Origin of the sequence: Mediterraneibacter sp. ICN-202921, assembly GCF_037890075.1 — a bacterium.
GTDB lineage: Bacteria > Bacillota > Clostridia > Lachnospirales > Lachnospiraceae > Mediterraneibacter > Mediterraneibacter massiliensis.
This window is the reverse complement of record NZ_JBBKBE010000009.1, coordinates 1-57671: the sequence shown is the minus strand read 5'-3', so window position 1 is coordinate 57671 and position 57671 is coordinate 1. Positions and strand designations below refer to the sequence as shown.

The following is a 57671-nucleotide window of genomic DNA, read 5'->3' as shown; positions in this document are numbered from 1 at the left end:
TGCCATCTTTGTCGCATGTAGGTGCAGTGGCAGAGACATGTTTGACAGTATGCAGTTTTTCAACAGTACCTGAACCTGTGATAGTACCGTTTCCTGTCATACTGTCTGGAATCGTCAGTTCTCCGCTGTTAGAAAATTCACCGTTATTTTCTAATTTGGTATCAGGAGTGACTTCTAAGGCTGCATCCGGACTGATCGTGACTTTTCCCTGGTCATTTATTTTAAGCTTTCCATTTCCCTCAACTGTAACACTGCCTTTAATATCCCAATTTCCTGTAACTTCCAGTATGGCGTCTTCTGCTATTTGAAAGATAATATTTTTCCCTTTTTCAATGACGATCTGATCCAGCGTCAGATCTTTATCAATGAGAACGGTATCCTGATCATCTACCTGTATATTTCCGCTTCCTGCCTGCCCGAAGAATTGTGCCAGCGCCACAGAAGACTGGGGGATGAAGGTGATCGTCTCATCTTCGTTGTACATATATGTATAGTCGTTGTAATCAGCAGGTTTTATGTCTTCAGGAGTATCCATCCATACCCAGCCGTTTACGGCAACCTGGCCGGCAGGGAGTATGACAGGAGCCGCTGCGACATCATAAATAAGCAGATGGTTGCTGCCTAATTCAAAGGTGTTGCTTTTGAAGTCTACAGGTTCTCCGATACGGTCTCCCGCCTGGATATAGTGCTCAAATACATCATTTTTAATCGTATTGCCGGTGAAGTCGGCCTGAGTCTGCAAGTAAATAGAGCCTGCATTATCAAAGTAATTGCTGCGGACTTGGATCTGGTTATTTGCGGAAGCAGAAGTTGTAATAGAGGTGGACGTAGCTCCGGCACCGCCTGTAGGTCCGTTTAATACAGTATAAACACTGTTTGTAAATGTACAATTTTCAATAATGAAATTGCCGCTTACATTTGGAAGCATTGTTCTGAATGCACCGCTGAATTCACTGTTTGTAAACAGAATACTTCCGCTGTTATCCTGTCCGTTGATATACAGACCATAGGACCATTCAAGCGCATTCTCTACGGCACCCTGATTGTTCGGGGTGTTGATAAAATGACATTGATCGATCTTGATGGCTGCCTTGTTTCCGCTTACAGTCATAGCGCTGCCTGCGTCCCGTTTTGTTACAGAATAGTGGACGGTGATATTTTCTAAGGCAATAGAAGTATTTGCGCCGGCGTTGCCTAGTGTCAGCAGTCTGCCCTTTGCGTCTGTATCGTTTGGCTTGAGTGTAAGATTTTGTAGCGTGCCCGCGCTTACAGAAGACAGACCTGCGACTGTATACTTGCCTGCTCCGTCCACAGTGATGTTTTTATTAAAATTTACATTTTCTGTGACATCCGAAAGAAGTGTGACAGTACTGCCCTCCGGTGCTGCCTCTATCGCCTTCTGCAGTGTTTCATATCCGATTCCTTCAACTTCCGCGACATTCTGCGGTGCTGCAAAAGATGTAACAGGAAAAAGGCTTATCGCGGCTAAGACAGTCAGGGCCGCGGCCCATACTCGTTTTTTTGTCATAATGATCCCCCTTACTTTTTAAGTTATACGCTTTTATAATAGCATAAATAAAAAATCCTATCTACTAAAAAAGTCATCATCTGCTGAAATATTCGTCTATGAATTTTTATGGGATTTTGATAAACTATAGAAAAGGAGTGTCAGGTTATGGAGTTTTTTACAACGTATCCTTCACCGGTCGGCAGGCTTACCTTAGGAAGTGACGGGCAATATCTGATCGGACTGTGGATAGAGGGACAAAAGTATTTTGGCAGTACACTGGGAGGAGCCGTATCTGAAAAAGGAGATCTGCCCGTATTTATGGCAGCAAAAGAATGGCTGGAGCGATATTTTGCCGGGGAAAGACCGAGGCCGGACACACTTCCTCTGTGTCTGAAGGGAAGTATATTTCAGCAGAGAGTGTGGAAACTTTTATGTGAGATACCTTATGGTGAGGTGACGACATATGGAATGCTTGCGTCAAAAGTAGCAGAACAGATGAAAAGACATTCGATGTCTGGGCAGGCAGTCGGAGGCGCAGTAGGGCGTAATCCCTTGTCTATCATTATCCCCTGTCACCGCGTCGTAGGAAGCGATGGGAGTCTGACAGGATATGCAGGCGGCATAAACACAAAAGTCAGCCTGTTAAAACTGGAAGGCGCAGATCTGACAAATCTGTATGTGCCAAAGAAAAAATAATATGTCCAAAAGGAGACTATGTACAATGGACTGGAAAGATGGAAAGAACAGATGTCAGTGGGCAAATCCGAAGAATGAAAAATATATACAATATCATGATGAAGAATGGGGCATTCCGGTATATGATGACCAAAGATTGTTTGAAATGTTGGTATTGGAATCTTTTCAGGCGGGGCTTTCCTGGGAATGTGTGCTAAATAAAAGAGAAGCATTCCGCAAGGCATTTGACGATTTTGATCTGGCAGCGGTCTGTTCCTATGGTGAAGAAAAAATAGCCGCCTTAAAAGAAAATCCTGAGATCATCCGAAATCGGCTGAAAATACAGGCTGCCGTACAGAATGCAAAGATTTTCCGGCAGATACAGAAAGAATGTGGAAGCTTTTCTGACTATATATGGCATTGGACGGATGGAAACATTATCTACGAGATAGGGAAAACAAAATCACCACTGTCTGATATAGTATCTGCGGATCTAAAACGGCGGGAAATGAAGTTTGTGGGCAGTACGATCATTTATGCATATATGCAGGCGATAGGCATCATATATTCTCATGAAAAAGGCTGTTTTTTGGAGTGCGGAAAAGAGAGAGGGCGGAATAAAAACGGATGAGAAAATACAATAAAAAAGATTGACAAGGTGTTTGCGCAGATGTTTATAATGAAAGAAGAAAAGAGAGAAGGAGTGGAATATATGGAACAGTATCTTGGAGAAAAAATTCCGAAATTGGGATTTGGGCTTATGCGGCTTCCTGTGAAAGAAAATGCGATCGATGTCGAGCAGACGAAAGCCATGGTGGACAGGTTTTTAGAGGAAGGGTTTGTGTATTTTGATACCGCTTATGGGTATCAGGACGGAGAATCCGAACGAGTGATCAAAAAAGCACTGGTAGATCGGTATCCAAGGGAAAGATTCATGCTTGCGACAAAACTTCCTGCGTGGGCAGGGGCAAAAAATAGGGAAGAAGCAGAGCAGATGTTCTATACATCTTTAGAACGTACAGGAGCAGGATATTTTGATTTTTATTTGTTACATAATTTAGGAGAACAAAGAACACATTTCTTTGATGACTATGATATCTGGACATTTTTGGCAGAGAAGAAAAAAGAAGGGCTGATCCGGCATCTTGGTTTTTCTATGCACGACAAAGCAGATGTTTTGGATGAAATACTTACGGCACATCCAGAAATGGAATTTGTACAGCTGCAGATCAACTATGCAGACTGGGAAGATCCGACGATCGAATCCCACAAGTGTTATGAGGTAGCAAGAAAACATAACAAGCCAATCATCATTATGGAACCGGTGAAGGGAGGAACCCTTGCCAATCCTCCGAAAGAAGTCAAAGAAGTCTTGTACCAGGCGGATCCGGACGCATCTCCTTCTTCTTGGGCGATTCGGTTTGCAGCTTCATTAGATGGCGTAATCACGGTATTGTCCGGCATGTCTGATATGGAACAGATGGAAGATAATGTGTCTTATATGAAGGAATTTAAACCACTGACCGAAGAAGAACAAAAGACAGTAGAGAAGGCGAGAGAAACTTTTAACGCATTTCCAAAAGTGCCTTGTACAGCATGCGCATACTGCATGAAAGGCTGCCCGCAGCATATTGCTATCTACGGTTCATTCCAGGCATATAATATCTACAGTATGTACGGAGATCTGACCGGCGCACGAAATAAATATCAGTGGAACGCGGATGGTCACGGCTGGGCAAAAGCGTCTGCCTGTATAGAGTGTGGAAAATGTGAGAAGGTCTGTCCGCAGCACATTGCTATCCGGGAGGAACTAAAAAAGGCAGCATCTGTCCTGGAAGGATAAAAAACATAGACAAGGTTTTCCATTGGAAAACCCTGTCTATTTAGATACTGTACCCGACGGGTACATATTTTTCTTTATGCTAACATGAAAAGTAATCTTACATATTATAGTAATGTGCGTAAATGCCATCTTTTTTTAAGAGCGTTTCATGTGTGCCTCTCTCTGCGATCCCTTCTTCTGTGATGACAATGATTTCATCTGCATGTTTAATAGTGGAAAGCCGATGCGCGATCGTGATGGTCGTTCTGTTTTTGGAAAGGTCTTCCAAACTTTGTTGGATAAAACGTTCACTTTCATTGTCAAGGGCGCTTGTAGCTTCATCTAAAATAAGGATCGGAGGATTCTTTAAGAAAACCCGGGCAATAGATATGCGCTGTTTTTGTCCACCGGACAGACGAGTACCGCGTTCTCCTACAAAGGTATCATATCCATCCGGCAGCTCTTCGATAAAATCGTGAATATTGGCTTTCTTGGAAGCTTCGATGATCTCTTCCATAGACGCATCTGGTTTTCCATAAGCAATATTTTCTTTAATCGTTCCACAGAATAAATACACGTCTTGCTGTACGATCCCAATCTGATCGCGCAGACTCTTTAGCGTCAATGTGCGCACATCTCTGCCGTCGATCGTGATGCGTCCGCCGGATACATCGTAAAAACGGGGCAGCAGAGAACAGATAGTCGTTTTGCCACTTCCTGAAGGTCCGACAAGGGCGATCGATCTTCCCGCCGGAATCTGGAAGGAAACATGGGACAATACAGGTGTATCATCATCACTGTAGTGGAAAGAGACATCCTCATAGGAAACTCTGCCCAGTACGTTATCAAGAGGCTGTGCATCCTCTGCATCCTGGATATCGGGTTCAGTTTCCATGACATCCAGAAAGCGGCGAAAGCCGGATAAGCCCTTTTGCATCATTTCTGTCAGTTCTACAAGGATTTGGATCGGATTGATGAAGATACCGATGTATAAAGCATACATAGCCAAGTCGGCTGCCTGCATCTGCCCTTTTGCGATCAAGTATCCTCCGAATACAAGAGTGATAAGATACATCATACCCTGGAAGAACAGATTCCAACCCATAAAACTTCCCATACAATTATAGTTCGCACGTTTAGAGACAAGAAAACCGTGGTTGCTTTTTCGGAATTTTTTTCGCTCGATTTCTTCATTGGCAAAAGACTGTACGACACGGATCCCAGCCAGCGTATCCTGCAGACTGGCGTTTACATCTCCTATCTTGCGGCGATTTTCCATAAAAGTCTCCTGCATACGTTTATTTTGGCTATAGGAAAATACAAACATACACAGAACTAAAAGCAGAAGTGGGATCGCCAGTTTCCAATTAATAAGAAACAAAAAGACAAAAGAACCTACGATTTTTATGAGAGAAATAAATAAATTTTCTGGACCATGATGTGCAAATTCGGAGATATCGAATAAATCAGATACAAGCTTGCTCATCATCTGTCCGGAATTATGCTGGTCGTAATAAGAAAAGGATAGTTTTTCATAGTGGTCGAAAAGCTGCTGCCGCATATCTCTTTCCATATGAGCGCCCATCATGTGCCCCTGGTAGCTTACATAATATTTACAGAGACTCTGGATGATGTACATGATAAGAAGACCAAGAGCAATGGGGAAAAGCGCTTTAAGTATCACATTCCTTTCTTCTGTAAATATTGTATTTGTCAGTGTACGGAGAATCTGCGGGTATGCCAGATCCACAAAACTTATGATGGCGGCGCAGAGCAGATCGACAAAAAAGACAATTTTATAAGGGCTGTAATATTTGATAAAATGTTTTAAAGTATGCAAGATCATTCTCCTCTCTTAAAGTTCAGAAACTAAACATCTTATTTGAAAATAAGAAACCAAAACAATCTTAGCATAATCAGACAAGAGTGTCAAAAAGAGAGCGGCATGAAAGAAACAGACAATAGGACAAAGTCTTGACAGGCAAAAGAAGGCTATGCTATTCTACCAGATGTTTTGTGTAAAAGATAAAATCAGGCTGCAGGTATAGCCAAAGGAGAAAGAAATATGTCAAGGGAAAATATAAAAGAAAAGAAATACAATAAAATGGAGGCAAAAGAGATATTCCCACTTTTGATGAGCATGTCTCTTCCGATGATGTTGTCTATGCTGGTACAGTCCCTTTACAACATTGTAGACAGTATTTATGTTTCCAGATTGGGAACCCGCGCCTTGACGGCAGTTTCTCTTGCATATCCGCTGCAGAATATTGTGATATCTGTTGCAGTGGGAATAGGTGTGGGGATCAGTTCTGTTCTTTCCATCAGTCTGGGCGAGAAAAATCAGGAAAGAGCAAATCAGGCGGCTGCGACGGGGCTGGTCCTGACGGTGTTTCACTGCATTTTATTTGTGCTTGCAGGCATAGTAGTGACAAAGCCGTTTCTATGTCTGTTTACACAAGATAAAGAAGTGCTTGCACAGGCGTGCGAGTATACCTATACTGTGCTGTGCGTTTCTTTCGGTGCGCTTTTGCAGGTGGCGATGGAGAAAATATATCAGGGTATAGGTGATATGAAGACTACGATGTATCTGCTGGGGACAGGGTGCATCATCAATATTATTTTGGATCCGATTCTGATCTTCGGTATGTTTGGCTTTCCAAAGATGGGGGTGAAAGGAGCGGCAACTGCTACAGTGATTGGTCAGATCAGTGCCTTTGTTTTATATATCGTGGTCTATTTGAAGAAGAACCCCGGTGTGTCGCTCCATCCTAGATATATCCGGTTTGATAAAAAACTGATCCGGCAGATATATGCAGTAGGGATCCCGTCCTCACTCATGATGATGATGCCGTCTGTCCTCGTGGGAGGATTAAATGGGATACTATCCGGTATGTCGGAAGTCTATGTGGCAGTGCTGGGAATTTATTTTAAACTTCAGACATTTATTTATATGCCGGCAAATGGGATCGTCCAGGGAATGCGTCCGATTATTGGTTATAATTATGGGGCAGGGAACATAAAAAGAGTGAAAGCGGCGATCCGCTACAGCCTTTTGGCAGCTGCGGTGCTTATGTTGGCCGGTACGATCTTATCTTTGGGATTTCCAGCTGCGATCCTAGGTATGTTCCAGGCTGACACAGCGCTTTTGAACGCCGGAACGCAGGCACTGCGGCTTATATCGCTGGGATTTTTGGTTTCCTCTGTGGGAATTATCTCATGTGGAGTCTTTGAGGCAATGGGAAAGGGAATGCAGTCGCTGCTTATTTCTCTGCTTCGTCAGCTTATTATCATTCTTCCGCTTGGTTTTGTGTTGTCTAGATTTATGGGAGCTGCCGGAATCTGGGTGAGCTTTCCGGCGGCAGAATTACTGGCTGCGCTGGCAGCATGTGTTCTTATGAAGAAGCTGGATAATGGTAAATACTTCCCATTTGGGAAAGGAGATTGATATGCGGTTTTATTTGGCCCCTCTGGAGGGGATAACAGGGTATATTTATAGAAATGCAGTACATGATTTTTTTGGAGGGATCGATAAATATTTTCTTCCTTTTATCAGTCCTAACCAGAAAGGACATTTTAGCTCCAAGGAGAAGCAGGATCTCATGCCGGCGCATAATCAAGGAATGTATGCGGTACCGCAGATACTGACGAATTCAGCAGAGGACTTCCTGCGCACAGCAAAAAAACTAGAAGAATATGGATATGAAGAGATCAACTTGAATCTAGGCTGTCCATCTCGTACAGTAGTGACAAAAGGCCGTGGAGCGGGCTTTCTTGCCGAACCAGAGAAATTAAATAGATTTTTGGAGCATATTTTTACGGCATCCAGTCTGAGGATTTCTGTGAAGACAAGGTTAGGGATGGAAGAAGCAAAGGAATTTGAGAAGATCATGGATATATATGAGCAGTATCCTATAGAGGAATTGATCATACATCCGCGAGTACAAAAAGAGTTTTATAAAAATAAGCCGGATATCGAAGCATTTAAAAAGGCGTGGACGAGAAATAAGAATAAAATCGTATATAATGGGGATGTTTTTACGGCAGAAGATGTGGTAAAATTAAAAGAAATGTTCCCAGAATTAACATGCATCATGTGTGGACGGGGCGTTCTTATGGATCCGGCGCTGCTGCGCAAGGCAAAAGGGGGAAAGCCGTTAGAGAAAGGAGAATTAAGACGGTTCCATGACCAGATTTATCAAAACTACCAATCGGTATTATCTGGAGAGAGAACGGTTCTTTTCAAAATGAAAGAACTATGGACGTATCTGGCGTTTTCTTTTACGGATCCTAAAAAATATGCGAAAAGAATTAAAAAGGCTGTACATTTTACAGAGTACGAGAGTGCAGTGGATGCACTGTTTGCGGAGCGGGAATTATGGAGATATTGATACAAATAGATGAGAATATCCTTTTGTTTATACAGGAGCACCTCAGACAGGACTGGATGAATGACTTTTGGAGTGCGGTGACGCATTTAGGGGACAGTGGCTGGATATGGATTTGCACAGGTGTTTTACTTTTGTTGTTCAAAAGGACAAGGAAAGCCGGAGCAGCTGAGTTATCTGCATTGGTGATAGGTGCGCTTATAACCAATGTCGTTCTTAAAAATGCCATAGCCAGAATACGCCCCTATGAGGTTGTGGAGGGACTGCACATATTGATCGAGAAGCAGCGGGATTTTTCCTTTCCGTCGGGACATGCTTGCGCCTCTTTTGCGGCGGCAATGGCACTATATAAAGCGCTTCCCAGAAAATATGGGATCTGCGCGCTGCTCTTGGCAGGAATGATCGCGCTGTCCAGGCTGTATGTAGGCGTACACTACCCTACAGATGTATTGGCAGGGATGCTGATCGGAATATTGGCGGGATGGACAGCTTGGAAACTGACAGAGAAAAGCAGAGAAACAATAGATAAGAGAAGAATAAAATAGAACGAATAAGAAAACCCCGGAATCTGATAAATACAATTTACAGATTCCGGGTATTCTTTTTAATGATATATCTGATCTGTTTCGTAAATGGCTTCACAAGTAAGCTGTACACCCAGCTTTTTGAAAATTTTGATGTCTACATCAGAGATCATGACAGAAGTATGCGCCTGACATCCGTTTAATTTTGGCAGTTGTCTGAGCGCCAGTCTGGCATCCTCGTTTAAAGCAGCACTGGTGGACAGGGCGATCAGAACTTCATCTGTATGGAGTCTTGGATTTTTGCTTTTTAGATAGTCTACCTTTAGCTTTTGAATAGGCTCGATGGATTCCGGCGAAATAATATGGAGCTCATGATCCAAGCCGGCAAGTTCTTTTAATACATTGAGCAATAGTGCCGCGGAGGCGCCCAGGAGATTAGTCGTCTTGCCGGTAATGATCCTGCCGTCATCTAATTCCATTGCAGCGGCAGGACCGGCAGTTTCTTTTGCGCGGTTCAAAGCAGCGCCTACCACTTTGCGGTCCTGTGTGCCGGTACCGGCTTGATTCATCAAAAGTTCAATTTTCTGTGCTTCTTCTTCCGTACTGTTTCCTTTCAGTAAGGAGTTAAGAGAGGCATAGTAACGGCGGATGATCTCCTGGCAGGAGGCTTTCCGGCAGACAGCGTCGTCGCAGATGCAGTTTCCTGCCATGTTGACGCCCATATCAGTCGGTGATTTATAAGGACTTTTTCCATAAATTTTTTCAAACATGGTATTTAATACCGGAAAGATCTCTACATCTCGGTTATAATTAACGGTTGTCTCTCCGTAAGCTTCCAGATGGAACGGATCGATCATGTTGACGTCATTCAAATCTGCAGTTGCCGCCTCATAGGCCAGATTTACCGGATGCTTAAGTGGAAGGTTCCATACAGGAAAAGTCTCAAATTTGGCATAACCGGCATGGATCCCCTGTTTGTGTTCGTGATAGAGCTGAGAAAGGCAAGTGGCCATTTTACCGCTTCCGGGTCCGGGAGCAGTTACAATGACGAGCGGACGAGTCGTCTGGATATAGTCATTTTTTCCATACCCGTCCTCGCTGACGATGAGCGGTATATTGGACGGATACCCGCTTATATTATAATGAAGGTAAACATGGATTCCAAGATTTTCCAGATGGTTTTTAAAGAGGACGGCGCCGTCCTGTCCGGAAAACTGTGTGATGACCACACTGCTCACATACAGTCCTTGTTCTTTGTAAGAGTCCATCAGGCGCAAAACATCGGAATCGTAGGTAATCCCAAGATCTCCGCGCATTTTGTTTTTATCGATGTCTTTTGCGCTGATCACGATGATGATCTCTGCCTGATCGCTTAATTGCTTTAAAAGGCGCAGTTTGCTGTCCGGAGCAAAACCAGGAAGCACACGGGCAGCGTGATAATCATCAAAAAGCTTTCCACCGAATTCCAGATATAGTTTGTTGTCAAACTGGTCGATCCGCTGACGGATATGTTCAGACTGCATCTGCAGGTATTTTTCATTATCAAAACCGATTTTCATTTTTTTATTCCCCAATCCATGACATATTTCCTAACCAGTATACTATAAAATGATGTGGTTTTACAATATTTTCATAATCTTTTTGTTGATTTATAGACAGCCTGTCTTTATAATGATAATAGTGTTGCAGTGCAGGAACAGAGGCTGTTCCTTCCTGCACGATTTGTAATTAGGAGGCATACGATGGATAATCAGAATAATCATAAAGATCCCAAGAATAACCGGCAGGGTTGGGGCGTTATTCTCGTCACGACACTGCTGGTCACTTTTATAGTAATGGGTCTGTATTCGCTGATGAAGGATAACAATCCAGAAGAGATCAGTTACGATAAATTTTTGGAACTGGTAGATGACAAAAAAGTAGAGGAAGTTATGATTGATACTTCCAAAATCTATATTACGCTGAAAGAAGACGCAAAAACAGAGAGCAGACAAAGCGGCAATACGGCAGAGGATCTGGTTGGTCAGTTGGAAGAAAGTGTAAAGGGAAATGGGACAAAACAGAAAGAACCGGATTATTATACAGGAGCGGTAAATGATGAAAGTCTGACAGAACGTCTGGAGAAAGCTGGAGTAAAATTCAGCGCCAAGATTCCGGACACACTTTCCTCCATGCTGTTTGAACTTTTTATTACTTTAGTACTGCCGATCTTGATGGTAGTTGTTCTTTTTAACTTTGTGATGCGCCGCGTGTCCAAAGGCGGCGGCATGATGGGGATTGGCAAGAGCAACGCCAAAGTATACGTGGAGAAAGAGACCGGCGTGACGTTCCAGGATGTGGCTGGACAGGATGAGGCAAAGGAATCTCTGCAGGAAGTCGTAGATTTCCTGCATAATCCAGGAAAATATACCGGCATAGGGGCTAAACTTCCAAAGGGGGCATTGTTGGTAGGGCCTCCCGGAACAGGTAAGACACTGTTGGCAAAGGCAGTGGCAGGAGAGGCAAAAGTACCGTTCTTTTCTTTGTCAGGTTCTGCATTTGTGGAAATGTACGTGGGTGTAGGAGCTTCCCGTGTGCGTGATCTGTTTAAACAGGCACAGCAGATGGCACCATGCATTGTATTTATAGACGAGATCGACGCGATCGGAAAAACAAGAGATACCATGATGGGCGGAAACGACGAAAGAGAACAGACGTTGAATCAGCTTTTGGCAGAGATGGATGGCTTTGATACCAACAAGGGACTGCTTCTTTTGGCTGCGACAAATCGTCCGGAAGTTCTAGATCCGGCGCTTTTGCGTCCGGGACGTTTTGACAGACGTATCATCGTGGATAAACCAGATCTGAAGGGCCGGATTGACGTATTGAAGGTACACGCAAAGGATGTAAAGATGGATGAGACAGTGGATCTGGAAGCAATCGCTCTTGCTACATCCGGCGCTGTTGGTTCTGATCTGGCAAATATGATCAATGAAGCGGCGATCAATGCGGTGAAGAACGGCAGACAGGTAGTAAGCCAGAAGGATCTTTTTGAAGCAGTAGAAGTCGTTCTGGTCGGAAAAGAAAAGAAAGACCGTATTATGAGCAAGGAAGAACGGCGTATCGTTTCTTATCATGAGGTCGGACACGCGCTTGTGACGGCATTGCAGAAGAATACAGAACCGGTGCAGAAAATTACGATCGTACCAAGGACAATGGGAGCGCTTGGCTATGTAATGCAGACGCCGGAGGAAGAAAAGTTCCTTAATACGAAGAAAGAACTGGAAGCCATGTTGGTTGTGGCTCTGGGCGGACGTGCTGCGGAAGAAATCGTATTTGATACGGTGACGACAGGGGCGTCCAATGATATTGAGAAAGCGACGAAGATTGCCCGGGCAATGATCACCCAGTATGGTATGTCGGAAAAGTTTGGGCTGATTGGCCTGGAATCTATCCAGAACCGTTACCTAGATGGCAGACCGGTTTTAAACTGCGGAGATGCTACTGCAGCGGAGATAGATGCAGAAGTTATGAAAATATTGAAAGCTGCATATGAGGAAGCAAAACGTTTGTTGAGAGACAATAGGGAGGCACTGGATAAAATCTCGGATTTCTTGATAGAAAAAGAGACTATCACCGGAAAAGAATTTATGGAGATCTTCCGTCAAGTGCAGGGAATCGACGAATCGGAAGAGAAGCAGGAAGAGACAGGAGAACAAAAAGAGAGAGAGCAGGAAGGCAGGATCACTATGAAGCCTGCGGAGGCCGAGGAATAGAAAGCAATCAAGATCGGCACGACGGAAACATTTATGTTAAAATACCCTTAGCTGTGGAAACGCAGCTGGGGGTATTTTTTACCCGAAGGATTAGGATTGTACGCATGGGATATACGCGATATAATAAAACAGTATGAAGGAGCATGGTAGGAAATATGGAAAATACAAATTTTAACATTGAAGAAGAATTAAAAAAACTGCCGGGAAAACCAGGCGTCTATATCATGCATGATGAAAAGGACGAGATTATCTATGTGGGGAAGGCAATCAGTCTGAAGAACCGTGTCCGTCAATACTTTCAGAGCAGTCGGAATAAGGGTGTAAAGATCGAACAGATGGTGACACATATCAGCAGATTTGAATATATAGTGACAGATTCTGAGTTGGAGGCTCTTGTATTAGAATGCAATCTGATCAAAGAATACCGTCCGAAGTATAATACGATGCTGATGGATGATAAGGCGTACCCTTTTATCAAGGTAACGGTAAATGAGGCATATCCTCGTGTCATGCTGGCAAGAAGGATGCAGAAGGATAAAGCTCGGTACTTTGGACCGTATACAAGCGCACAGGCGGTAAGAGATACGCTGGATTTGCTCCACAGGCTGTATCATGTGCGGAGCTGTAATCGAAATCTGCCAAGGGACACAGGAAAGGAGCGTCCTTGTCTCAATTATCATATCAAACAGTGCGACGCACCTTGCCAGGGATATATTTCCCAGGAAAAATACGGGGAAGCTATCAGTGAAGTCATTCATTTTTTAAATGGAAATTATGAGAGTGTGTTAAAAGAATTGGAAGAAAAAATGAACACGGCATCAGAAGAATTGGAGTTTGAAAAAGCAATCGAGTACAGAGAATTGATAAATAGTATAAAGAAAGTTTCCCAGAAACAAAAAATCACGGACAGCAGCGGGGAGGACAGAGATATTCTTGCTGTGGCTACAGAAGAAGGAGACGCAGTGGTACAGGTGTTTTTTGTCCGAGGCGGGCGGCTGATCGGAAGAGAGCACTTTTATCTGCGTATTTCAAAGGGAGAGGAACACAGAAGTATATTGGACAGCTTTATCAAACAGTATTATGCAGGGACGCCATTTATCCCAGGGGAACTAATGCTGCCGGAAGAAATAGAGGATAAGGAACTGATAGAAGAGTGGCTAAGCAAAAAGAGAGGACAAAAGCTGGTTATCCGTGTTCCAAAGAAGGGGTCAAAAGAAAAGCTGGTGGAATTGGCGGCAAACAATGCAAGACTTGTTTTGGATAAAGATAAGGAAAGATTAAAGCGTGAAGAAGGAAGAACGATTGGCGCTGTAAAAGAAATCGCGGCATGGCTGGGGCTGGATAAAATACGCCGGATGGAGGCATTTGATATATCAAATACGAATGGATTTGAGTCGGTGGGGTCCATGATCGTCTACGAAAGGGGAAAACCCAAGCGTAATGACTATAGGAAGTTCAAGATCAAAGGGATACAGGGAGCAGATGATTATGGAAGCATGCGTGAGGTGTTGACCCGCAGATTTATGCATGGACTGCAAGAAAAAAAAGAGGACATAGAGCTAGGAAAATTTACCGTATTTCCAGATCTGATATTGATGGATGGAGGTAAAGGACAAGTCAATATCGCGCTGGAAGTTCTGGAAAAACTGAATCTTACGATTCCTGTCTGCGGAATGGTAAAAGATGATCACCACAGAACGCGCGGGCTGTATTATCAGAATAAAGAAATTCCGATAGATAGATCTTCCGAAGGTTTTAAATTGATCACCAGGATCCAGGACGAAGCGCATCGGTTCGCAATTGAGTATCACCGGCAGTTAAGAGGAAAAGGGCAGGTACACTCTATATTGGATGATATTGAAGGGATCGGACCGGCAAGAAGGAAGGCTCTCATCCGTCATTATATGAGTCTGGATGCCATTCGGGCGGCCGAAAAAGAAGAACTTGCCTCTGTTCCGTCCATGAATGAAAAAGCCGCTGAATCCGTATACAATTTTTTTCACAAATGATATAATAAAAACATAATGGCGCATAAAATTGGAACAGCAGAAAGGAGAGAGTTATGGGACAAGGAATTAAGTTAAGTGAGATAGCCGAAAAAATGGATCTGAAAAATCTGACACCAGATGTGAGCTTGGCAGATAAAGAGGTACATGTACCGGATATTAACAGACCGGCTCTGCAGCTTGCAGGGTATTTTGATCATTTTGATTCGGATCGTGTGCAGATAATCGGATATGTGGAATATACATATTTACAGACATTGACACAAGAAGAAAAAAACAAGATCTATGATGAACTGCTTTCTCATCAGATCCCATGTATTGTATTCAGCAGGAATCTTGAGCCGGACGGGGAGCTTTTGAAAAAAGCGGAAAAAGCAGATACACCGATCCTGACAACATCTAAGCAGACATCAGATTTTATGGCGGAGATCATCCGCTGGATGAATGTAAAACTTGCGCCGTGCATTTCCATACATGGTGTTCTGGTTGATGTATATGGCGTAGGTGTTTTGATCATGGGAGAAAGTGGAATCGGAAAGAGTGAGGCTGCTCTAGAACTGATCAAGAGAGGACATCGTCTTGTCACAGATGACGTGGTGGAAATACGTAAGGTGAGCGATGATACATTAGTTGGCTCTGCGCCAGATATCACAAGACACTTTATTGAACTGCGCGGGATCGGGATCGTAGATGTAAAATCTATGTTTGGTGTACAAAGTGTCCGCGAAACACAGAATATCGATCTAGTCATTACGCTTGAAGACTGGAGCAGGGAGAAAGAGTATGACCGCCTAGGATTAGAAGAAAATTATACAGAATTTCTTGGGAATCGGGTCGTATGTCATAGTATCCCGATACGTCCGGGGCGTAATCTCGCGATCATTGTAGAATCTGCCGCGGTCAATCATAGACAGAAACAGATGGGATATAATGCGGCACAGGAATTATATAAGCGTGTGCAGGAAAATCTGGCAAAGAAAAGATAGGATAAGGATAGGGGACAGACATGAAGTATTGTTTTGGAGTTGATATTGGAGGAACAACAGTAAAACTAGGACTTTTGGGAGCAGAAGGGGATATCATCGACAAGTGGGAGATCATATCCCATACGGACAATGAAGGAGCAGCTGTACTGCCGGATATAGCGGATGCAATCGAAAAGAAACTTGCAGAGCATCACATAGAAAAAGAGAATGTGATCGGGATCGGTGTAGGAGTGCCTGCTCCGGTGACGGAAGACGGTATTGTAAATGGAAGTGTAAATCTAGGATGGAAGTACAAAGAAGTCAGAAAAGAACTGGAAGCATTGACGGGATTGAAAGTAAAAGTAGGAAATGACGCAAATGTAGCTGCGCTGGGCGAGATGTGGAAAGGCGGCGGCAGCGGAGAAAAAAATATGGTGATGGTGACGCTTGGAACCGGCGTGGGCGGCGGTGTGATCATCAATGGAAAAGTCCTCACCGGTGCACACGGGGCAGGAGGGGAGATTGGTCATATCTGTGTGAATTACAGTGAGACAGAAACCTGTGGATGCGGAAAACGAGGATGTCTGGAACAGTATGCTTCTGCAACGGGTATCGTGCGTCTGGCAAAACAAAAGTTAAAGAGCACGGATAAACAAACTCTATTGAAAGAGGAAAAAGTGACTGCCAAAGATGTATTTGACGCCGTCAAAGAAGGGGATGAAGTGGCAAAGGAAATCGCAATCGCGTTTGGTGAATATTTAGGATGTGGTCTGGCGAATCTGGCAGCAGTTACAGATCCTTCTGTTATCGTATTGGGCGGAGGAGTATCAAAAGCGGGAGATGTACTGCTTTCTTTTATAGAAAAGCCTTATAAGGAACATGCTTTTTTTGCTAATAAAGAGGTGCGGTTTGTTTTGGCGACGCTAGGAAATGACGCAGGCATCTGCGGCGCTGCAAAACTGATCATAGACGAGGTGTGCTGATAGAAACAGAAGAATACTATAGCAGCAATAAGTCCCTCACGGTTCATGTATATTGCCGGGAGGGACTTATTTTGTTCTGTGTCTTATAGCAGGAAACTATTGACCGGTATTGCCGCCGCCAGTGCCGCCGGTTTCACCACCGCCAGTGCCGCCGCCGGTACCACCACCAGTACCGCCATCGCCGCCGCCAGTACCGCCGCCATCACCGCCGCCAGTACCGCCGCCATCACCGCCGCCAGTACCGCCGCCATCACCGCCGCCAGTACCGCCGCCATCGCCGCCGCCATCGCCGCCGCCAGTACCGCCGCCATCGGTATCGCCACCGTCGGTACCGCCATTATTGGTATTTTCATTGTCAGTATCATCCGTGTCGGAGGTATCTTTGTCCTTATCTTTATCCTTATCCTTGTCTTTATCTTTATCTTCTTCATCTTTATGCCCGGAACAACTCTGCGTTGGAACAGTGCCGACAGCAAAATATTCTGTCAGGGCTGGGCATCCATCTACTGCCAAAAGTCCGGTTTTTGTACAGATCGTTTTCTGCTCTACAGAGGACGGCATTGTAAAATCTTTGTATTCCAGTCCTTCATGAACACGATCCATGATGTTTTTCCATAGAGTCTCATGCCAAACCTGACTGATGCCATCCATTGGTTTATTTTCGTCATATCCGCCCCATACAGAACAAGTGTAGTATGGAGTGAAAGCAGAAAGCCAGAGGTCAGTACTGTTCTCTGTTGTACCTGTCTTGCCGGCTGCCGGCATGCTGTTCAGCCTTGCCGCTGTACCAGTGCCCTTTTCAATAACATCCCGCATTGCGCTGGTTAAAAGTGCTGCGGTGGAGTCTTTGAGTACCTGGTGTGTGTCAGGTGTTGTATTGTCTAATAAAACATTCCCGTCATGATCAAGTACCTGCGTATACAGGATTGGTTTTGTATATACACCGCCATTTGCGATCGAAGCGTATGCAGCAGTCATTTCGATATTATATACACCTCTTGTGATACCACCCAGAGCAGTTGCCTGCGCAACGTCTGTCATACCAGGGAAATTTTCATTATTTCCATCTACCAGAGTCGTAAAGCCAAAGTCCAGCAGTTTATCATAACCGGTTTGTTCACCGATCGCAGTCAACGTCTCTACAGCACAGACATTGATGGAATGTTCGATAGAGTAGCGGACTGTGGACTGACCAGGATACTGATTGTCCCAGTTGTTGGCTTTGTTGCCGTCTTTATAGGTAAAAGGTCCCTTATTGTCGATCATGGTTGCAAGAGTATAACCTGCGCTGTCGATCGCGGGAGCATAGGTGGAAAGCACCTTGAAACAGGAACCAGGCTGTCTGGGCGAATCAGTGGCACGGTTGAGAGAAAGACTGGCTGTTTTTTCTCCGCGCCCGCCAACGATTGCTTTTACTTCTCCGGTATATTGATCCATCAAAACGACAGAAGCCTGCGGCTGTGGGGAAATATCGATCCGTTCGTCCACGGTATCCTCCTCCGTGATATTCAAAGTGCCTTTATATTCCGCGATTGCGCTGTGTACTTCCTCTTCAGAATAAAAGACAAGCGGATATTCACGTCCCCAGGCAGAGGCGATATAGTCTCCCAGCATTTCTTTACTGTAATTCTCCACTGTACCATCCGCCCGGTTGATCGTCAGAGCATAATCAAGACCATATTCCCATACACCGAGATAGTCGCCTACATTTGCGACCTCCTCATCACAGATTTGTTGTATAGTAGGATCTTGCGTCGCCGTGATCGTCAGGCCTCCGCTGTATAATGCGTTGTGTGCCTGTGTCTCGGTAAAACCTTTGCGTTCCATCAGATCCTGGATGACCTGTTCTGCCAGAGAGTCAGAAAAATAGGAATAGGGGGTGGCGTCGGAAGCAGGAGCAGTCTGCAAAACCCGATCATATACCGGATCTGCAAGGGCTTCATCATACTCGGCCTGTGTGATATATTTTTGTTTCAGCATCTTATTTAGAACTTCTTCCCGGCGTTTTGCATTATTCTCTGGATTTATAACTGGATCATAGTAGGTTGGATTCTGTGTGATACCGGCGATCATAGCGGATTCAGAGAGTGTCAATTCAGAAGCATCTTTGTTAAAGTAGCGTTTGGATGCAGCCTGGACACCTAGACAACTCTGACCTAGATTGATCGTGTTCATATAAGATTCCAGTATTTCATCTTTACTCATTTGTTTTTCGATTTCGACCGCAAGATACTGTTCCTGCAGTTTTCTTTCCAGACGGTCATAAAATGTCTTTTCATCCGTGAAATTAGGGAAAACATTATTTTTAATAAGCTGTTGTGTCAGCGTACTTGCCCCCTGTGAAAAATCACCGCCGGAAGTGACGCCGATAACGGCAGCTCTTAAAATACCTTGTAGATCTATCCCATTATGTTCATAAAAACGCTCGTCCTCGATAGCGACAAAAGCGTTTGCCAGATATTCCGGAACCTCGTCGATCGTTTTATAGACACGGTTAGAACCGGATTCTTTAAATTGTTCCAGCTCAGTGCCGTCTTTGGCATATACAAAGGTAGTATATCCCTGCGGTTTGATATTCGCAGGTGTAACCTTTGGCGCATTGTCTATGATCTTCTTTGCAAAGAAAGCAGTTCCGGCTACTCCGATCATACCGATCAGAAGCAGGCAGATGACGACAGCTTTAAATACCCGGACGCCGACCCGTTTCTTTTTCATTTTCTTCTTAGAAGAGATATTTTTCTTTCTCTTGGAAAGATTCTCTTTTCCGTAATTCATGAATCAAATCCTCCTTATATCTGCTCGAAAGCGATAAAACACAGACAGAGGTATCTGTCTGCGCCGATTTAGCCGCCGAAAATGATCCGGCACAAAAGAATCACTCTTATGATTATAGCAAATTTACATATCTAAATAAAGAAAAAAATAAATTCTTCACATTTCTAAGGAAATCTTAAGAAATTCTTGTAGTTTTTCAGGAGTCTGGTATAGTGTTAGTAGCAGGAAAGAAAAGAGGGCAATAGTTTGGAAAAGTATCAGACAGTATATCAAGGAGCTTCTGCGGAAATTGTCGAGAAAAAGTCCCGTTTTATCGCAGAGGTATTTCCGGTATCCTCGGAGGAAGAGGCGGCAGAGATCCTGGAAGAGGTAAAAAAGCAGTACTGGGATGCGAGACATCACTGCTGGGCATATGTAATTGGAGATACACAGGCAGCAGAGCGCTGCAGCGATGATGGAGAACCGAGCGGCACTGCCGGGAAGCCGATCCTGGAAGTCATCAGAGGACAAAAACTGTCCAATGTTCTGGTCGTGGTGACAAGGTATTTTGGGGGCACACTGCTTGGAACAGGCGGTTTGGTGCGTGCATATTCTTCTGCGTGTAAAGAGGCGCTTGCTTCTAGTACGATTATTACCAAAATAGAAGGGTTTAAACTGAAAATAAAGACAGATTATACAGGGCTTGGCAAGATCCAGTATATTTTGGGACAAAGAGGCATACCTGTCATAGAAACGGTGTATGCTGAACGGGTAGAATTATATGCACTGACAGCAAAAGAGGAAGAAAGGGTTGTATGCGCGGGGCTAATAGAAGGAACGAACGGAAAAGTACAGATCGAAAAAGTAGGTATATGTTGGTTTGCGAAAATAGAAGGAGAAATAAAGATACTTAAGGAATATTGAAAGAGAACGGGGGCGCTGCGCTATAGGTGAATGTTCATCTATGGAGCAGCGCCCCTCTATTTGGAACATATCACTTCTGATATGCTCTTTTTCTGTGTTGTTTATGCAAATTCAGGTTCGATCAGTCCAAAGGAACCGTCCTTACGTTTATATACAACATTGACTTCATCTGTCTCGGCATTGGAGAATACAAAGAAACTATGTCCCAATAACTCCATCTGTATACATGCATCTTCTGGATACATTGGCTTGATACCAAAACGTTTTGTTCTTACGATGCGTATCTCGTCGTCCTCCACGGAATCTTCTTCCGATTCAAAGAACTCCTTTTTAAAGTTGTTTCCTGCAGAAGAAGCGGTAGGATGTCCTTGACTTTTAGCAACCAGTTTGTTTTTGTATTTGCGCAGCTGGCGTTCAATGATTTCCTCTACAAGATCAATAGATACATACATATCATTGCTTGTCTGTTCAGAACGGATGATATTTCCTTTTACCGGAATCGTGACTTCAATCTTCTGCCGTTCTTTTTCTACACTGAGAGTTACAATGATTTCTGTTTCAGGAGTGAAATACCTTTCAAGTTTTCCTAATTTTTGTTCGATGACTTCCTTGAGTCCGGGAGTCACTTCAATGTTTTTACCACTGATAATAAAATTCATGCTGCTCAACTCCTTTTGTTCATATTATACAAGCAGAAAGAAAAAACTGTTTGTATTATGTAGATATTATAGCATGAAACCTGACTAATGTATAGAACGAATCACTTCGATCCGCGTGATTTTTCCATCTGTCATTTTGGCGACACGGAGACCGAAATCAGAGAAATAGGTACATGCACCAATTCCTAATTCAGTCTCATCCTCTTTTAATTTTTTTGTGATAACATCCAAAAGCGTCTCGTCATTTTCATAGGGGATATTGACATGGATCAGACGATTAATATGACGGACTTTCTGGGTGGCACGAAATATAGTCTTTTCTGATTCATCAAAAACTACAAAGAGGAATTTTCTCGTTGCAAATAAAATAGCGATGGCAATCACCCCGAGCAAACTGTTGACAGGAGAAGAATGGTCGATGATAATCTGACGGGCGATAGCAAAAAGCAGGACTTCAAAAACAGTCATAGGAGTATGCAGATACAGCATACGTATCATTTCTACTCCGATGATCAGATTAAAGCATACCGTAAGAAGATCCTCATAATTGGGATATGTGCTGAAATCGGTCAGATGATTAAAAGAGGCAAGAACCTGAAAAATCATAATGATAATGCCGCCAGCCAGCAATGCCGCGATGATATATTCCAAAACAGTAGTCAGATGTTTGAGAAATGCTTTGGCGTATTTTTTCATAAGAACCTCCTTTGCAGTTCTGTTCTATTTCAAATTGCTGCGCTTACGCAGTCTGGAATCTAATATTTTCTTGCGGATCCGCAAAGATTCCGGAGTGACTTCCAACAATTCGTCTGTATCGATAAAATCCAGCGCTTGTTCAAGACTTAGGATTTTCGGCGGAGTCAGGCGCAAGGCTTCATCGGCACTGGAAGATCGAGTATTTGTCAGGTGTTTGGTCTTGCAGACATTGAGCTCGATATCCTCAGCTTTGCCATTTTGTCCGATGACCATGCCGGCATATACTTTTTCTCCGGGACCTATAAATAATGTACCACGTTCCTGAGCACTGTACAATCCATAAGTGACAGATTCTCCTGCTTCAAAAGCAATGAGGGATCCTTGTTTGCGATACTGGATGTCGCCTTTGTAGGGGGCATATCCATCATAGACAGTGTTTAAGATACCATTTCCCTTTGTGTCGGTCATGAATTCTCCACGATATCCGATGAGACCACGTGCAGGGATGGAGAATTCTAGACGGGTATAGCCGCCGTTTGAGGTTCCCATATTCCGGAGTTCTCCCTTGCGTTGGCTTAATTTGTCTATGATAGTGCCGGTGAATTCCTCCGGGACATCTACATAAGCAAGTTCCATGGGTTCCAGTTTTTTTCCGTTTTTATCGGTTTTATATAGTACTTCCGCTTTGCTGACTGCAAATTCATAGCCTTCTCGACGCATATTTTCGATCAGGACAGAAAGATGCAGTTCTCCGCGTCCGGATACCTTGAAACTATCTGCGTTTTCTGTCTCTTCTACACGGAGGCTTACATCCGTGTTAAGCTCGCGGAACAGGCGGTCACGTATATGGCGGGAGGTGACATATTTTCCCTCTTGTCCGGCGAATGGACTGTCATTGACAATAAACTGCATAGAGATCGTAGGTTCCGATATTTTTTGGAAAGGAATTGCTTGGGGATTCTCAGGTGAACAAAGAGTATCTCCTATAGCAATGTCAGAAATACCGGATATGGCGACAATGGAACCGACGGATGCCTCTTTTACTTCTATTTTATTTAGCCCGTCGAATTCATATAGTTTGCTGATCTTCACTTTTTCTTGCTTATCTGGATCATGATGGTTGACAAGAAGCAGTTCTTGATTGACAGCAATGGTGCCGTTATCTACTTTGCCTACACCGATACGGCCCACATATTCATTATAGTCGATGGTACTGATCAATGTCTGAGTAGGCGCGTCTGGATCTCCTTCAGGAGCCGGGATATAATCGAGGATCGTTTCGAATAGAGGCTTCATGTCCTTCTCATCATCTGTTAAGTCAAGTACAGCGACACCGGATTTGGCTGAAGCGTAGACAAAAGGACAGTCTAACTGTTCATCGGAAGCATCCAGATCCATGAATAGTTCCAGGACTTCATCGATCACTTCGTCCGGACGGGCTTCTGGGCGGTCGATCTTGTTGATACAGACGATGACCGGAAGATCTAATTCGAGCGCTTTGCGCAGCACGAATTTTGTCTGCGGCATTGCTCCTTCAAATGCGTCGACAACCAGAACGACACCGTTTACCATTTTTAAGACACGTTCCACTTCACCGCCAAAATCGGCATGCCCGGGTGTATCGATGATGTTGATCTTTACGCCGTTGTAAAATACGGCGGTATTTTTGGACAGGATTGTGATTCCGCGTTCCCGTTCGATATCGTTGGAATCCATAACGCGTTCTGCCACTTCCTGGTTTTCACGAAAAACTCCGCTTTGTTTAAGTAATTCGTCGACCAGCGTTGTCTTGCCATGATCTACATGGGCGATGATTGCAATATTTCTAATATCTTCACGTTTTGTTTTCATACTTAACACTCTTTCTTTTCAAGGAATTATGGTTTATTTTTATAACTGTTTTATTCTATCATAAAATAAAAAATTTACAAGGGGATAAAAAGAGAGGCTTTTTTTGTCGAAGGGTTTTTAACAGTATCGGTTCTAAACGGGAAATTTGATTCATAGACTTAGTATTGACTCAAAAATACCAAACAGAGGAAGGGAGAACTACAAATTATGTCAGATAAGATTATTGAGAACAATCAGGTAACGATCATGGGTGAGGTGGCTTCTACATTTACATACAGCCACGAAGTTTTTGGAGAAGGATTTTATATGGTGGATGTTTTAGTCAGGAGATTGAGTAATTCCGATGACCGTATTCCACTTATGGTCTCGGAACGACTGATCGATGTGACCCAGGATTACAGAGGTTCTTTTATCATGGTTTCCGGACAGTTCCGCTCCTATAATCGTCATGAGGAACAGAAAAACCGTCTGGTATTATCTGTATTCGTAAGAGAGATCGAATTTATTGAAGAGGAACCCGATGGCGCAAAGACAAATTATATTCTTTTGGAAGGGTATATCTGCAAGAAACCGGTTTATAGGAAAACGCCGCTTGGAAGAGAAATCGCAGATCTGCTGCTTGCAGTGAACCGACCATATGGAAAATCAGATTATATACCTTGTATCTGCTGGGGAAGAAATGCGAGATATGCGTCGAATTTTGAAGTGGGAGAACATGTGCAGGTACTCGGAAGGATACAGAGCAGGGAGTATGTAAAAAAATTATCCGAAACAGAGACAGAAGTAAGGACGGCATATGAGGTGTCTGTTAGCAAGCTGGAATGTTTGAACGAAGAAGGATAGAGTATAGAGCTATTTGTGAAAAGGATATCAATGTTGAGGAACGGACTCAAATGTGGTATCCTTTTTTTGATAGTACGGATGAATGCAACTAGTGGAACACGAGGAGGAATATAATATGGTTAAAATCATTATGCATGGCTGTAACGGAAAAATGGGACGGATGATCACGGAAATTATAAAAAATGATGAGTGTGCAGCAATCGTAGCAGGAGTAGACACATATACAGAGACTGCAAATGAATACCCTGTATTTGATGATATCCGATCCTGCAATATAGAGGCGGATGTAGTCATAGATTTTTCTAACGCAAAGGCGGTGGACGCCTTGCTAGATTACTGTGTGGAGAAAAATATGCCGGTGGTATTATGTACGACCGGACTTTCAGAAGAACAGTCAGAAAAGGTGAAGAGAATATCTGAAAAAATTGCAGTTTTAAAATCTGCGAATATGTCTATGGGGATCAATCTTTTATTAAAGCTTTTAAAAGAGGCAGCACAGGTACTTTCTCCAGCAGGATATGATATAGAATTGGTGGAAAAGCATCATAATCAAAAACTGGATGCTCCCAGCGGCACTGCTTTGGCGATGGCGGACGCGATAAATGAAGCACTTGACAACACGTGTACATATGTCTATGACAGAAGTCAGGTACGCAAAAAACGAGAGAAGAAAGAAATCGGGATCTCTGCTGTGAGAGCAGGGACGATCGTAGGAGAGCATGAAGTACTCTTTGCCGGAACCGACGAAGTGATCGAGTTTAAACATACGGCATATTCACGGAGTGTGTTTGCGAAAGGCGCTGTGGAGGCCGCGAAGTATTTAAAAGGAAAAGACAGAGGCATGTATGATATGGGAGATGTGATCGCATTTTAGCGAACTTTGGAAGATGAGGAGGAAGAACTCATGAAAGAACTGGAGATGAAATATCTGGAGCGGCTGTCAGATCTGTATCCTACGATCGCGGCAGCATCCACGGAAATCATCAATCTGCAGGCGATTTTAAACCTGCCGAAAGGAACAGAGCATTTTTTGACAGACATCCATGGAGAATATGAAGCGTTTGCGCATGTGTTAAAAAACGGTTCAGGCTCTGTCAGGAGAAAAATCGATGACGTATTTGGAAATACATTGAGTTCGAGAGATAAGCAGTCGCTTGCCACACTGATCTATTATCCGAAAGCCAAGATGGAACTGGTGAAAAAGACAGAGAGCAACATGGAAGACTGGTATAAGATCAATTTATATCGTCTGATCGAAGTAAGCAAACGCGCGGCGAGCAAATATACGCGTTCTAAAGTTCGAAAGGCTCTGCCGAAAGATTTTGCTTATGTAATCGAAGAACTGATCACGGAGAAGGTAGAGTTTAATGATAAAGAGTCTTATTATAATTCGATCATTACGACTATCATCCGTATTGGCAGGGCGGAAGAATTTATAGAAGCTATTTCCAGCTTGATCCAACGTCTGGTCGTGGATCATTTACATATAGTAGGCGATATATATGACAGAGGACCGGGACCGCATATTATCATGGACAAGCTGGTTGCCTATCATTCACTTGATATCCAATGGGGGAATCACGATGTACTGTGGATGGGAGCAGCGGCGGGGCAAAGAGGATGCATTGCCAACGTAATACGTATCTGCGCCCGTTATGGAAATCTGGACATTCTGGAGGATGGATATGGGATCAACCTTCTGCCGCTCGCTACGTTTGCGCTGCGGACGTATCACGATGATCCGTGTACTTGTTTCCGGTTAAAAGGTCCGGAAAAACCAAATAAGGCGGAGATGGAGATGGATCTGCGCATGCATAAGGCGATCTCTATTATCCAGTTCAAGGTAGAGGGACAGATTATCGCGCAGCAGAAAGCGTTTCATTTGGAAAAACGTGCGCTTCTAGATAAGATAGATTACGAAAAAGGGACGGTTGTATTGGAAGGAAAAGAATATGCCTTGTTGGATACGAATTTTCCTACGATAGACCCCAAAGATCCTTATGCTTTAAGCACAGAAGAAGAGGAAATCATGGAGCGGCTGGAGCAGGCTTTTATAGGCTGCGAAAAGCTGCAGGATCATATGCGCTTCCTTCTTACAAAAGGAGGACTATATAAAGTATATAATAATAATCTGCTGTACCATGGCTGTGTGCCTCTGAATGAGGATGGCAGTATGAAGGAAGTGGAATTGTTCGGAAAGAAATATAAAGGGAAAAAGCTTTATGATGTCCTAGACAGTTATATACGGAAAGGTTTCTTTGCTTTGGACGAAAAAGAACGGCAAAATGGCAGAGATGCTATGTGGTATATTTGGCTGCATCCTGATTCTCCTTTGTTCGGCAAAAATAAGATGGCGACATTTGAAAGATATTTTCTGGAAGAAAAAGAAACACATGTAGAAAAAAAGAATCCCTATTATTTCCTTTTGGAAAATGAACAGGTCATAGATGGGATCATGGAAGAGTTTGGGTTGGATCCTAAGACAGCGCATATCGTCAACGGACATGTTCCGGTAAAGAGAAAGGACGGAGAAAGTCCGATCAAATGCAGTGGCAAGGTGATGGTCATTGACGGAGGATTTTCTAAGGCATACCAGAAAGAAACAGGAATCGCAGGCTACACGCTGATCTATAACTCCTATGGATTGCTGCTCGTGGCCCATGAACCGTTTGAGTCTACGGAGGCGGCAATCGAGAAAGAGAGCGATATCCATTCGGAAATGATGGTTGTCAAAAGAGTGTTGGAACGCCGTCTTGTAGGCGATACAGATATTGGAAAAGAATTAAAAGAACAGGTAAAGGATCTAGAATTGCTTCTGGCTGCGTATAGAAGCGGTAAAATTGTAGAAAAAATATAATGGGGATATAATGTATGAGTGAGAAAGCAGGACAGGAAATTACGATACCGGAAAATGTGGAGGCAACAGAACCTCTGAAAATCTATTTGAAAGAGATTGGACAGATTCCGCTTTTGTCAGAGGAAGAAGAACGGCTTCTGGGGCAGCGATGTGCCCAGGGAGATGAAGATGCGAAAAGAAAATTGGAGGAAGGTAATCTGCGCCTGGTCGTTTCTATTGCAAAGCATTACACGGGGAGAGGACTTTCCTTTCTGGATTTGATCCAGGAAGGAAATATAGGGCTCATGCGTGCTGTGGAAAAATATGATTCTACAAAAGAAAATAGATTTTCTACGTATGCTTCCTGGTGGATAAAAGAAGCAATCATGCGCGCGTTGGATGAACAGTCCCGGGAAATCCGCGTGCCCGTTCATGTGGCTGAAAATATGAAGAAGGTACAGAAGGTGAGAAAAGAACTTCAGCAGGAACTTGGACGTGAGCCTAGTGCGGCAGAGATCGCAGAAAAGCTGGGGGATAAGACAGAAGAATATGTAAAAGAGCTTATGACATATCTGCAGGCTCCGGTTTCGCTGGAAACACCGGTGGGAGAAGATGGAGATACGAACTTATCTGACTTGGTGGAAGATACGGCAGAGCATACGCCTGAGGAAGCAATGGATCTTTTGGTACAGAAGGAAGAAGTAGAAGAACTTTTGAGCCTGTTGAGCGAAAGAGAGCAAAAGGTCATAAAGATGCGTTTTGGACTGGAAGGCGGAAAAATCTATACTTTAGAAGAAGTAGGACAAGAACTTTGTGTGACCAGAGAGCGTGCACGGCAGATTGAGGCACACGCTATGGAAAAGCTCCGCAAAGGCGCAAAATAAAAAATTTCTCTCTCTATGTATAAACAAAGGATATTGTGCGGATATTAAAAAGGGATACAATATTTTATGGAAAGGGAGAGATTCTTATGAAAAGAATGAAGAAATTTCTGCTTCTGGCTCTCTGCGCGGGAGTGCTGAGTACAGCTACGGCATGCGGCAGTGAGAAAGACGCAGATAATGGCGCGGATCAGACAGAAGATACTGTGAATGATGCAACAACAGGAAAAGACAAAGAGGATAAATCTGACAAAGGAAACGGTATTGTCAATGATGCAGTAGATGATGTGACAGACGGTGTGGATGACGTGACAGAGGATATCACAGATGATGTAGACAAAGCCGCTGATGACATGACAGAAAACAATGGGGCAGATAAAAAAGCGGAAGAAAACAGATAGAAGGGGCATTCCCCTTCTATTTTTGTATGAAGGGAGTATAACCATACAGGAAAAAAGCAATGACGGTATGTAAGGACCATGCTATAATGTATACAGAACAAATGTGAAAGGAAGAAAGACATGAAGTTTAGACCATGTATTGATATACATAATGGAAAAGTAAAACAGATCGTGGGAGGCAGTTTAAGGGATGAAGGAAATCAGGCGGTAACGAATTTTTCAACAGAACAAAGTGCCGCATGGTATGCAAAGTTATATAAGAAAGACAACCTGAAAGGAGGACATATCATTCTGTTAAATTCCAGAGATTCTGCGTATTTTGAGGCTACAAGGCAGCAGGCGCTGTCGGCACTTTCTGTTTATCCGGGCGGCATGCAGATCGGAGGAGGAATCACAGAAGAAAATGCGGCCGATTATATAGAAGCAGGGGCGAGTCATGTGATCGTGACTTCTTATGTATTTTCAGGGGGGAAGTTCCATCAGGAGAATCTGGAAAAGCTGGTAAAAAGAATAGGGAAAGATCGTCTTGTATTAGACCTTAGCTGCAGGAAAAAAGGAGAAGAGTATTATATTGTGACAGATCGATGGCAAAAATTTACAGATGTAAAATTGTCAGAGAAAGTTTTGACAGATCTCTCCGGATTTTGTGATGAATTCTTGATCCATGCAGTAGATGTGGAAGGAAAAGCAGCCGGGTTTGACAGGAACCTGGTCAGAATCCTGAAAGAGAAAGTGCCCTGTCCGGTCACCTATGCCGGAGGGATCGGCAGGCTGGAGGAATTGAAAGAATTCGAGCGGGAAAGCGATGGGAAATTAGACTTTACGATCGGAAGCGCCCTGGATCTGTTTGGTGGGGACATCCCATATCGCACTATTGCAAACCTGTAAAGGAATTATGAACAAGTTATGAATTGGTTGAATTAGGTAATCGATAGTGATAAAATGGAGAATAGAGTAAATTTAGACAAGGAGTAAATTTCAGATTATGGGTTTAGTAGAGAAGATTTTCGGGACGCACAGTGAAAATGAATTAAAACGTATTTATCCTATCGTGGACCGGATTGAGGCACTTGAGCCGGATATGAAAACATTGTCCGATGCAGAACTGAGAGAAAAAACAAGAGAGTTTAAGCAGAGGCTGAAAAACGGAGAGACATTGGATGATATTCTGCCGGAAGCATATGCTGTTGTGCGGGAGGCAGCGGGCAGAGTATTGGGAATGAGGCATTACAGAGTACAGCTGATCGGTGGAATCATCCTGCATCAAGGGCGCATTGCAGAGATGAAGACCGGAGAAGGTAAGACCCTTGTATCTACCCTGCCGGCATATTTAAATGCACTGGAAGAAAAGGGCGTGCATATCGTTACGGTCAATGATTATCTGGCAAACCGTGACGCGCAGTGGATGGGGAAAGTACATGAATTCCTGGGACTGACCGTTGGTGTTGTATTAAATGGCATGGATAATGACGAGCGCCGTCAGGCATATAACTGCGATATTACTTATGTTACGAACAATGAGCTTGGCTTTGACTATTTGAGAGACAATATGGTGATCTATAAAGAGCAGCTTGTACAGAGAAGTCTTCATTTTGCTATTATAGACGAGGTGGATTCTGTTTTGATCGATGAGGCGAGAACACCTTTGATCATTTCAGGACAGAGCAGCAAATCAACGAAATTATATGAGGCCTGCGATATTCTGGCGCGCCAGTTGGAAAGAGGAGAAGCAAGCGGGGAATTTTCCAAGATGAACGCGATCATGGGCGAAGAGATCGAGGAAACCGGCGACTATATTGTCAATGAGAAGGAAAAAGCGATCAACCTGACAGAAGACGGTGTAAAAAAGGTAGAAAAGTTTTTCCACATTGAGAACCTTGCAGATCCGGAAAACCTGGAGATCCAACATAATATCATTCTTGCCTTACGTGCCCATAATCTGATGTTCAAAGATCAGGACTATGTTGTGACGAACGAAGGCGAGGTTATGATCGTAGATGAATTTACAGGCCGTATCATGCCGGGAAGAAGGTATTCGGACGGATTGCATCAGGCGATAGAGGCAAAGGAACATGTCAAGGTAAGGCGGGAAAGCAAGACACTGGCGACAATTACATTCCAGAATTTATTCAATAAATTTGACAAGAAAAGTGGTATGACAGGTACTGCGCTGACAGAGGAAAAGGAGTTCCGGGATATTTATGGTATGGATGTTATCGAAATCCCTACGAACATGCCTGTCCAGAGAAAGGACCTGGACGATGCTGTATTTAAGACGAAAGTGGAAAAATACAAGGCGGTTGTAGAAGCGGTCAAAGAAGCACATGCACTTGGCCAGCCGGTACTGGTCGGTACGATTACGATAGAAGTCTCTGAACTTTTGAGCAAAATGCTGAAAAAAGAAGGCATCAAACACAATGTGCTGAATGCTAAATATCATGAGTTGGAAGCCCAGATCGTAGCAGACGCAGGAATACATGGAGCTGTTACCATTGCGACTAACATGGCAGGGCGTGGTACAGATATCAAACTAGACGATGCGGCAAGAGAGGCAGGCGGACTGAAGATCATCGGTACAGAGAGACATGAATCTAGGCGTATTGACAATCAGTTAAGAGGACGTTCCGGTCGTCAGGGCGATCCGGGAGAATCCCGTTTTTATATATCACTGGAAGATGATCTGCTCAGATTGTTCGGTTCAGAGAAACTGATGGGTGTATTTAACGCGTTAGGTGTAGCAGATGGGGAGCAGATTGAGCATAAAATGCTTTCCGGAGCGATTGAAAAGGCACAGAAGAAAATAGAGAACAACAATTTTGGAATCCGTAAGAATCTGTTGGAATATGATCAGGTCATGAATGAACAAAGAGAGATCATTTACGGGGAGAGGCGCCGTGTGCTTGATGGAGAGAGCATGCGAGATACGATTTATAATATGATCACGGAGTATGCAGAAAATACAGCGGATCGGTTTGCTTCTTCTGAGGCAGATCCGGAAGACTGGGATCTGAAAGGACTGGAAATCGCTGTTCATGACATCATTCCACAGCTTGTGCTGCCTCCGGCAAAAGAACTTACGGCTATGCAGCAGAAGGAACTCAAACATCTTCTGAAAGAAAAAGCAGTGAAGGCGTACGAGGCAAAAGAGGCGGAATTCCCGGAAGCAGAGCAGATACGAGAGATAGAACGGGTCGTACTTTTAAAAGTGATCGATGCAAGATGGATGGCGCATATTGATGACATGGATCAGCTGCGTCAAGGAATAGGACTTCAGGCATATGGACAGAGAGATCCCCTTGTAGAATATAAGATGATGGGATATAATATGTTTGGCGAGATGACAGGCGCGATTGCAGAGACAACGATCCGCACGCTGTTCCATATCCGCGTTGAACAAAAGGTTGAGAGGGAGGAAGTTGCGAAAGTAACAGGCACGAATAAAGATGAAAGTTCTGTGCGGGCTCCTAAAAGAAGGGAAGAAAAGAAAATCTATCCGAATGATCCATGTCCATGCGGAAGCGGCAAAAAATATAAACAGTGCTGCGGCAGGAAGTAGAAAAACTTCTGGTAAAAGTGCAAGAAAAAGTGTGGCATTTTAACCGATGCCGCACTTTTTCAGATAATTGCGAGGAATTGTGCGGACGAGGCTGTGAAAGCAGGATGCTCGCAGAAAAAAAGAAAGAGGTGAAAAAGGTGGTTTTGTTAGAGGAGTTAAAAAACAGATTATCTGCATATGAAGAACCGCTGAAAGATTTGAGGGATTCACTTTGACTTAGCGTCAAAGAATGAGCAGATTGAAGAATTACAAAGGAAGATTGAGGAACCCGGTTTCTGGGATAAACCGGAAGAGTCACAGCAGACGATGAAACAATTAAAAGATCTGCAGGCATTTGTCGAGCAGATCGAGAAATTGTGTTCTGATTATGAGGACTTAAAAGTCTTGATCGAACTAAGTGCAGAGGAAGCGGATGAGAGTGCAGCAGAGGAAATAGAGGCAGAGTTGGAGCTGTTCGAAAGCAAGTTTGAAGAAATACGGATACGGACATTGCTGACAGGACCTTATGATAAAGACAATGCGATCGTGACTTTGCATGCCGGAGCGGGAGGAACAGAATCCTGTGATTGGGCAGGCATGCTGTACCGTATGTATGTAAGATGGGCAGAAAAAAAAGGGTTTGCCGTAGAGGTGCTGGATTATCTGGAAGGTGATGTGGCAGGCATCAAAGGTGTTACTTTTGAAGTGAAAGGTACTAATGCATACGGATATCTGCGTTCGGAAAAAGGGGTTCATCGGTTAGTGCGTATTTCTCCCTTTAATGCGGCGGGCAAAAGGCAGACGTCATTTGCCTCCTGTGATGTGATCCCGGATATTGAAGAGGACATTGACATTGAGATCAATGAAGATGATCTGAAAATAGATACGTACCGTTCCAGCGGGGCGGGAGGACAGCATATCAATAAGACATCTTCCGCGGTTCGTATCACGCATCTGCCTACCGGCATAGTGGTACAATGCCAGAATGAACGGTCACAGCATATGAATAAAGACAAGGCGATGCAGATGCTGAAATCAAAGCTGTTTTTAATGAAGCAGCAGGAACAGGCGGAAAAAATGTCAGATATTCGTGGAGAAATCAAAGAAATCGGTTTTGGAAGTCAGATACGTTCTTATGTTATGCAGCCATATACTATGGTGAAAGATCATCGGACAAATACGGAAATCAGCAATGTAAATGCAGTCATGGACGGAAGCCTGGACGCATTTATCAATGCATATCTGAGTATGAAGGATGAATAGTCTCGTGAAAGGATGAGACAAAAAGGAGAGAAGAAGGGAGAAAAAGATGGTAAATATAGCAGTATTAGGGTATGGAACAGTAGGCTCCGGCGTAATAGAAGTGATCGATACAAACGGAAAACGGATCAATCAGAGAGTCGGAGATGAAATTTATATTAAATATGTGCTGGATATCCGTGATTTCCCAGGAGATCCTATACAGGAAAAACTGGTACATGACTTTGAGGTGATCGTAAATGATCCCGAAATACAGATTGTAGTCGAAGTAATGGGTGGAATCGAGCCGGCATATACGTTTGTTAAACGTTGTCTGCTGGCAGGGAAAAGCGTGGCAACTTCCAATAAGGCATTGGTGGCAAAGCACGGCGCAGAGCTTTTGTCGATCGCCAAAGAGAAAAATATCAACTTCTTGTTTGAAGCGAGCGTAGGAGGCGGGATCCCGATCATCCGTGCGCTGAATTCGTCTATCACAGCGGATGAGATAGAAGAGATTACGGGGATTTTGAATGGAACGACGAACTATATGCTCACGAAAATGTTCTATGAGGGAGCAGACTATGAGGAAGTATTAAAAGAAGCGCAGGCGAATGGATATGCGGAGCGTAATCCGGAGGCGGATGTAGAAGGGTATGATGCATGCCGTAAGATCGCCATTCTGTCCAGCCTGATCTCGGGACATCAGGTAGACTTTGAAGATATTTATACAGAAGGGATCACAAAGATCACAAAGCAGGATATGATGTATGCAAAAGAGATGGGAATGACGATCAAACTTCTTGCTTCCAGCAGAAGAGAGAACGAACATTTACATGCGATCGTGGCGCCGTATCTTCTTCCAGCAGAGCATCCTCTGTATAGTGTAAACGGTGTATTCAACGCTGTTTTTGTACATGGAAATGTGTTGGGAGACGCGATGTTTTATGGAAGCGGCGCAGGGAAACTGCCGACTGCAAGCGCGGTAGTTGCAGATGTGGTAGACGCAGCAAAACATCTGAACAGGAATATCATGACAATGTGGGAGAGTGAGAAAGTAGAACTTTTCCCGATAGCGGAGACTGTAAAAAGATATTTTGTGCGGATCGCAGGAGATGCAGAAGCTATGAAGCCTCACCTAGAAAGCAAATTTGGTCTTATAAGACTGGTAAAAGTAAAGGAGCTGGAGGACGAATTTGGTTTTGTGACAGAGGCGATGACGGAAGGCGAGTACAGTAAGAATGCGGCAGAATTTCCAGGAATTCTCCATATGATTCGAATTGAAGAGTAAGAGGGTATATAGATATATGAAATACATAATCGTATTGTGTGATGGGATGGCAGATGAACCGATCGAGGAATTAGAAGGCAGGACGCCGCTTGAGACAGCAAAAACAGAAAATCTGGACAGACTGGCTCCGATGTCGGAACTTGGGATGGTACGTACGGTGCCCTTAGGGATGGCGCCGGGAAGCGACACGGCCAATCTATCTGTGATTGGATATGATCCAAAGACATTTTATACGGGACGTTCCCCTTTGGAAGCTTTAAGTATCGGCGTGGATATGGCTCCGCAGGATGTTTCCTTCCGCTGTAATCTCGTTACGCTGTCTGAGGAAGAAGATACGTATGAAGAGCGAAGGATACTCGACCATAGTTCTGGTGAAATCACGACACAGGAAGCCTCCCTGCTGATAGAAGCTCTTAGGGAAGGGCTGAAGGAAGACGGCTATACATTCTATGTGGGGACGAGTTATCGTCATCTGCTGATCCAGAAGAATGGAGAAGTAAAAGAACTGACGGCTCCGCATGATATCTTGACAAAGCGTATTGGCGAGTATCTGCCGGCAGATAAGACGCTGCGGAAAATGATGGAAAAAAGTTATGACATACTAAAAAATCATCCGGTTAATCAGGCACGCCGGGAAAAAGGTCTGAATCCGGCGAATTCTGCATGGTTTTGGGGAGCTGGTACGAGACCGGCACTGGTCTCTTTTGAAAAAAAGAATCATGTCAAAGGCGCAATGATCTCAGCAGTGGATTTACTCAAAGGAATTGCTGTGGGGGCAGGGATGCACAATGTCGTGGTGGAAGGTGCCAATGGAGGACTTCATACGAACTATGCCGGTAAAGCAGAGGCGGCAGTGAAAGTACTGACAGAGGATGGATATGATTTTGTCTATATCCATGTGGAAGCGCCGGATGAGATGGGACATCAGGGAAGTGTAAAAGATAAGATCAAAGCGATCGAGTATATTGACGCACAGATTATCGGACCTGTGTCCGAACGGATCAAAGAGACAGGAGAGGAGTTCCGTATGCTGGTACTGCCGGATCATCCAACACCAATCCGTCTGCGTACACATACTGGAGACCCTGTTCCGTATTTGTTATATGACAGCACGCGTCAAGTGAAAGGAGAGGAAACCTACTGCGAGAAAACAGCAGGGCAAACCGGGATCTTTCAGGAGAACGGACATGAATTGTTGGATCGTCTGTTGAAAAAGAACGCTTGAAGAGTCATGGCGGGAAAGCGCTCAGAAAAAGCAGATAAAAGATAGAAAAAAAGAAGAAAACACGGCTATGATCACGGCTGGGTTTTCTTCTTTTTTTCCTTTTCTATTGCAGAGCCTTACAGTACAAGTGATGGCGCGCTATAGGTACGGGTCGCCATTTCCTGATCCAGCAGGTATAGACTCTTTGGATCTGAACCAAAAAGTTCCATTTTTTTGACTAGATCTGCGGCATTTGTTTCTTCTTCCCCTTGTTCTTTTACAAACCAGTCTAAAAACTGCATAGTACGAAAATCTTTTTTATCGCTGGCTGCTCCGTAGATATTATGGATCAGTCCAGTTACATAACGTTCATGGTTCAGAGCCGCTTTAAGTACATCGAGGTGCTCATTTGCTTGGAATACGGGTTTGTCGATCGCCTCATAAGCAACAGAAAGATCATTATTTTGCATATATTGTACAAACAACATAGCGTGATCACGTTCTTCCTGAGCTTGTATCAGATACCAGTTGGAAAAGCCATCTAAACCGACTTCTGAGAAATAATTGGAAAATGCCAGGTACAGATAAGCAGAATAAAACTCTTTGTTTACCTGTGTATTCAATAATTCTGCAATTTGTTCATTTACCATTGTAAAAAACGCCTTCTTTCTCTATTTGATTTGTTCATCCTATATATATATGTTAAAAATATAGCATAGCCATATGGAAAAATCAATCATAGCTTATTACAGCAGAAGAAAGGTATATTTTTATACAGACAAGGGAATATATTAAAAGAGAAAAATGCTGTTAAATTTCTTCACAGCCCGTATTACATATGTCGGGTCAGCGAAGGAATGTTGTGGGAAAGGATGGAGTGTATATGGAGTATTTGCAGATTGAAAAAGTAATAGGCCGTGAGATTATTGATTCCAGAGGAAATCCGACTGTTGAAGCAGAAGTTTGGCTGATGGACGGAACTGTGGGCAGAGGCATGGCTCCAAGCGGCGCTTCTACAGGTGAGTTTGAAGCATTAGAACTAAGAGACGGAGACAAGAAACGTTTCAGGGGAAAAGGGGTCTCCAAAGCGGTAGAGAATATCAATACAGTAATATGTAAAACATTGAAAGGAATGGACGCATCAGATATATATGCGGCAGATAGGGCCATGATAGAGGCAGATGGGACAAGAGACAAGTCAAAGTTGGGCGCCAATGCGATCCTTGCGGTATCCATCGCATGCGCAAGAGCGGCGGCTCTGTCTTTGGATATTCCTTTGTACCGTTTTTTGGGCGGAGTGAATGGAAATGATCTGCCGGTTCCTATGATGAACATACTAAATGGAGGAGCCCATGCGGCGAATACAGTGGATGTACAGGAATTTATGATCATGCCTGTGGGCGCTGTTTCATTTCGGGAGGGGCTGCGGTGGTGTACAGAAGTATTTCATGCTCTGGCAACGCTCTTGAAAGAAAAAGGACTGGCGACTTCTGTAGGAGATGAAGGAGGATTTGCCCCGGATCTTGCAAGTGATGAGGAAGCAATCCAATTGATATTAGAAGCGATAAAAACAGCGGGGTATGAACCGGGAAAAGATTTTGTTCTTGCGATGGATGCCGCTTCCAGTGAGTGGAAAGGCAAAAAAAAGGGGGAGTATGTACTTCCGAAATGCAAAAAAAAATTTACTTCGGCAGAATTGGTAGAACATTGGAAAACACTGTGTGATAAATATCCGATTTATTCCATTGAAGATGGATTGGATGAAGAAGATTGGGAAGGCTGGAAACTTCTTACAAAACAATTGGGAGATAAGGTGCAGCTTGTCGGGGATGATCTGTTTGTGACAAATACAGAGAGACTGCATAAAGGAATCTCGCAAGGATGCGCAAATTCTATTCTGATCAAATTAAACCAGATAGGAACGGTATCCGAGACATTAGAGGCAATCAAAATGGCACATAGGGCAGGTTATACAGCCATTGCTTCTCATCGTTCAGGAGAGACAGAGGATACGACGATCGCGGATCTGGCGGCGGCACTGAATATGCGTCAGATCAAGACAGGAGCTCCAAGCAGAAGTGAGAGAGTGGCAAAGTATAACCAGCTGCTGCGGATCGAGGAAGAGTTAAGAGACAGTGCAAAATATCCGGGAATGGAAGCATTTCGTATCAAAACATTGATATAGAGGCAGGAGAATCGACAGGACAAGATGTTCTGCCGATTCTTTTTTAGCTGTAAATATAGATAAGGAAATGTTGTAAGAGTACACTAATTATTTTTTACTTGCAATATACCCTTAAGGGGTATATAATGTAAACAGAGGTGATGAAAATGGAAGAGAGAAAAGAATGTTGTTGTACGCACAAAACAAAAGAGCGTTCAGAGAAGGAATATAAGGATTTGCTCAATCGTTTAAACAGGATCGAAGGACAAGTACGGGGTATCAAAAAGATGGTAGAGAATGATGTATACTGTACAGATATACTGATCCAGGTCTCTGCGGTAAACGCAGCTTTAAATAGTTTTAATAAAGTCCTTCTGGCAAATCATATCCGCACATGTGTAGCTGAAGATATACGAGAAGGAAAAGAGGAGACAATCGACGAATTGGTCGTAACATTACAGAAATTGATGAGATAGACAGGAGGAAATATATGAAGCAATATACTGTTACAGGGATGAGTTGTGCCGCATGCAGCGCAAGGGTAGAAAAAGCGGTTGCAAAAGTACCGGGGGTCTCATCTTGTTCTGTCAGCCTTTTGACCAATTCCATGGGAGTGGAAGGAGAGGCTAAGGCTTCAGATGTGATCGCTGCCGTAGAAGCAGCTGGGTATGGAGCGGCTGAAAAAGGTCTGAAGACAAAGAACGAGCAAACGGCAGGTACGGCGTCGCAGGAGGAGTTTCTGCAAGATAAAGAGACACCAAAATTAAAAAAGCGATTGATTCTATCCCTTGTCTTTTTGCTCCCGCTTATGTATATTTCTATGGGACATATGATGTGGAACTGGCCGGTTCCTGGATTTATAGAGGGCAACCATGTGGCGATGGGACTGATACAGCTCCTTTTTACAACGACTATCATGGTGATCAACCAGAAGTTTTTTATCAGTGGTTTTAAGAGTTTATGGCATAAAGCTCCGAATATGGACACACTGGTAGCACTGGGAGCAAGTGCTTCTTATGGGTACAGCCTGTATGCGCTGTTCGCTATGACAGACGCACAGATGCACGCAGATATGGGGAAAGTCATGTCTTACATGCATGAATTTTATTTTGAGTCGGCGGCAATGATCCTGACATTGATCACTGTCGGAAAGATGTTGGAGGCACGTTCTAAAGGCCGGACTACAGACGCATTGAAAAGTTTGATGAAACTGGCGCCAAAGACAGCGGTAGTGCTGCGTAATGGAGAAGAGATAAAAGTGTCTATAGAAGAAGTTGTGAAGGGGGATATCTTTGTAGTCCGCCCTGGTGAAAATATACCTGTAGATGGCATCATATTAGAGGGCAGCAGCGCCATAAATGAAGCAGCGCTGACAGGAGAGAGTATTCCGGTCGATAAAGAGCCGGGAGATGCTGTTTCAGCGGCTACTCTAAATACATCCGGTTTCATCCGCTGTGAGGCAGTACGGGTAGGGGAGGACACAACATTGTCCCAGATCATACAAATGGTCAGTGATGCTGCGGCAACAAAAGCACCGATCGCGAAAGTAGCAGATAAGGTGTCAGGAGTATTTGTTCCAGCAGTGATCATTCTTGCGGTGGTGACAATGCTGATCTGGCTTTTGGCAGGGCAGACTATTGGCTTTGCCCTTGCAAGAGGTATCTCTGTTCTGGTCATCAGTTGTCCTTGCGCATTAGGTCTTGCAACGCCGGTTGCTATTATGGTTGGAAACGGCATGGGCGCAAAACATGGAATTATGTTTAAAACAGCGGTATCTTTGGAAGAGACAGGGAAAATACAGACTGTTGCGTTGGATAAGACCGGAACGATCACAAGCGGGGAACCACGTGTCACGGATGTGCTTGCAGAAGAGGGCGTGACAGAAGAAGAGTTGTTATCCTTTGCTTACGCACTGGAGAAAAAAAGCGAACATCCTCTTGCCCTTGCGATCTTAACAGAAGCAGAAGAGAAAAATATACGGACGGCAGGCGAGGTGACGGAATTTTCTGCTGTACCTGGGAATGGACTTACTGGAAGGGTAAGCACAGAACTTCTTCATGGCGGAAATTTAAAGTTTATTATGGGAAAGGCAGAAGTTTCTGAAACTATACAAAAACAGGCAAGACTTTTGTCTAAGGAAGGAAAAACGCCTTTGTTCTTTAGCAGAAGCGGAAAACTATTGGGAGTCATCGCAGTAGCTGATGTGCTCAAAGAGGACAGCCCACAGGCGATAAAAGAACTAAAAGATATGGGAATACATGTTGTGATGCTCACTGGCGATAATGAGCAGACTGCTAGAGCAATCGGGGAGAAGGCGGGTGTTGATGAAGTAATCGCAGGCGTGCTGCCGGATGGAAAAGAAAGTGTGATCCGTGCTTTAAAGAAAAAAGGAAAAGTAGCAATGGTAGGAGACGGCATCAATGATGCGCCGGCGCTGACCAGAGCGGATATGGGAATTGCTATCGGGGCAGGAACAGATATAGCCATCGATGCGGCTGATGTCGTATTGATGAAGAGCAGACTGCGTGATGTGCCTGCAGCAATTCGGCTGAGCCGTGCCACACTGCGCAATATCCACGAAAATCTTTTTTGGGCATTTATTTATAATGTCATCGGTATACCATTGGCAGCGGGGCTCTGGATCCCGATCTTTGGCTGGCAGTTAAATCCTATGTTTGGAGCAGCGGCAATGAGTCTTTCCAGTTTCTGCGTGGTGACCAATGCACTGCGGCTGAATTGGTTTAAAATGTATGACGGTTCAAAGGATAGGAAAAGAAAACAAAAAAAATCATATAAAAAACAGGAGGAAGAAAAGATGAAAAAAACAATGCGTATTGAAGGCATGATGTGTGGACACTGTGAGGCAAGAGTAAAGAAGTGTTTAGAAGCGCTCCCGCAAGTGGAAGAAGCGGCTGTAAGCCATACAGAGGGAACCGCAGTTCTTACTTTAAATGAAGAGGTAGAGGATGCTGTCTTGAAAAAGACAGTAGAAGATCAGGATTATACAGTTACAGAAATCGCTTGATTTAGAAGGCATTTGCTGGCAATTTAGCAAAAGATTTAAAAACGGCCTGTTTTTATCTGGTTGTATTTCCCAATATGGGGTACTATATAGATAAAGACAGGTTCTTTTATGCGGGAAACTGCGTTCCTATGTAATAAATAAACAGGGATGCGTGCTCGTATGAGCATGCCATCCGGAGGGAGGATAGGGAAATGGAGTTTTTGAGTATATTTGATGTGTTGGGACCAAATATGATCGGCCCTTCCAGTTCTCATACGGCAGGCGCCGCTTCAATAGGAAGAATGGCGCGAAAGATGTTTCCGGAGCGGATCATAAGTGTAAAATTTATTTTATACGGTTCTTTTGCCAGAACGTATCAAGGACACGGAACTGATAAAGCGCTTTTAGGTGGGATCCTTGGATTTGAGACGGATGATCCACGTATACGTGAGTCCTTTCGCTGGGCACAGGAGCAGGGGATTTCCTATTCCTATACAGCAGATGAAGAGAACGTGCCGGAACATCCGAATACAGTAGATATAGTGCTCAGAGGCTGTACAGGCAAAGAAATGTGTGTGCGGGGAGAATCGACCGGGGGAGGAAAGATAAAAATCACCCGTATTAACGGTATTCATGTTGAATTTACGGGAGAATATAGCACTTTGATCGTAAAACAGGCAGACAAGCCTGGAGTAGCGGCGCATATCAGCCAATGTCTGGCAGCACGGAACGTGAATATAGCATTTATGCGGCTGTTCCGTGAAAAGAAAGGAGATATTGCGTATACAGTAGTGGAATCGGATGAGAAAATCCCGGAAAGTATACTGACAGAGATGAAACAAAATCCAGCTGTATTGGAAATTTTACTGATTCAATTGTAGGAGGTAGGGACAATGCCAGATTTCCATTCGGGAAAAGATTTGTTAAAACTGTGTGGATCGAAAAACAAAAAGATTTCCGACATAATGAGAGAAAGAGAAATAGAAAATGGGGCATGGACAGAGAAGGAAATAAAAAGAAAAATGGATAAAGTCTTATCCATTATGAAGAATGCTGCTAAAAACCCGTTATTAAAGCCAGAAAAATCTATTAGTGGATTGACTGGCGGGGAAGCAAAGAAGATTGCAGAATTTGGGAAAACGAAAGAGAGCATATGCGATCCATTTATGAATTGTGTGATCGCTTACAGTATGGCTGTACCGGAAGTCAACGCCTCTATGGGACTGATCGTGGCGGCGCCTACAGCGGGATCTTCTGGGGTGATTCCAGGAGCGCTGCTTGCGTTACAGGAGGAAAAAGACCTGTCAGATGAAGAAATAGAAAACGGTCTTTACTGTGCATCGGCGGTTGGGTATCTGTTGATGAGAAATGCCTCTGTATCGGGAGCGGAGGCGGGTTGCCAGGCAGAGATCGGTTCTGCTTCAGCTATGGCTGCCGCAGCTGTAACAGAGATGATGGGAGGGACGCCTTCTGCGTGCTTAAATGCGGCCAGTATGGCGTTAGCCAATATGCTTGGGCTTGTCTGCGATCCTGTGGCAGGCTTGGTGGAAATACCATGTCAGAATAGAAATGCCCTCGGCGCATTAAATGCAGTTACCTGTGCGCAGATCGCTTTAAGCGGTGTAGAATTTCCCATTCCATTTGATGAGATGGCAGCTGCCATGTACAGAGTGGGAAAAAATATGCCGGTGGAATTAAAAGAAACAGCTCTGGGAGGCTGCGCGGGTACTCCTACAGGGTGTTCTATAGGATGCAGTGTGTGTGAACAGACCGGTACAGAGAAAAATAGGTCTTTAAAATAGTGTTTGACTTTCATTTTGAAATACTATAAGGTAAAAATATGTTATAAAAAGGAGAGGATATATGTGGCGAGTATTAAAGATGTGGCAAAGAAAGCTCACGTAGGAGTGGGGACTGTATCTAGATTATTAAATGGGAGCGGCTATGTGTCCGTTGAAACAAGAGATAAGATTGAACGGGTCATGAAGGAATTGAATTATACCCCAAATGAACTTGCAAGGAATCTCTATCATAAAAAGACGGGGATTATTGCGGTGTTAGTACCGAATGTTTTAAATCCATTTTTTGCAGAATTTGTAGATTATGTGGAAGGTGAATTGTATCATGCCGGCTTTAAGATGATGTTGTGCAATACGGCGAAAGAAGTAAATGCTGAAATGGAATATTTAGATATGCTGAATCGGCATATTGTAGACGGTGTTATTACGGGAGTTCACTCTTTGGAGGTGGAAGAATACAAGAAGATACAAAAACCTATTGTAGCATTAGACAGATATTTAGGGGAACATATTCCTGTGGTAGCAGTGAATCATAGAAACGGAGGACGTCTGGCAGCACAGACTTTGATAAAAAACGGATGTACGAAGATTTTACATTTTAAGGGCGCGACAGAAGTGAAATCTCCTTATCATGAGAGGCATTTTGAATTTGAGCGTATAGTGCAGGAGAATCATATACAGATCTATTCCTATGAATTGGAATGGAATAGATTTGATTCTGAATATTATGTGGAAGTCGTGCAGGATGTTTTTTCGAAAAATATAGAATTTGACGGAGTATTTGCAGTAGACAGACTGGCGATTGAGTGTATGAACGAGGTGATCCGAAGAAATAGGAAAGTACCCCAGGAAGTTAAATTTGTAGCATATGATGGGACCTATATTACAGAAATGGTAGAGCCCAAAATGACAGCAGTGGTCCAGCCGATAGAAAAACTGGCAAAGGAATCTGTGAATTTGATCTGTGACTTGATCAGTGGGACATCTTATGTAAATAAACAAATTATGTTAGAGGTAGAAATGAGAAAAGGGAAAACAACAATTGTATAAGATATACGAGATATACGGCGAAATACACAAAAAGTATAAGAGAAAATCTAACATATTGTACAATGTGAGTTTGAAATAGAAAATTAGTATTGACATATACGGCAAAGAGGATATAATTAAATTGTCAAGAGAGGAAACTCTCTACTTTCTTTTCCGATATATGGAACGGGTTCCACATATCGGAAAAGAGGCTTTTTATTTTTAAAATATATGGAACCCGTTCCATATTAAACAGGAGGAAGAAAAATGGATAAAATATTCTCAAAAAAAGAGCTATATGACAGAACTCCACGGATTTACAAACGAGATGCATCTGAAGTACGTTTTCTTCTGGGAGGAATCGGAACAGGCAATTTTTCTGTAAATACAAGAGGAAAATTTCTGGACTGGGAAATTTTTAACTGGCCTGCTAAAAATACGAAATTTCCATTATCATTTTTTGCTATCCGGACAGAAAATGAAAACATGGAAAAACCAATATCTAAAATACTAGAAGCAAGGCTTTTGCCTCCTTATACAAGCTCGCATGGTTATTTGCAGGCAGAACTTGTAAATCTTCCAAGAATGGAAGATTCGGAAATGACATGCGAGTATCCGTTTGCCAATGTAAAGTTCTTCGATTCAGAATTGCCGGTGCAGGTGAGTATGGAAGCTTTTACGCCGTTTATACCGCTGAATGTAAATGATTCCAGTATTCCCGGAGCTATTATCAGATACCATGTTAAAAATACATCGAATCATCCTACAGAAGTAAGCTTGGTTGGAACCCTTCCCAATGCTTCCGGTTTTGAAGGATACGATGTTATCGAAAATTTGAAGCTGGCAGACAGTGTGAAAAATGTCTATCGTGAAACAGGAAATATCAAAGGGCTTTACTATGAACCGGAACATTTGGAAGAGAGCCATCTTAGATATGGAAACATGGCGATTATGACCACAGGGGAGAATGTGACTTATAAAACACAGTGGTTTGATGGAGAGTGGGTGGATGGGATCCAGGATTTTTGGGATGATTTTACGGAAGATGGACGATTGGAAAAAGAAACGATCTCGGACAGTGTTGGATGTGAATTTGCTCAATTCCATAATTTCAGTTTTTTAAAAAGAAGAGAAAAAATCGGCTCCATCGGTTCCTATTGTACGCTGGCTCCGCAAGAAGAGAAAACATTTGAATTTGTCATCACCTGGTATTTTCCGAATAGGGTAAAGGCATGGATTGAATTTGATGAAGATTATGAAAATTTTCAAGATGGAAAATATGGAGTTACAAGAAATTATTATGCAACGCAGTTTTCCAATGCATGGGATGCGGGAGAGTATATTTATGCGGAAATGTCCAGATTGGAAAAAGGAAGCAGAGATTTTGCTGATGCTATGTTTCATCAGACAACACTGCCCTACTATGTGATCGATGCCTTAACAGCGAATATTACAAATTTAAGAAGTAATCTTTGCTTTCGGCTGGAGGATGGGACTTTTGGAGGATTTGAAGGGATCCGTGATGATATAGGATGTGGTTACGGCAGCGTTCCCCATGTATGGAATTATGAACAGACAGTGGCTTTTCTGTTTCCAGAACTGGAACAAACAATGCGTAATGTGGAATTTTTGCAGGAAACAGATGAAAATGGCTGTATGTCTACACGGATGTTTTCTGTATTTGGGCAGAAGCGATATGAGATGGTGCCGGCATGTGACGGTCAGTTGGGCAGTATTGTGCGCATTTACCGCGATTTTAAAAATTCCGGGGACATGAATTTTTTAAAGACGATCTGGGAAAAAGCAGTGCAGGCGATGGATTACGCGATAAAACAGTGGGATACAGATGGAGATGGTGTGTTGGATGGACAGCAGAATACCACGTATGACATTGAGTTTTACGGTTTAAATCCAATGACGGACAGTATATTTCTCGCAGCTTTAAAGTGCTGTGAAGAGATGGCGGCCATCTTAGGTGATCAAGAACATGAAAAGATCTACGGGCAGCTGTATAAGAAAGGAGCACAGCTGGCAGATAAGCTTTTGTTTAATGGCGAATACTATGAACAGGTTCTGGAGGATGTGGACAGATATAAATATCAGTTTGGAAAAGGATGTCTGTCAGATCAACTGTTGGGACAGTTTCTGGCCTATATGTCAGGAATAGGAGAAGTACTGCCGAAAGACCATATGAAAACAGCTATGGAATCGGTATTTAAGTACAACTATCAAACAGACTTTTACCATACGGACAGTGTACATCGTGCGTATGCGATCAATGACGAAAAAGGTATGGTAATTGCAACATGGCCGAAAGGAGGTAGACCGAAATTTCCCTTATCATATGCAGGAGAGGTATGGACAGGTGTAGAATATTCTGTGGCAGCAAATCTGATTTATCTGGGGTGCGTAGAAGAAGGCCTGACGATCGTAAAATCTATACGCGACAGATACGACGGATACAAGCGAAATCCGTTTAGTGAAATCGAATCCGGCCATCATTATTGCAGAGCGATGGCAAGCTGGGGGATCCTGCAGGCATTGCTGGGACAAAAGAGTGATATGTATAAGAAAACACTTTCTATACATCCGGTAATGGAAGAAGACATGTCCAGTTTCTTTATCTGCGGAAATGCATGGGGAGTATACAGACAAGAAAAGAAAAATGGAAAATGGGTGAAAAAGTACGATATATTATATGGTACTTTAGATGGAATTCAATTAGATGATTAAAGGAGAAGTATTATGAAGAAAAAAACATGGGAAAAAGTAACGGCAGTTGCAGCGGCAGTACTCTTAACGGTTTCAATGGCAGGATGCGGTGCAAATGAGAAAAAAGAACAATCTGGAAATGGGGATACGATTACGATTGAATTTGCAGAACATGTAGCAAATATTGAAGAACAGGAACCCCATATGATGAAAATTATTGAAGCATTTGAAAAAGAACATCCAAATATTAAAATTGATATAACTGGAAAGGAAGTATCTGAGCACAACAAACAAATGACATTATTAGCAGATGAAAATAAATTACCGGATATTTTTTGGCTTGAACAGGCCCCGGCAAAAGAATTTGCACAAAATGGATATTTATATGATATGACGGAAGCGTTGGATGAATATGGAATTAATGAAAGTCTGTTACCAGGCTTGGTAAATTCCTGTACAGTTGATGAAAAAGATTTTGGTCTTCCAAGTGAAGTGATGATGGCAGGCTTTTTCTATAATAAAGCACTTTTTGAACAAGCAGGGATTGAAGAAGCTCCTGAGACTTATGAAGAATTTACAGAGGCTGTCAACAAATTAAATGACGCAGGCATCGTACCACTTACAGTAGGAGCACAGGATAATTACAGTATCTGGGCATTTGAGACGATGCTGGCACGTTATGGTTTCTTCGATAAACTGGAAGGATTGAACGATGGAAGCGTTTCCTGGAATAATGAAGATTTTATACATTATTTTGAAAAAGTAGAAGAAATGCGGGACAACAAGACTTTCACAGAGAATATCGCGAATATGGGATATTTTGAAGCAAAAGAGCAATTTCTTGGCGGACAGGCAGCCATGTTTAATTCTGGCGCATGGGACATTGGTGATTTTGAGGCCAGTGATATAGCCCAGAACATCGGTTTTTTCTGGGGGCCGACTTTTTCAGACAGTGAGTATCCGCAGCAAATTGGAATAAAGGCTTCCGGTGGAGTATATGTAGTTTCTGCAAAAGCGGCAGAGGATAAAGAGCTTTTGGATGCAATTATGCAGTTCTGGCAATTTTATTATGGAGAAGAAGGAACAAAAATTATCGCTGAAGATACAGCGGCGCTGCCTTGTTCCCAGTATGAAGGTGAAGTAAATGTAGAAGAACATCCGGTACTGGCAACGATGATACAGGCTCTAAATGATGATTGGGAAGCGGTTCGTGAACCTTTTAATTCTTTATCTTCTACTGTAGCCTATGGATATTTCGATGCGACATTTGGTGTTATGACAGGAGTATATACACCTGAGGAGGCGGCAGATTATGTAGAAGATCTGCACAGTGCGGAGCGATAAAAGAAAACAGATATTAGATTTATACAAAATTTGGAGGATATTATGCATTGGGTAAGTACAAAAAAAGCAAAAGCAGTTATGCTGATTCCAACATTACTTGTATATATGGTGTTTATTATTATTCCCGTATTTGTCGCAGTGTATTATAGTTTTACAGACTACAGCGGCATGGGCAAAGCAGAATTTAGAGGTTTTGATAACTATATACGGATGTTTGGAGACGAATTGTTTTTAATTGCTTTAAGAAATACATGTATTGTTCTGGTGTGCAGTCTATTGTTTCTTCTTGTGGGTTCATTTTTAACCGCTATGTTGATGAACAGAGCTTTTAGGGGAAATGCATTTTTTAAAATGGTTGTATTTGCACCTTATATAATAGCACCCATTATTATCGGTATTATATGGGGATATATTATGAATCCGCAGTATGGGCTGCTCAATAATATCCTCCGTAGTATAGGTTTGGATGCGCTGGCCATTGAATGGATCGGGGGGACAAAATGGTCTCCTCTGGCGCTTGCCATCGTATTTACCTGGCAGGTTATGGGCTTTCATGCAACCATCTTCCTCTCCGGGATAAAAACGATTCCGGCAGATATATATGAAGCCTGTGCGATGGATGGTGCAAATGCACTGCAAAGATTGTTTTATGTAACAATACCTATGTTGAAAGAGACATTTATTATCAATATTGTTTTGATTATAACCGGAGTTTTCAAAATATACGAATTGGTATATCAGATGACAGGAGGGGGACCGGCTCATCAGTCGGAACTCCTTACATCTTATATGTATTTTACTGTGTTTAGTTCGAGAAAGTATGGATATGGCATGGCCATCGCTGTTGCGATACTTGTACTTTCGATCGCAGGTTCATTTGCCTATATCAGGATCACAACGAAAAAGAAAAGGAGAGAATTATGACAGGAAAAAGAAAAACCATAAAACAAATTGCTTTTTATGTGGTTGTCGCAGCTCTGGTCTTTATCTTGCTGATTCCAATTATATGGGCGATTTTGCTTTCTTTTAAGACGAATAACGAAATCGTGAATACACCGCTATCATTTCCTACATCATGGAATTTTGAAAATTATGTAAGAGCATTAGAGACGATCGACTTTGGAAGCATGTATTTTAATACGCTGATTTTGGTACTTGTTAGTACATTTTTCAGTATTGTGATCACTTTTATGAGTTCCTTTGCTATTGCCAGACTTACTTTTAGAAAAAAGCAGACAGCGGAATATATCTATCTCTTTTTTCTGGCAGGCATAGCGATCCCGATATACGTACTGATCTTCCCCATTTACCGCATTGATTCGGCAATGGGGATACTGGGAACGAGGTTAGGGTTGATCATACCGTATGTTGCTGTCAATATTTCTTTTAATACACTATTGTTTACTGGTTTCTTAAGAGAAATTCCCGGAGAATTAGAAGAGGCTGCATTAATTGATGGATGTAATCTTTTTAAGATATGTACCAGAGTAGTCATTCCCGTTATGAAACCGACATTTGTAACGATTGTTATTTTTAACGCAGTGTATATATACAATGAATTCCCATTTGCCTCTACTTTTATACAGGACAGCAGGCTGAATACGGTCTCCTTGATGACATCTATGTTTAAAGGGCAGTATTCTATGGATTACAGTGCGATCATAGCAGCGAGTCTGCTTATTATGCTGCCAGAGCTGATCTTCTATATATTCCTGCAAAAATATATTATCAGTGGGATGACATCAGGTGCTGTAAAGGGATGACACTTTGGAATATAAAAGGCAGAAAGCACGTGTGGAGGAACGTATGTCAAGAGAATTAATGTTGGAAAATATCAGAAAGGCGCAAAAAGAAATAGAGGAGAAGAAAGAACAGGTGAAAAGGGGAGCGATGCGTCAACACTATCATTTTATGCCGCAGACAGGATGGCTCAATGATCCCAATGGTCTTATATATTTTCGGGGAAAATATCATCTTTTTTATCAATATAATCCATATTATGGCTTTTGGGATCATATTCATTGGGGGCATGCCGTCAGTGAGGACATGGTTCATTGGGAATTTCTTCCATTGGCTTTGGCTCCCAGCGAATCGTATGATGATTATGTAAGAGGAGGGTGCTTTTCAGGAAGCGCTATCGAACATGAAGGAAAGCTGTTTTTAATCTATACAGGAGCTGCCAATCATGGGAATGGAAATGAGCAGACACAATGCATTGCATACAGCGAGGATGGAATCCATTTTGAAAAATATGAGGGGAATCCTGTGCTGAAAGCTCCAAAAGGCGTACCAAGTTCTCAGTTCAGAGACCCTAAAGTGTGGAAGCATGAAGATACTTATTATATGGTATGTGGAGCCAGCAGGGAGAACAAGGCACAGGTATTGCTGTATCGTTCCAAAGATATGTTTCACTGGGAGTATGTCAATGTACTGGCAGAAAGCAGAGGAGAATGGGGCTTTATGTGGGAATGTCCGGATTTTTACCAACTGGGCGATAAATATGTATTGACAGTTTCCCCGATGGGGGCAGGCGAACATACAGCGATATATTTTGTAGGGGATTTCGAATATCATACAGGGAAATTTATTTACCATACCGTAGGAGAGATTGATTGGGGACTAGACTATTATGCGCCTCAGTCTTTTCTTACAGCAGATGGAAGAAGAGTTATGATCGGCTGGGCTAATGAATGGGAATGGATGTCTTCCTGGAAGGACTGGGGACCTACGTATAAAGAAGGCTGGTGCGGCTTCTATAGTATTCCAAGAGAAGTGCGTCTTATGGAAGATTATACTCTGCAGTTTATACCGATCGAGGAATTGCGTATGCTCAGGACAGGCGGAGAGAAAAAAGAGGAGATGGTCATCTCTCCGGACGGCAGAGAATTATCTGCCGGAGACGGGATTGCTTTTGAAATGAAAATGAAGGTGCTGCTTGAACAGACAGATGCAGAAAGCTTGGAATTGTGTCTGCGCTGTGGAAACGGAAAACAGCTGCTATGTACGTTTGATTTTAAACATGCAGAAATCGTAATAGACAGAAATCAGGCAGATGGATGGAGCAAAGGAAGTTCAAGAAGTGCATTTAAAATGAATGGAAAAAAAGAATTAGATATTCATATTTTTTCAGATAAAAGTTCAGTGGAAATATTCACAGATCAGTATCAGAACAATCATTCTAATAATATTTTTGCGCAAGATATGCAAAACCATATCCAGATTCGTACCTATGGCGGGAATGCAGTCATTAAAGAGTTTGAGGCTTATGGAATAGAGAAGATCATGTAAGAAAAATCAAATTTATGTTTTTTATAATCGATTTTTTATGGTAAAATATGATATATCAGAGCTAGAAAGGGGAAAGAGTATGTATCATATTTCAAATCTATTTAATAACGATGATGTAAAGGTATTAGATTCCAAGGGATGTTTTTCTGTTATCGAGTACCAGCGGGATCTAAGTGTGACGCCGCAGTCTGCGATCGTAGCTTATTATTGTAATGAGATGAATATCAAGAAAAGACAGGTCGTATGTGTTCTGAATCAGTCGGCTGTCGCACTGCAGGCAGGCGCTATGCAATGGATGGCAGGAGAAATCAATGTAACAACCGGCGTAAAAGGAGTAGGGGACTTCCTAGGAAAAGCTGTCCGGGGAAAAGCGACGGGCGAGTCGGCTATCAAACCGGAGTATGCCGGTACCGGTACTTTAGTATTGGAACCTACATATAAGCATATCATTTTATTGGATGTAGGAGAATGGAACGGATCTGTGGTCCTGGATGATGGTATATTCCTTGCCTGTGATGCCAGTTTAAAACATAAGGCGGTTATGCGTTCGAATATGTCATCTGCAATAGCCGGCGGCGAGGGACTTTTTAACCTGGGCATTATGGGAAATGGTATCGTATGCCTGGAAATTCCCTGCCCGAAAGAAGAATTGATAGAAGTTACGTTGAATAATGATACATTGAAAATAGACGGGAATATGGCGATCGCATGGAGCGGAAGTCTGAATTTCACAGTAGAACGTTCCGGAAAGACACTGGTGGGATCGGCAGCTTCCGGCGAGGGGTTAGTGAATGTGTATCGCGGAACAGGAAAGGTTTTGATGACACCGGTTCTTGATAATGTTGTTTAGAAAATCGGAGTATAGAAAGAAATAGACAGCAGGCAGAATCATAAAACAATCTGCCTGCTGTCTATTTCTTTCTATACAAATGTTCAATATCAGGCATTTATTTTTTCTTCAAAAGGAATATCAATATGTATTGTCGCTAAAAGTAGACATTTTTTGACAGCAGTGATATAGTCATATATTGAGATAATTAGGAAATGTTCTGCTTTTTTATCATTTCTCTTATCTGTTAGCATAGATTCGCGTCAAAAAGGAGGAAATAAATAGGAATGAAACTGCCTGGGAAAGTAACTGTATGGTTTCTTACGCTGGTTATGACATTGAGCATAATACCGCAGACTGTATTTGCTGAAGAAAAAAATACTTCACCTCTTCAATATGAAATCATACAGCAAATGAGTGAGGATAAGACGGAAGCGACTATTTCTTTAGTGTTTGCGGAGATGGAAACGGTACAGTTAGAAAAACTAAGATTACCTGACGGTATGGAAATAACGGAAGATCTGACGGCTGTGCAATATAATGTTTCCGATAACGGGGCATATGATTTTCTTGTGACGTATACCGTTGATGGTATCAGACAAGAAGAAACTATAGAAATTGAAGTGGCTGGCTTTGAAGAAAAGGGCGGGAATGAGAACAATGAGGGGACTATTCCTGCAGGCGAGGGATCAGCTGTGCCATCTGGGGAGTTAGGTTCCAAAGGAGTGGATGGACAGGAAAACGGAGAAACAGCAGGGCCAAAAGCCTTCGTCAGAGCAGGAAATTCGTGGGAAGTATCTGATAAAGCTTCCTTCGATCAGGCTGTAACAGAGATCGAGCAGGCACGAGACAAAGAAGGGCTGACAGAAGCAACGATTGTATTTACACAAGATATCAACCTGGAAGGCGCAGACCACAGCAGTTATACGACGCAGAACAATTTCGGCGGGATCCCCGGAGTGACGGTAACCTTGACCAGTAAGGGGCAGCCGGTCAAAGTCGACAATCTGGGAAAATATCTGTATAACACGCCCAAGGTGAATGCCGGAGTAAAATCAGAGACAAAGGCTTACCTGTTGGTGGGGGATTTGGTCCTGGATAAGATTCAGTTGGATACGTCGTCGAATCACACACTATTTGCACAGGGAAATTGTCTGACCTTTACAGAAAACTTTACCGCTGCGGATGAGCTTCATTTATATGGCGGCGGTATCGGTAAATATACGATTCTGGAAGATGGGGATATTGATTATAACGGCGGAAATTTTGCCGAGACGAATCTGGTGATCCGAGGTGGAAAGTTTGGAATCGTTTACGGTGGATCTCTCCATGGCAACATTGCAGGCGATACGAATATTACAGTGGCGGCGTCTCCTGACAGTTCCAAAATAGATTCACTGTACGGCGGCGGAGATGGCATGAAGTCAGACGCGTCCAATGCCATGTATGGATCTGTCGGCGGAGATACGAACGTAACGCTGTCTTCAGGGACTTTCGGCTATGTCTATGGCGGCGGCTATGCCAGCGGCAGCAATACGATCAGTACACGATACGCAGCAGTAAAGGGCGATACCCATGTTACAGTCGGTGGAAAAAGCGGACAGAAAGCGATATTCAGTCATATTTACGGCGGCGGGATTCGGTCGTCTGTGAAGAATACGAATGTGACCATCGAAGCTACCGCAGAGGGGAATCATTCCGATCCTTATGCAAGCGTTAATATTATCGGCGGCGGAAGCAGTGACATCGTACAGGGAACCATTCATGTGACGGTAAATGGCGGGAATAAACTGGGAGTTGTTTTCGCAGGCTGCGGAAATGAGAATTATAATCTTCTGCAAAAGGTGGAAAATCAGGAGCAGAAAGAATTCGCTTCCCTTGTTGAGATCAACGGCGGAATTATGGAAGAGGTGTATGGCTGCCATTTTTCAGATTTTTCACAGAATCCCTCTTTATTTGCGGGCAGTGTGAAAATCGTGATGAACGGCGGTACTGTAAACGGTATCATACTGGCTGAGAAAAAATCGACGATCCAGGGCGACAGCATCTGCGATGTGAAAAGTGGAACATTTAAAGGTACGCCGTCTATCCAAGGATACAAGCAGGGGAACGATACGACCACGACCGGAGAGACGAGAGTCAATTTTATTAACGACAAGTATGTAAAGACCTGGCAGATCGCATATGTGGATACCATTTATGTGGATAACAGCAAAGACGCGGTCATACGTGATTAGGATAGTGCTCCGGCGATTTCAAATGTGAAAAACATGCAGATCGAACAGGGTACTTTAGGCATTACCGGAACGAATGAGATTTCAGGAAACCTGACAGTCAACGGAACCCTTGCGCTGACAAGAACGGATCACCCGGACAATAAAGACGAAAAAGGCACGGTAGGAACCTTAAGCGCAGGAGGAACCTTTACAGGCACAGGAAAATTAAGACCGATCAAGACAAATGTTTCTTATTTTTTGAGCAATTCCAACCCGGTGGAAGGGGAGGAATATGTATATGCGAAAGATAAGATAAATTCCACGGCAAAGCTGACGTTAGAGCCGGAACATTTCGGATTATACGTGGCGCACGATACAACCGACAGTGCAAAAGACATTTGGAAGATCGCAAAAGATCCAAATGCCGGCAATGTCACGGTAACCTTTGAAAAGAACGGCGGAGATACAGAGGCGGATCCGGCTTCTTTGGAATGTAAAAAGGGAGAGGCTTTGGGACAATTGCCGAAGGCTCCTGCCAGAGAAGGATATCAATTTGTCGGATGGAATACACAGCAGGACGGAAAAGGGACGCCTTTTGATGAAAATATGGTTGTGAACAGTGATATGACTGTCTATGCACAGTGGACGCCGTTGGAGTACGAAGTGGATTACGAATTTGTGCCGTTAGATTCTACGGGAACACTTCCGAAAAAGGTAATGCAGCAGCTCCCAAGTAAAGAAAAAGTGAAATATAAAGAGACGGCATGTCCATCAAAAACACAATTTGACGAAGTGGCAGCGGATACCGGGAAATGGGTATTCAAGGGATGGACACCGGAAAAGATAGAAGCTGTGACAAGTGATGTGAAGTTTACCGGAACGTGGGAATTTGTTTCTGAAGCAGGCACACCGGGAGTTCCAAATGGGACAGACGATCCAACAAATAAGAAGCATCCTGAAGATACAGGAAGTGTAAAAACAGGAGATCAAACAAATCTAACACTTTGGGGCACACTGCTTCTTGTGTCAGGGATTGGCATATTTGGCGCATATAGGAGAAGAAAACTAGATCGGTTATAATTTCAGAAAAAACAGACAGCAGGCAGAATCGAAAAAATACATTCTACCTGCTGTTTTTTTATTCATCCTCTGTTGTGTCTTTTGTCTTTCCTTTTACATGCAGTCCTAATTTATCTGGAGACCGCCATATAAATAATGCTCCCAGACCTGCGATGATATAGAGCAGGGTCACTAAGATAGCAGAGTTTTCCTGCAGAGCCCATACGACCAGTACGATAGAAGCAAGGACAGCAATAAGTTCCAGTGTGGAGAAAAAGCGTTTCTCACGTCGCTCTTTGTACTGCAGAACCCGTTCTTCATGGCTGTTTTCCAGATAAGATGTAATATGTTCTTCCGTGATCCGGCATGCTACCTGGTCTGCAGGGGTAAAGGCATGCAGATTTTCCAGAATTTCTTTGTACACAGTTTCATAGATATGTGTATCTATTTCTGAATTTTTTGTTTCTTTGTCGACTTTATTTGAAGCTGCAGCAACAGAGGAAGCAGAAGAGGCAGTGTCTTTTTGCATATCTGCATATTCTGCTGTATTCGGTGCAGATTCAGATTGTGGAGATGTAGCTTCATTTATTGTGTTTTCTTGTTCCATCTTTTGTACCTCCCAGATATTCTTGTAAAATCTTTTGATAAACTTATCATAGCAGTTATTTGCGTAAGAAGAAAGAAAAAAGTTTAAATTTAAGAATTCTTTATATGATTATGACAAGAGAAGTCTTTCTATCTAAGACATAGAGAAAGATCTGCCATTAAAAGAAAGAGATGCCGACTGCATAAAGTACGTCAGCCTCTCTTTTTTATTACTATAATATATACCATAATACCCACAGTATCCTATATTGCATATCATAAAACAGGCAGGTTTTCCTTTAAGCGTGCATAAAGGATTGCAATTTGTGAAAAATACTATACAATGAAGTTGAATCATATCCTACTAAAACGATAGGGGATTGATGGAGAGGAGGAAATACAGATGATCAATATACAAAAAGCGGCAATTATAGGGTGCGGGTTTGTAGGCGCATCTATTGCATATGCACTTATGCAGAAAGGGACGTTTTCGGAAATCGTTTTATTGGATGCAAATGAGAAAAAGGCAGAGGGAGAGGCAATGGACATTAGCCATGGACTGCCCTTTGCTCATGCAATGGATATTTACGCAGGAAGATATGAAGATATACGAGATGCTTCCGTGATCATTATCACAGCAGGGGCAAACCAGAGGCCGGGAGAGACGAGACTAGACTTGGTGCAAAAAAATGCAGGAATCATGAAATCTGTTATCAGAGAAATCAAAAGGGTCAGATGTGAAGGGATACTGCTCATTGTATCAAATCCTGTAGATATTTTGACTTATGTGGCTTTGAAAGAATCCGGCTTTCCTCCGGCAAGAGTGATCGGATCGGGAACGGTCCTGGATACTGCACGGCTGAAATATATTTTAAGTGAGAAGTTAAAAGTGGACAGCCGAAATGTACATGCTTTTATCATAGGAGAACATGGAGACAGCGAGCTTCCTGTTTGGAGTTGTGCAAATATTTATGGGATCGGACTGGAAGATTTTGCAAAAATGAAAGGCTATAAAAGTTTTACATCAGAAATGGAAGAAATCTATCATGCGGTGCGGGACAGTGCTTATGAGATCATTGAAAGAAAAGGAGCCACTTATTATGGGATAGGAATGGCTGCGGTGAGGATAGCAGAGGCTATCGTACGTGACAGCCATGCAGTTGTTCCTGTATCGGTGCTGTTGAATGGAGAATATGGTCTTTCAGATCTGTGTTTGAGTATTCCGGCAATCGTGGGAAGCGAAGGGGCTGAACAGGTGCTGGAGATTGATTTTAATGAAGAAGAAAATGAAAAGCTGAAAAAATCTGCGGAAGAATTAAAGACAGTTTTGTATACTATTCAATAAAAAGTTTTTAAAGAAAAAGATAAGCTGGATAAGACGGCAGACAGGGATATCTGCTGGCTTGTCCAGCTTTTTTCTATTCCATAGTTTTGTCTTTAATATGCCGTTTGATCGCTTCAAAGCTTTCGGCGCTTATCACGTGTTCGATACGGCATGCGTCATTAGCTGCTGTATCGCTGGCTACTCCAAGTTGTTCAAGCCAGGAAGAAAGCAGCGTATGGCGTTCATAGATACGTTCAGCAATTTCTTTTCCTGCTTCGGTCAATGTGATATAACCTTCCGGAGATACGACGATATATTTATTTTCCCGCAGCTTTTTCATAGCTACGCTGACGCTGGATTTTTTAAAACCAAGCTCTGCTGCAATGTCAACAGAACGGACAACAGGATGCGTGTTGTTTAGTATTAAGATCGTTTCTAAATAGTTTTCAACAGATTCATTTATATTCATTCCTATTCATATACCTCGATTTCCCGTGATTTCTGTACAATTTTCCAAGACAGCAGTCCTGAATTTTCTGTACAGTACAATACTTCATATAGTAGGTAGTATAGCATATCCAC

Annotated in this window: 46 protein-coding genes (1 of these 46 running past the window's edge); 36 read left to right on the top strand and 10 right to left on the bottom strand. The window is 43.0% G+C overall.

The window, feature by feature from the left end:
• Positions 1 to 1528, bottom strand: partial view of a hypothetical protein gene (locus tag WKT01_RS08840; protein ID WP_340312091.1) — the 5' portion only. It extends 326 nt beyond the left edge of the window; 1528 of the gene's 1854 nt are visible here — the first part of the coding sequence; the start codon lies at positions 1526 to 1528; its stop codon lies off the left edge, out of view.
• Positions 1529 to 1675: 147 nt separating this feature from the next.
• On the opposite strand from WKT01_RS08840, the gene WKT01_RS08835 reads away from it, so the two are divergent.
• The 3 genes from WKT01_RS08835 to WKT01_RS08825 all read left to right on the top strand — a co-directional run bounded on the left by WKT01_RS08835 (position 1676) and on the right by WKT01_RS08825 (position 4028).
• On the top strand, positions 1676 to 2206 hold the full coding sequence (locus tag WKT01_RS08835; RefSeq protein WP_282923952.1) for a methylated-DNA--[protein]-cysteine S-methyltransferase: 531 nt from the start codon (positions 1676 to 1678) through the stop codon (positions 2204 to 2206).
• 25 nt (positions 2207 to 2231) lie between these two features.
• Positions 2232 to 2816 carry a DNA-3-methyladenine glycosylase I gene (locus tag WKT01_RS08830; protein WP_340312090.1) on the top strand — a complete coding sequence of 195 codons (585 nt, stop codon included), beginning with the start codon at positions 2232 to 2234 and terminating at the stop codon, positions 2814 to 2816.
• A gap of 81 nt (positions 2817 to 2897) precedes the next feature.
• Positions 2898 to 4028, top strand: coding sequence for an aldo/keto reductase (locus WKT01_RS08825; RefSeq protein WP_340312116.1), 1131 nt, complete (start codon positions 2898 to 2900; stop codon positions 4026 to 4028).
• A gap of 97 nt (positions 4029 to 4125) precedes the next feature.
• Here WKT01_RS08825 and WKT01_RS08820 read toward each other — a convergent pair whose 3' ends face one another.
• Positions 4126 to 5847 (bottom strand): ABC transporter ATP-binding protein, encoded by a 1722-nt coding sequence (locus tag WKT01_RS08820; protein ID WP_340312088.1) that lies wholly within the window; start codon positions 5845 to 5847, stop codon positions 4126 to 4128.
• A gap of 225 nt (positions 5848 to 6072) precedes the next feature.
• On the opposite strand from WKT01_RS08820, the gene WKT01_RS08815 reads away from it, so the two are divergent.
• The 3 genes from WKT01_RS08815 to WKT01_RS08805 are packed head-to-tail and all read left to right on the top strand — an operon-like array spanning position 6073 to position 8937.
• Positions 6073 to 7452, top strand: coding sequence for an MATE family efflux transporter (locus tag WKT01_RS08815; RefSeq protein ID WP_340312087.1), 1380 nt, complete (start codon positions 6073 to 6075; stop codon positions 7450 to 7452).
• Between the two features lies 1 nt (position 7453).
• Positions 7454 to 8395, top strand: coding sequence for a tRNA dihydrouridine synthase (locus WKT01_RS08810; protein ID WP_340312086.1), 942 nt, complete (start codon positions 7454 to 7456; stop codon positions 8393 to 8395).
• Positions 8383 to 8937: a phosphatase PAP2 family protein gene (locus tag WKT01_RS08805; RefSeq protein WP_340312085.1), complete on the top strand. Its 555-nt coding sequence runs from the start codon at positions 8383 to 8385 to the stop codon at positions 8935 to 8937. Before WKT01_RS08810 ends, WKT01_RS08805 begins: the two co-directional genes overlap by 13 nt.
• 59 nt (positions 8938 to 8996) lie before the next feature.
• On the opposite strand, the gene WKT01_RS08800 is transcribed toward WKT01_RS08805, so the two are convergent.
• On the bottom strand, positions 8997 to 10475 hold the full coding sequence (locus WKT01_RS08800) for a DUF1846 domain-containing protein (RefSeq protein ID WP_340312084.1): 1479 nt from the start codon (positions 10473 to 10475) through the stop codon (positions 8997 to 8999).
• A gap of 183 nt (positions 10476 to 10658) precedes the next feature.
• Between WKT01_RS08800 and ftsH the strand changes: the two genes are divergently transcribed.
• From ftsH to WKT01_RS08780, 4 genes are all read left to right on the top strand, one after another.
• Positions 10659 to 12671, top strand: coding sequence for an ATP-dependent zinc metalloprotease FtsH (ftsH, locus tag WKT01_RS08795; RefSeq protein ID WP_282923956.1), 2013 nt, complete (start codon positions 10659 to 10661; stop codon positions 12669 to 12671).
• Positions 12672 to 12826: 155 nt separating this feature from the next.
• Positions 12827 to 14680, top strand: a complete 1854-nt coding sequence (uvrC, locus tag WKT01_RS08790; RefSeq protein WP_340312083.1) for an excinuclease ABC subunit UvrC — start codon at positions 12827 to 12829, stop codon at positions 14678 to 14680.
• 53 nt (positions 14681 to 14733) lie between these two features.
• Positions 14734 to 15663: an HPr(Ser) kinase/phosphatase gene (gene hprK / locus WKT01_RS08785; RefSeq protein WP_059070054.1), complete on the top strand. Its 930-nt coding sequence runs from the start codon at positions 14734 to 14736 to the stop codon at positions 15661 to 15663.
• Positions 15664 to 15683: 20 nt separating this feature from the next.
• Positions 15684 to 16625, top strand: a complete 942-nt coding sequence (locus WKT01_RS08780) for an ROK family glucokinase (RefSeq protein WP_340312081.1) — start codon at positions 15684 to 15686, stop codon at positions 16623 to 16625.
• Between the two features lie 96 nt (positions 16626 to 16721).
• Here the strand turns inward: WKT01_RS08780 and WKT01_RS08775 are convergent, their stop codons facing one another.
• Positions 16722 to 19400: a transglycosylase domain-containing protein gene (locus WKT01_RS08775; protein ID WP_340312080.1), complete on the bottom strand. Its 2679-nt coding sequence runs from the start codon at positions 19398 to 19400 to the stop codon at positions 16722 to 16724.
• 246 nt (positions 19401 to 19646) lie between these two features.
• Here WKT01_RS08775 and WKT01_RS08770 point away from each other — a divergent pair, with 246 nt between their 5' ends.
• Positions 19647 to 20303 carry a YigZ family protein gene (locus WKT01_RS08770; protein WP_340312078.1) on the top strand — a complete coding sequence of 219 codons (657 nt, stop codon included), beginning with the start codon at positions 19647 to 19649 and terminating at the stop codon, positions 20301 to 20303.
• Positions 20304 to 20404: 101 nt separating this feature from the next.
• On the opposite strand, the gene hpf is transcribed toward WKT01_RS08770, so the two are convergent.
• From hpf to typA, 3 genes are all read right to left on the bottom strand, one after another.
• The gene (gene hpf, locus WKT01_RS08765) at positions 20405 to 20962 is read right to left on the bottom strand and encodes a ribosome hibernation-promoting factor, HPF/YfiA family (protein ID WP_059070048.1); all 558 of its coding nucleotides are present in this window, start codon (positions 20960 to 20962) and stop codon (positions 20405 to 20407) included.
• An 84-nt stretch (positions 20963 to 21046) separates the two neighbouring features.
• Positions 21047 to 21658 carry a transporter gene (locus WKT01_RS08760; RefSeq protein WP_282923960.1) on the bottom strand — a complete coding sequence of 204 codons (612 nt, stop codon included), beginning with the start codon at positions 21656 to 21658 and terminating at the stop codon, positions 21047 to 21049.
• A 24-nt stretch (positions 21659 to 21682) separates the two neighbouring features.
• Entirely contained in the window at positions 21683 to 23509 is a 1827-nt protein-coding gene (typA, locus tag WKT01_RS08755; RefSeq protein WP_340312076.1) for a translational GTPase TypA, read from the bottom strand.
• 207 nt (positions 23510 to 23716) lie between these two features.
• On the opposite strand from typA, the gene WKT01_RS08750 reads away from it, so the two are divergent.
• The 10 genes from WKT01_RS08750 to WKT01_RS08705 all read left to right on the top strand — a co-directional run bounded on the left by WKT01_RS08750 (position 23717) and on the right by WKT01_RS08705 (position 35757).
• Positions 23717 to 24352, top strand: coding sequence for a single-stranded DNA-binding protein (locus tag WKT01_RS08750; RefSeq protein WP_340312075.1), 636 nt, complete (start codon positions 23717 to 23719; stop codon positions 24350 to 24352).
• A gap of 115 nt (positions 24353 to 24467) precedes the next feature.
• Entirely contained in the window at positions 24468 to 25226 is a 759-nt protein-coding gene (gene dapB, locus WKT01_RS08745) for a 4-hydroxy-tetrahydrodipicolinate reductase (protein WP_059070039.1), read from the top strand.
• Positions 25227 to 25256: 30 nt separating this feature from the next.
• Positions 25257 to 27209: a fructose-1,6-bisphosphatase gene (locus tag WKT01_RS08740; protein ID WP_340312073.1), complete on the top strand. Its 1953-nt coding sequence runs from the start codon at positions 25257 to 25259 to the stop codon at positions 27207 to 27209.
• Between the two features lie 14 nt (positions 27210 to 27223).
• Positions 27224 to 28072 carry a sigma-70 family RNA polymerase sigma factor gene (locus WKT01_RS08735; protein ID WP_340312072.1) on the top strand — a complete coding sequence of 283 codons (849 nt, stop codon included), beginning with the start codon at positions 27224 to 27226 and terminating at the stop codon, positions 28070 to 28072.
• A gap of 86 nt (positions 28073 to 28158) precedes the next feature.
• Positions 28159 to 28470: a hypothetical protein gene (locus WKT01_RS08730; protein ID WP_059070032.1), complete on the top strand. Its 312-nt coding sequence runs from the start codon at positions 28159 to 28161 to the stop codon at positions 28468 to 28470.
• Positions 28471 to 28590: 120 nt separating this feature from the next.
• Positions 28591 to 29358, top strand: coding sequence for a phosphoribosylformimino-5-aminoimidazole carboxamide ribotide isomerase (gene hisA, locus WKT01_RS08725; RefSeq protein WP_340312069.1), 768 nt, complete (start codon positions 28591 to 28593; stop codon positions 29356 to 29358).
• A 97-nt stretch (positions 29359 to 29455) separates the two neighbouring features.
• On the top strand, positions 29456 to 32026 hold the full coding sequence (secA, locus tag WKT01_RS08720; RefSeq protein WP_340312067.1) for a preprotein translocase subunit SecA: 2571 nt from the start codon (positions 29456 to 29458) through the stop codon (positions 32024 to 32026).
• 137 nt (positions 32027 to 32163) lie between these two features.
• Positions 32164 to 33268, top strand: a protein-coding gene (prfB, locus tag WKT01_RS08715) for a peptide chain release factor 2 (protein WP_340312065.1) whose coding sequence is annotated in 2 segments (ribosomal slippage) — positions 32164 to 32238 and positions 32240 to 33268 — 1104 coding nt in all. Because the reading frame shifts where the segments join, the coding sequence is not laid out codon by codon here.
• Between the two features lie 46 nt (positions 33269 to 33314).
• Positions 33315 to 34532 carry a homoserine dehydrogenase gene (locus WKT01_RS08710; protein WP_340312064.1) on the top strand — a complete coding sequence of 406 codons (1218 nt, stop codon included), beginning with the start codon at positions 33315 to 33317 and terminating at the stop codon, positions 34530 to 34532.
• A 16-nt stretch (positions 34533 to 34548) separates the two neighbouring features.
• A complete protein-coding gene (locus WKT01_RS08705) occupies positions 34549 to 35757 on the top strand; it encodes a cofactor-independent phosphoglycerate mutase (RefSeq protein ID WP_340312063.1) in 1209 nt (402 codons plus the stop codon).
• 116 nt (positions 35758 to 35873) lie between these two features.
• Here the strand turns inward: WKT01_RS08705 and WKT01_RS08700 are convergent, their stop codons facing one another.
• Positions 35874 to 36386, bottom strand: coding sequence for a ferritin (locus WKT01_RS08700; RefSeq protein WP_059070016.1), 513 nt, complete (start codon positions 36384 to 36386; stop codon positions 35874 to 35876).
• 233 nt (positions 36387 to 36619) lie between these two features.
• Here WKT01_RS08700 and eno point away from each other — a divergent pair, with 233 nt between their 5' ends.
• The 14 genes from eno (at position 36620) to WKT01_RS08630 (ending at position 55201) form a co-directional block, all read left to right on the top strand.
• Positions 36620 to 37921, top strand: coding sequence for a phosphopyruvate hydratase (gene eno, locus WKT01_RS08695; protein ID WP_340312061.1), 1302 nt, complete (start codon positions 36620 to 36622; stop codon positions 37919 to 37921).
• A gap of 146 nt (positions 37922 to 38067) precedes the next feature.
• Positions 38068 to 38376, top strand: a complete 309-nt coding sequence (locus WKT01_RS08690) for a metal-sensing transcriptional repressor (protein WP_340312059.1) — start codon at positions 38068 to 38070, stop codon at positions 38374 to 38376.
• Positions 38377 to 38390: 14 nt separating this feature from the next.
• Entirely contained in the window at positions 38391 to 40925 is a 2535-nt protein-coding gene (locus tag WKT01_RS08685) for a heavy metal translocating P-type ATPase (protein WP_340312057.1), read from the top strand.
• Positions 40926 to 41116: 191 nt separating this feature from the next.
• The gene (sdaAB, locus tag WKT01_RS08680) at positions 41117 to 41785 is read left to right on the top strand and encodes an L-serine ammonia-lyase, iron-sulfur-dependent subunit beta (RefSeq protein WP_340312055.1); all 669 of its coding nucleotides are present in this window, start codon (positions 41117 to 41119) and stop codon (positions 41783 to 41785) included.
• Positions 41786 to 41797: 12 nt separating this feature from the next.
• Complete coding sequence (gene sdaAA / locus WKT01_RS08675; RefSeq protein WP_340312053.1) at positions 41798 to 42706, top strand: L-serine ammonia-lyase, iron-sulfur-dependent, subunit alpha; 909 nt, start codon at positions 41798 to 41800, stop codon at positions 42704 to 42706.
• 63 nt (positions 42707 to 42769) lie between these two features.
• On the top strand, positions 42770 to 43753 hold the full coding sequence (locus tag WKT01_RS08670; protein ID WP_340312051.1) for a LacI family DNA-binding transcriptional regulator: 984 nt from the start codon (positions 42770 to 42772) through the stop codon (positions 43751 to 43753).
• 246 nt (positions 43754 to 43999) lie between these two features.
• Positions 44000 to 46465 carry a GH116 family glycosyl-hydrolase gene (locus tag WKT01_RS08665; protein ID WP_117975562.1) on the top strand — a complete coding sequence of 822 codons (2466 nt, stop codon included), beginning with the start codon at positions 44000 to 44002 and terminating at the stop codon, positions 46463 to 46465.
• Positions 46466 to 46477: 12 nt separating this feature from the next.
• Positions 46478 to 47788, top strand: a complete 1311-nt coding sequence (locus WKT01_RS08660; RefSeq protein ID WP_117975563.1) for an ABC transporter substrate-binding protein — start codon at positions 46478 to 46480, stop codon at positions 47786 to 47788.
• Between the two features lie 42 nt (positions 47789 to 47830).
• Positions 47831 to 48712 (top strand): carbohydrate ABC transporter permease, encoded by an 882-nt coding sequence (locus WKT01_RS08655; protein WP_117975564.1) that lies wholly within the window; start codon positions 47831 to 47833, stop codon positions 48710 to 48712.
• Positions 48709 to 49551 carry a carbohydrate ABC transporter permease gene (locus WKT01_RS08650; protein WP_117975565.1) on the top strand — a complete coding sequence of 281 codons (843 nt, stop codon included), beginning with the start codon at positions 48709 to 48711 and terminating at the stop codon, positions 49549 to 49551. Before WKT01_RS08655 ends, WKT01_RS08650 begins: the two co-directional genes overlap by 4 nt.
• A 43-nt stretch (positions 49552 to 49594) precedes the next feature.
• Positions 49595 to 51076, top strand: coding sequence for a glycoside hydrolase family 32 protein (locus WKT01_RS08645; RefSeq protein WP_117975566.1), 1482 nt, complete (start codon positions 49595 to 49597; stop codon positions 51074 to 51076).
• Positions 51077 to 51155: 79 nt separating this feature from the next.
• Positions 51156 to 51926 carry an AIM24 family protein gene (locus WKT01_RS08640; RefSeq protein ID WP_117975567.1) on the top strand — a complete coding sequence of 257 codons (771 nt, stop codon included), beginning with the start codon at positions 51156 to 51158 and terminating at the stop codon, positions 51924 to 51926.
• Between the two features lie 266 nt (positions 51927 to 52192).
• Complete coding sequence (locus WKT01_RS08635; RefSeq protein ID WP_117975568.1) at positions 52193 to 54142, top strand: hypothetical protein; 1950 nt, start codon at positions 52193 to 52195, stop codon at positions 54140 to 54142.
• Positions 54143 to 54175: 33 nt separating this feature from the next.
• Positions 54176 to 55201, top strand: a complete 1026-nt coding sequence (locus WKT01_RS08630; RefSeq protein ID WP_117975569.1) for an SHIRT domain-containing protein — start codon at positions 54176 to 54178, stop codon at positions 55199 to 55201.
• A 58-nt stretch (positions 55202 to 55259) separates the two neighbouring features.
• Here the strand turns inward: WKT01_RS08630 and WKT01_RS08625 are convergent, their stop codons facing one another.
• Positions 55260 to 55787 carry a hypothetical protein gene (locus WKT01_RS08625; RefSeq protein WP_117975570.1) on the bottom strand — a complete coding sequence of 176 codons (528 nt, stop codon included), beginning with the start codon at positions 55785 to 55787 and terminating at the stop codon, positions 55260 to 55262.
• Positions 55788 to 56168: 381 nt separating this feature from the next.
• Between WKT01_RS08625 and WKT01_RS08620 the strand changes: the two genes are divergently transcribed.
• Complete coding sequence (locus tag WKT01_RS08620; protein WP_340312044.1) at positions 56169 to 57110, top strand: L-lactate dehydrogenase; 942 nt, start codon at positions 56169 to 56171, stop codon at positions 57108 to 57110.
• A gap of 73 nt (positions 57111 to 57183) precedes the next feature.
• Here WKT01_RS08620 and WKT01_RS08615 read toward each other — a convergent pair whose 3' ends face one another.
• Positions 57184 to 57558 carry a metal-dependent transcriptional regulator gene (locus WKT01_RS08615; RefSeq protein ID WP_340312042.1) on the bottom strand — a complete coding sequence of 125 codons (375 nt, stop codon included), beginning with the start codon at positions 57556 to 57558 and terminating at the stop codon, positions 57184 to 57186.
• Positions 57559 to 57671 lie beyond the last annotated feature (113 nt).

Bases quoted from the DNA above. Each gene is read 5' to 3' on its own strand.
- WKT01_RS08705 (WP_340312063.1), top strand. From the start codon at position 34,549: ATGAAATACATAATCGTATTGTGTGATGGGATGGCAGATGAACCGATC.
- WKT01_RS08645 (WP_117975566.1), top strand. From the start codon at position 49,595: ATGTCAAGAGAATTAATGTTGGAAAATATCAGAAAGGCGCAAAAAGAA.
- ftsH (WP_282923956.1), top strand. From the start codon at position 10,659: ATGGATAATCAGAATAATCATAAAGATCCCAAGAATAACCGGCAGGGT.
- WKT01_RS08740 (WP_340312073.1), top strand. From the start codon at position 25,257: ATGAAAGAACTGGAGATGAAATATCTGGAGCGGCTGTCAGATCTGTAT.
- WKT01_RS08710 (WP_340312064.1), top strand. From the start codon at position 33,315: ATGGTAAATATAGCAGTATTAGGGTATGGAACAGTAGGCTCCGGCGTA.
- WKT01_RS08630 (WP_117975569.1), top strand. From the start codon at position 54,176: ATGCAGATCGAACAGGGTACTTTAGGCATTACCGGAACGAATGAGATT.
- WKT01_RS08625 (WP_117975570.1), bottom strand. From the start codon at position 55,787: ATGGAACAAGAAAACACAATAAATGAAGCTACATCTCCACAATCTGAA.
- secA (WP_340312067.1), top strand. From the start codon at position 29,456: ATGGGTTTAGTAGAGAAGATTTTCGGGACGCACAGTGAAAATGAATTA.
- WKT01_RS08830 (WP_340312090.1), top strand. From the start codon at position 2,232: ATGGACTGGAAAGATGGAAAGAACAGATGTCAGTGGGCAAATCCGAAG.
- WKT01_RS08690 (WP_340312059.1), top strand. From the start codon at position 38,068: ATGGAAGAGAGAAAAGAATGTTGTTGTACGCACAAAACAAAAGAGCGT.
- WKT01_RS08640 (WP_117975567.1), top strand. From the start codon at position 51,156: ATGTATCATATTTCAAATCTATTTAATAACGATGATGTAAAGGTATTA.
- WKT01_RS08660 (WP_117975563.1), top strand. From the start codon at position 46,478: ATGAAGAAAAAAACATGGGAAAAAGTAACGGCAGTTGCAGCGGCAGTA.
- WKT01_RS08825 (WP_340312116.1), top strand. From the start codon at position 2,898: ATGGAACAGTATCTTGGAGAAAAAATTCCGAAATTGGGATTTGGGCTT.
- WKT01_RS08810 (WP_340312086.1), top strand. From the start codon at position 7,454: ATGCGGTTTTATTTGGCCCCTCTGGAGGGGATAACAGGGTATATTTAT.
- eno (WP_340312061.1), top strand. From the start codon at position 36,620: ATGGAGTATTTGCAGATTGAAAAAGTAATAGGCCGTGAGATTATTGAT.
- WKT01_RS08815 (WP_340312087.1), top strand. From the start codon at position 6,073: ATGTCAAGGGAAAATATAAAAGAAAAGAAATACAATAAAATGGAGGCA.
- WKT01_RS08735 (WP_340312072.1), top strand. From the start codon at position 27,224: ATGAGTGAGAAAGCAGGACAGGAAATTACGATACCGGAAAATGTGGAG.
- WKT01_RS08760 (WP_282923960.1), bottom strand. From the start codon at position 21,658: ATGAAAAAATACGCCAAAGCATTTCTCAAACATCTGACTACTGTTTTG.
- WKT01_RS08635 (WP_117975568.1), top strand. From the start codon at position 52,193: ATGAAACTGCCTGGGAAAGTAACTGTATGGTTTCTTACGCTGGTTATG.
- uvrC (WP_340312083.1), top strand. From the start codon at position 12,827: ATGGAAAATACAAATTTTAACATTGAAGAAGAATTAAAAAAACTGCCG.
- sdaAA (WP_340312053.1), top strand. From the start codon at position 41,798: ATGCCAGATTTCCATTCGGGAAAAGATTTGTTAAAACTGTGTGGATCG.
- WKT01_RS08800 (WP_340312084.1), bottom strand. From the start codon at position 10,475: ATGAAAATCGGTTTTGATAATGAAAAATACCTGCAGATGCAGTCTGAA.
- WKT01_RS08775 (WP_340312080.1), bottom strand. From the start codon at position 19,400: ATGAATTACGGAAAAGAGAATCTTTCCAAGAGAAAGAAAAATATCTCT.
- WKT01_RS08615 (WP_340312042.1), bottom strand. From the start codon at position 57,558: ATGAATATAAATGAATCTGTTGAAAACTATTTAGAAACGATCTTAATA.
- WKT01_RS08665 (WP_117975562.1), top strand. From the start codon at position 44,000: ATGGATAAAATATTCTCAAAAAAAGAGCTATATGACAGAACTCCACGG.
- dapB (WP_059070039.1), top strand. From the start codon at position 24,468: ATGGTTAAAATCATTATGCATGGCTGTAACGGAAAAATGGGACGGATG.
- WKT01_RS08730 (WP_059070032.1), top strand. From the start codon at position 28,159: ATGAAAAGAATGAAGAAATTTCTGCTTCTGGCTCTCTGCGCGGGAGTG.
- hisA (WP_340312069.1), top strand. From the start codon at position 28,591: ATGAAGTTTAGACCATGTATTGATATACATAATGGAAAAGTAAAACAG.
- WKT01_RS08780 (WP_340312081.1), top strand. From the start codon at position 15,684: ATGAAGTATTGTTTTGGAGTTGATATTGGAGGAACAACAGTAAAACTA.
- WKT01_RS08700 (WP_059070016.1), bottom strand. From the start codon at position 36,386: ATGGTAAATGAACAAATTGCAGAATTATTGAATACACAGGTAAACAAA.
- WKT01_RS08685 (WP_340312057.1), top strand. From the start codon at position 38,391: ATGAAGCAATATACTGTTACAGGGATGAGTTGTGCCGCATGCAGCGCA.
- sdaAB (WP_340312055.1), top strand. From the start codon at position 41,117: ATGGAGTTTTTGAGTATATTTGATGTGTTGGGACCAAATATGATCGGC.
- WKT01_RS08655 (WP_117975564.1), top strand. From the start codon at position 47,831: ATGCATTGGGTAAGTACAAAAAAAGCAAAAGCAGTTATGCTGATTCCA.
- WKT01_RS08620 (WP_340312044.1), top strand. From the start codon at position 56,169: ATGATCAATATACAAAAAGCGGCAATTATAGGGTGCGGGTTTGTAGGC.
- hpf (WP_059070048.1), bottom strand. From the start codon at position 20,962: ATGAATTTTATTATCAGTGGTAAAAACATTGAAGTGACTCCCGGACTC.
- hprK (WP_059070054.1), top strand. From the start codon at position 14,734: ATGGGACAAGGAATTAAGTTAAGTGAGATAGCCGAAAAAATGGATCTG.
- WKT01_RS08805 (WP_340312085.1), top strand. From the start codon at position 8,383: ATGGAGATATTGATACAAATAGATGAGAATATCCTTTTGTTTATACAG.
- WKT01_RS08835 (WP_282923952.1), top strand. From the start codon at position 1,676: ATGGAGTTTTTTACAACGTATCCTTCACCGGTCGGCAGGCTTACCTTA.
- WKT01_RS08650 (WP_117975565.1), top strand. From the start codon at position 48,709: ATGACAGGAAAAAGAAAAACCATAAAACAAATTGCTTTTTATGTGGTT.
- typA (WP_340312076.1), bottom strand. From the start codon at position 23,509: ATGAAAACAAAACGTGAAGATATTAGAAATATTGCAATCATCGCCCAT.
- WKT01_RS08750 (WP_340312075.1), top strand. From the start codon at position 23,717: ATGTCAGATAAGATTATTGAGAACAATCAGGTAACGATCATGGGTGAG.